This window comes from Streptomyces sp. NPDC086080 (assembly GCF_044540255.1).
GTDB lineage: Bacteria > Actinomycetota > Actinomycetes > Streptomycetales > Streptomycetaceae > Streptomyces.
In genome coordinates this window covers 275,894-332,439 of sequence record NZ_JBITRU010000001.1, presented here as the reverse complement: position 1 = coordinate 332,439, position 56,546 = coordinate 275,894, and the positions used below count along the sequence as shown (strand labels likewise).

Here is a 56,546-nt window from a genome sequence, read left to right as displayed (position 1 = left end):
GCACGCTCGTAGGCGCGGACCAGCTGGCGCTCGGAGAGGTCGTACTGCGCGCGCAGACGCTGCTTCTCCAGCAGACGGACCTTGTAGTCCGAGTTCTGCTTGCGGCCGCGGCCGTGCTCACCCGGGGGGTAGGGACGGGCCTCGAAGTACTTGACGGCCTTCGGGGTCAGCGCGATGCCGAGGGCACGCGACTTCTTGACCTTGGGGCGGGACTGGTTCGCCACTTCTCTTCCTTTTCCTTTTCGGCTGCCTCAGGGTTACGGGAGGTCGCATCCGCAGCCGGGGATTCCCATCGGGTCCGCTGGGACCTGGTGGGCAGCCGCTCCCCTGGTCTGGGCACATACGTGCAGCACACGAACGGCCCACCGACCGGTCCCGGGACTTACGGGTGGTAGTGGGCTGCCCGCGACACCTACGACGGTGCGCGACGCTCCTGGATCGAAGATCCGGCTGGATGTCCCGCCTGAGGCGCCGACCGGAGCCGGACACGGGACGCAGCACTGCCGGAAAGTCTACAGGGTGGTCAGGACCGCTTCCGACCGAGGTGCTTCCTGGTCCACTCCACCGCGTCGGCGTACCTCGCCTCCGCGCCGTGCCGGGTGGGCTCGTAGTACGCGCGGTCCTTCAGCGCGTCCGGCGCGTACTGCTGTTCGGCGATGCCCTCGGGCAGGTCGTGCGGGTAGGTGTAGCCCTTCCCGTGCCCGAGCTTGTTCGCGCCCTTGTAGTGGCTGTCCCGCAGATGCGGCGGGACAGGCCCGGACAGTCCCTTGCGGACATCGTCCAGGGCGGCGCCGATCGCGGTGGTCGCCGCGTTGGACTTCGGGGCGAGGGCGAGCGCGATGGTGGCGTGGCTGAGGGTGAGGGCGGCCTCGGGAAAGCCGATCATGGCGACGGCCTGGGCGGCGGCGACCGCGACGGGCAGCGCGGTCGGGTCGGCGAGGCCGATGTCCTCACTGGCGGAGATCATCAGCCGGCGGGCGATGAAACGGGGGTCCTCGCCGGCCTCGATCATGCGGGCCAGGTAGTGCAGGGCGGCGTCCACGTCGGAGCCGCGGATGGACTTGATCAGGGCGCTGGCGATGTCGTAGTGCTGGTCGCCGTCGCGGTCGTACTTCACCGCGGCCCGGTCGACCGTCTCCTCCAGGGTGGCCAGCGTCACCTCCGTCTCGCCCTTGTCGAGCGCGGCGCCGGCGGCGGCCTCCAGGGCGGTGAGCGCACGGCGGGCGTCGCCGCCGGCGATGCGCTGGAGGTGGTTCGCGGTGTCCTCGGGGAGGGTGAGGGCGCTCTTCAGGCCCCGCTCGTCGGTGAGGGCGCGGTGGAGCAGGTCCCGGATGTCGTCGTCGGTGAGCGGTTCGAGGGTGAGCAGCAGGGACCGCGAGAGCAGCGGGGAGATGACCGAGAAGTAGGGGTTCTCGGTGGTCGCGGCGATCAGGGTGACCCAGCGGTTCTCCACCGCCGGGAGCAGGGAGTCCTGCTGGGCCTTGCTGAAGCGGTGGATCTCGTCGAGGAAGAGGACGGTCTCCTGGCCGTACCCGCCGGAGGCGCGGCGGGCTCCGTCGATGACCGCGCGGACCTCCTTGACGCCCGCGGTGATCGCCGACAGCTCCACGAAGCGCTTGTTGGTGGCCTTGGAGACGACGTAGGCCAGGGTCGTCTTGCCCGTGCCGGGCGGGCCCCAGAGGATCACCGAAGAGGGTCCCGCGGGGCCCGAGGCGCCTTCGCCGACCAGTCTGCGCAGCGGGGAGCCAGGCTTCAGCAGGTGCTGCTGGCCCACCACCTCGTCGAGGGTGCGCGGGCGCATCCGGACCGCCAAGGGGCTGCCGGTCGGGTCCTTCTCCTGGCGGTCTTCCGCCGCGGCGGTGAACAGGTCGGGCTCCACGCTGAAACCCTAAAGCACCGCACCGACAACCCCGGGGCGGGCGGTCAGCTGGTCCAGAAGTCCCACCAGCGCGTCAGGATCAGCATCCCGATGACGCCGATGTGCAGGACCGGCAGGACCCAGGTGAACTCGCCGAAGAAGCTCTTCAGCCAGCCCGGGGCGGGCAGGAAACCCTTACGGACGTTGAACGACGTCACGTACCAGAACATGATGATCGTGGCGACCCAGGCCAGGGAGCACCACAGGCACAGGGCGTTGATCCGGTACAGGGACTGGAACATCAGCCAGGCGCAGAAGACGACGCCGAAGAGCGTGCCCGCGTTGAAGGTGAGCCAGTACCAGCGCGGGAAGCGGGCCCCGGCGAGCAGGCTCATACCGACGCAGACGACGATGCCGTAGGTGACGAGACCCAGCATCGGGTTGGGGAAGCCGAAGACGGAGGCCTGGTCGCTCTCCATCACGCTGCCGCAGGAGACGACGGGGTTCAGGCTGCACCCGGGGACGAAGGTCTCGCCTCTGACCTTGGCCTCGAGCAGCTTGAACTTGTCGAGAGTGATCACCCACGCGGCCAGCACGCCGGCGGCTCCGGTGATCACCAGGAGCAGGGCGAACGCCCGGCTCGCGCTTTCCGCGCGCGACGCCTGTGCCGGGTGCTCCGGCGAGGCCGGGGGTTCGGACTCCATGTCGACGTCCCTGACTGTCGTCTTGCTCATCACGCCGATTCCGTCACTGAGAAGTGTGGACCTGCTTCGGGCAGGTGCCATTGTGCCGTACGGGGCTGTGGGTCCGCCGTTGAGCGGGCATAAGGACATACCGGCGTTCGCCCGTGGGCGTGCGGTGACGGCCGACGCGTGTGGTGCGGCCGCACACACGATCCATCCCGTGTCCCCCGCCGGGGTGTCGCACGGACCGGCGCGGTTGACGGCGGGCGCCGGGTGCCCGTGACGGGCACCCGCGCCTGCCGCTCGCGATCAGCCGAGCCGTGACTCCAGCTCGGCCACGATCTCGTTCACGCCGACCGCCGTCTGCTCGCCGGACTCCATGTCCTTGAGCTGGACGACGCCTTCGGCGATGTCGCGTTCGCCCAGCACCAGGGCGTAGCGGGCGCCCGAGCGGTTGGCGGCCTTCATCGCCGCCTTGAGGCCCTTGTCGCCGTAGGAGAAGTCCGCCGCCACGCCGTTCTTGCGCAGCTCGGTGACCTTCGCGAACAGCACCCGGCGCGCCTCCTCGCCGAGCGGCACGGCGAACACGCTGGTGGTGGCGGGGAGTTCGAGTTCGACGCCTTCCGCCTCCAGGGCCAGCACGGTGCGGTCGACGCCGAGCGCCCAGCCGACGGACGGCAGCGCGGGGCCGCCGATCATCTCGGACAGTCCGTCGTAGCGGCCGCCGCCGCCCACCGCGGACTGCGATCCCAGGCCGTCGTGGACGAACTCGAAGGTGGTGCGCGTGTAGTAGTCCAGGCCGCGCACCAGCTTGGGATCGTCCTCGAAGGCCACGCCCGCCGCCGTGACCAGCTCACGGACCTCCTCGTGGTACGCCTTGCAGGCGTCGCAGAGGTAGTCCCGGAGCAGCGGCGCGCCGGTGAGCTGCTTCTGCACCGACTCCCGCTTGTCGTCCAGGACGCGCAGCGGGTTGATCTCCGCGCGGCGCAGCGTGTCCTCGTCCAGGTCCAGGCCGCGCAGGAAGTCCTGGAGCGCGGCCCGGTACACGGGGCGGCACTCCTTGTCGCCCAGGCTGTTCAGCAGGATGCGGAAGTCGCGCAGGCCCAGCGAGCGGTACGCCTGGTCGGCGAGGATGATCAGCTCGGCGTCCAGGGCCGGGTCCTCCGCGCCGATCGCCTCGGCGCCGACCTGGGAGAAGTGGCGGTAGCGGCCCTTCTGGGGGCGCTCGTAGCGGTAGTACGAGCCGGAGTACCAGAGCTTGACCGGGAGGTTGCCGGCCTTGTGCAGGTTGGCCTCCAGTGCGGCGCGCAGCACGGAGGCGGTGCCCTCGGGGCGCAGGGCGAGCCGGTCGCCGCCCTTGGTCTCGAAGACGTACATCTCCTTGGTCACGATGTCGGTGGACTCACCGACGCCGCGCGCGAACAGCTCGACGTTCTCGAAGCCGGGCGTCTCGATGTAGCCGTATCCGGAGCCCCGCAGCGGGGCCGCGATGGCCTCGCGGACGGCGAGGTACTTGGCGCTGTCCGGGGGGATCAGGTCGTACGTGCCCTTGGGGGCCTTGAAGGTGCTCACGGAAGTCTCTCGTCACATTCCTCGTCGGGGAGCCTCGCCGGCTCCCTGGCCGCCCGCCACCTGCCGCAGGTAGGGGTTGGTGGCGCGCTCCTGGCCGATGGTCGTCTGGGGGCCGTGGCCGGACAGCACCACGGTCGAGTCGTCGAGCGGCAGGCACACGCGGGCCAGCGAGTCGAGCATCTCGGCCATGTCACCGCCGGGCAGGTCGGTGCGTCCGATGGAGCCGGCGAACAGCAGGTCGCCCGAGAACATGACCGGCGGGATGTCCGCCGCCTCGGGCAGGCCGAAGGTCACCGACCCCTTGGTATGGCCCGGCGCGTGCGCGACGGAGAACTCCAGGCCCGCCAGTGCCAGCCGCGCGCCGTCGGTCAGTTCCTTGACGTCGTCCGGTTCCCCCATCGTCAGCTCGCCCATCAGCGGCATGCCGATGGAGCGGCCGAGGCCCTTCTCGGGGTCGCTCATCATGTAGCGGTCCTCGGGGTGGATCCAGGCGGGTACGTCGTGCGCCCCGCACACCGGGACGACCGAGGCGACATGGTCGATGTGGCCGTGGGTGAGGACGACGGCGACGGGCTTGAGGCGGTGCTTGCGGACCGCCTCCGCGACGCCGTCGGCGGCCTGGTGGCCGGGGTCGATGATCACGCACTCCTCACCGGCGGCGGGGGCGACGAGATAACAGTTCGTCCCCCAGGCCCCGGCGGGGAACCCGGCAATGAGCACGATCGTCCTTCGTTGTGTCGGTAAGGGAGGCTTGCGACCGGGCTGCGCCCGTGGTCAGAGCCTACCGGCGCTGCCGATTCCTCAGCGAACCCATATACGGTACGGGGCAACGCAGGCGGTCGGCTCACCGCACGCACGCACGCGTACCGGCCGGCACACGAGACGCATGAGGAGAGAACCCGGTGGTCAGCCAGGAACAGCGGCGGCGTCAGCTCGCCCGGGAGAAGTTCTTGCGGCAGCAGCAGCGGCGCACCGACGCGCGCCGCAAGTCGCGGATCCGCAACTCGGTGATCGCGTCCGCGCTCGGTGTGGTCCTGATCGGCAGCCTCGCGCTGTACACGACCGGGGCCCTGGATCAGGACGACGACAAGACCAACGCGAGCGCGGAGGCGACCCCGAGCGCCGCGCCGACCAGCAAGGCTCCGGACCCGTGCGACAAGCCCGCCGAGGGCAAGGTCGCGTCGCAGACGTGGAAGAAGGAGCCGGCGATGTCCATCGACGAGTCGGCGAAGTACACCATGAAGCTGGACACGACCTGCGGTGAGATAGACGTGGCGCTGAAGGCGTCGGCGGCGCCGCACACCGTCAACTCCTTCGACTTCCTCGCGAACAAGGGCTACTTCGACCACACCAAGTGCCACCGGCTGACCGACACGGGCATCTTCGTGCTGCAGTGCGGCGATCCGCAGGGCACCGGAGCGGGCGGACCCGGCTACACGATTCCCGACGAGAATCTGAAGGACCCGAGCCTGAAGGGCAATGTGTACCCGGCCGGCACGGTCGCGATGGCCAACCAGTACAACGCGCAGACGCAGCAGGGGCGCGACAGCGGGGGCAGTCAGTTCTTCCTGGTCTACCAGGACAGTCAGCTGCCGCCCGACTACACACCGTTCGGCACGGTGTCCGAGGCGGGGATGAAGGTGCTGAAGAAGATCGCGGACGCCGGTGCCCAGCCCATGGACCCCGCGACCGGGAATACCGCACCCAACGCGACGGTCGTCATCAACAAGGCGACGGTCACGAAATCCTGATCCCCAACTGCGGAATTTCGGTCGCGCGGGATGCGGACAGGCATCCCGTCGGTCGCCTATGTTGGCCGTGACGAAACTGTGGACGATGCCCGGGGGAGCTCACAGGCCCCCTCGACGGCATCATGTGGAGGAGGCGCTGTGAGCAGCGACCCGTGGGGCCGCGTCGACGAGACGGGGACCGTGTACGTGCGTACGGCCGACGGCGAGCAGGTCGTCGGTTCCTGGCAGGCCGGCTCCCCCGAGGAGGCTCTGGCCTACTTCGAGCGCAAGTACGAGGGCCTGGTTGTCGAGATCGGCCTCCTCGAGAAGCGAGTGAAGACCACCGACCTGTCGTCCAAGGACGCCCAGACCGCAATCGGGCACCTGCGCGGACAGGTCGACGCCCATCACGCGGTCGGTGACCTGGACGCCCTCAGGGCCCGGCTGGACAAGCTCGTGGAGCTGGTGGAAGCGCGCCGCGAGGAGCGCAAGGCGCAGCGTGCCAAGCAGTCGGACGAAGCGCGCCATGCCAAGGAGGCGCTGGTCGTCGAGGCGGAGGAGCTGGCCCGGTCCGATCAGTGGCGGGTGGCCGGTGAGCGGCTGCGGTCCCTGGTGGACACCTGGAAGGGCCTGCCGCGGCTGGACCGCAAGTCCGACGACGAGCTGTGGCACCGGTTCTCGCACGCGCGGTCGGCGTTCTCCAAGCGGCGCAAGCAGCACTTCGCGCAGCTGGACGCGCAGCGCGAAGAGGCCCGCAGGACCAAGGAACGGCTGGTCGCCGAGGCCGAGTCGCTGTCGAGCTCGACGGACTGGGGGCCGACGGCCGCCCGCTACCGCGATCTGATGACGGAGTGGAAGGCCGCGGGCCGCGCCCAGCGCGAGCACGAGGAGGACCTGTGGAACCGCTTCCGCGGTGCCCAGGACGTCTTCTTCGCCGCCCGCAGCTCGGTGTTCGCCGAGCGGGACGCCGAGCAGGCGGAGAACCTCAAGCTGAAGGAGGAACTGGCCGGGGAGGCCGAGAAGCTGCTGCCGATCTCGGATCTGAAGGCCTCACGGGCCGCGTTCCGCGCGATCAACGAGCGCTGGGAGGCCATCGGCCATGTGCCGCGGGACGCCCGCCCGAAGGTCGAGGGCCGGATGCACACCGTGGAGCGGGCCCTGCAGGAGGCCGAGGAGGCCGAGTGGCGCCGGACGAACCCGGAGGCACGCGCGCGTGCCGCGGGTCTGACCGGTCAGCTGCAGGCCGCCGTGGACAAGCTGAAGGGCCAGGCGGAGCAGGCCCGCGCGCAGGGCAACACCGCCAAGGCGGAGAAGCTCGAGCGTGAGCTGGAGGGCCGCCAGGCCCTGCTGGACCAGGCGCTGAAGGGTCTGCAGGAGTTCGGCGGCTGAGCCTTCGGGATCCGCGCGCGCGACAGGGGGCTGCCGTACCTGGGGTACGGCAGCCCCCTCCGTGTGACCGGGGCGGGTCGCATCCCTCGTGCGGGATTGTTCTTCGACGCCGCCTCGACGCGCATCGTCTCCTCAGCCAGAGCGCGAGCCGCCGGGCCGTCGTAGCGCACCTGGCACCGCTCACTCACCCACGACCGGTACCGCTCCGCCGTCCGGCCCGACGTGTACACCGGCAACGGGCTCTCCGGCAGCTCCACCGCCCGGCGCCGACGCGGACGCCGCCGCCCTTCCCGACCGATCCCCCGTGGCTCCGTCGACGGTTTGCCGCACTCCCCCGCCACTCGGCTCGGCCGACGCGGGAGGGACCCGGGCGCAGGGACTCCGATCGCGTCGACGCCCTCCTCCGCCGTGCGGCCGACCGCACCGGCCCCGGCTCGCCGGCACGTGTGGGAGCCACCTCCGCCGATGGCGTCCCGCCCGGTGGTGCAGCGAATCAAGGCGCCGGAATCCGCAGGCCAGGGGCGGTGCCCGCGCGCCGTCCGACGTTCCACGCGCCTCAACGGGACGCTTCCCGGGCTGCCGTCTCCACGGAGATCGCCACGGGCCTCGAACCGGAACGCGCCATGCGTGATCCCCTGCACCACGTCGTGGGGCACGACCCCTCCGCCTGCCCCCGCCGGAGAGGCGCTAGGTGCGGTTGCGGGCCGAGGTCACGCGGTAGACGTCGTAGACGCCCTCCACGCCCCGTACGGCCTTCAGGACGTGGCCCAAGTGCTTGGGGTCGCCCATCTCGAAGGTGAAGCGGGAGGTGGCCACCCGGTCGCGGGAGGTCTGGACGGCCGCGGACAGGATGTTGACGTGCTGGTCGGACAGGACGCGGGTGACGTCCGACAGCAGCCGGGAGCGGTCCAGGGCCTCGACCTGGATGGCCACCAGGAAGACCGAGGACTGGGTGGGGGCCCACTCGACCGCGAGGATCCGCTCCGGCTCACGGGACAGCGAGTCGACGTTGACGCAGTCGCTGCGGTGCACCGAGACTCCGCTGCCCCGGGTCACGAAGCCGATGATCGGGTCTCCGGGCACCGGCGTGCAGCAGCGGGCCAGCTTGACCCAGACGTCCTCGACCCCCTTGACGACGACGCCGGGGTCGGTACTGGAGCGGCGCTTGCGGCTGCGGGCCGGCGGGACCGACTCGTCGATCTCCTCGGTGGCCGCCTCCTCGCCGCCGAGGGCCTGGACGAGCTTCTGCACGATGTTCTGTGCGGAGACATGGCCCTCGCCGATCGCCGCGTACAGCGCGGAGATGTCCGAGTAGCGCATCTCGTGCGCCAGGGTGACCAGGGAGTCGCCGGTGAGGATGCGCTGGATGGGCAGGTTCTGCTTGCGCATCGCGCGGACGATCGAGTCCTTGCCGTGCTCGATGGCCTCGTCGCGGCGTTCCTTGGAGAACCAGGCGCGGATCTTGTTGCGGGCGCGCGGCGACTTGACGAAGCCGAGCCAGTCGCGGGAGGGGCCGGCGCCGGCCGCCTTGGAGGTGAAGACCTCCACCAGGTCGCCGTTGTCGAGGGTCGACTCCAGCGGGACGAGACGCCCGTTGACCCGGGCCCCTATGGTGCGGTGGCCGACCTCGGTGTGGACCGCGTACGCGAAGTCCACGGGGGTGGCACCGGCGGGCAGTGCTATGACGTCACCCTTGGGGGTGAAGACGAAGACCTCGTTGCGGGACAGGTCGAAGCGCAGGGACTCCAGGAACTCGCCCGGGTCCTCGGTCTCCTTCTGCCAGTCCAGGAGCTGCCGCAGCCACGCCATGTCGTTGATGGCGTCCTTGTCCTTGCCGGAGCTCTTGGGCACGTCGGTGCGGACCTTGGAGGCGCCGGCGACGGCCTCCTGCTTGTACTTCCAGTGCGCGGCGATGCCGTACTCCGCGCGGCGGTGCATGTCGAAGGTGCGGATCTGCAGCTCGACGGGCTTGCCGCCGGGGCCGATGACCGTGGTGTGCAGCGACTGGTACATGTTGAACTTGGGCATCGCGATGTAGTCCTTGAACCGGCCGGGGACCGGGTTCCATCGCGCGTGCACCGTGCCGAGGGCCGCGTAGCAGTCGCGGACGGTGTCCACGAGCACGCGGATGCCCACCAGGTCGTAGATCTCCGCGAAGTCACGGCCGCGGACGATCATCTTCTGGTAGACGCTGTAGTAGTGCTTGGGGCGGCCGGTGACGGTGGCCTTGATACGGGCCGCCCTGAGGTCCTGCTGCACCTCGTCGGTGACGATGGCGAGGTACTCGTCCCGCTTGGGGGCACGCTCGGCGACCAGGCGGACGATCTCGTCGTACATCTTGGGATAGAGGATCGCGAAGGCGAGGTCCTCCAGCTCCCACTTGATGGTGTTCATGCCCAGGCGGTGGGCCAGCGGCGCGTAGATCTCCAGGGTCTCGCGCGCCTTCTTCTCCTGCTTCTCGCGCTTGAGGTAGCGCATGGTGCGCATGTTGTGCAGGCGGTCGGCGAGCTTGATGACCAGGACACGGGGGTCCTTGGCCATGGCGACGACCATCTTGCGCACGGTCTCGGCCTGCGCGGCCTCGCCGAACTTGACCTTGTCCAGCTTGGTGACGCCGTCGACGAGCAGGGTGACCACGTCGCCGAAGTCCCGGCGCAAGTCCTCCAGCCCGTACTCGGTGTCCTCCACGGTGTCGTGCAACAGGCCGGCCATCAGCGTGGCCGGGTCCATGCCCAGCTCGGCGAGGATGGTGGTGACGGCGAGCGGGTGCGTGATGTACGGGTCACCGCTCTTGCGCTTCTGGCCGCGGTGCCAGCGCTCGGCGACCTGGTAGGCGCGCTCGATCTGGCGCAGCGTGGCGTTCTCGATCTTGGGGTCGTTGCCCCGGACGATGCGCAGCAGCGGCTCCAGCACCGGGTTGTACGGGTTGGCGCGCTGGACACCGAGCCGGGCGAGGCGGGCGCGGACGCGGTTGGAGGAGCCGGAGCGGGCGGGCTGGCCGGTGTTGGGGCGGGCCACGGCGGCCGAGCGCTCGGGAGGGGAGGGCTTGGGGTGCGGCTGCTCCGGCTTGTCGACCGGGGTGGACGGGACGTGCTGGACCGGCCCACGCGCGTCGTTCTTCGCGTGGGGCGCGCTCGGCGCGGGCTTCGCCGCGGCCGCCGAGGCGGACTCGGGCTTGGCCGCGGTCAGATGCTGGGCCTCGTCTGGCAAGAGGACTCCTCGTGCACGATCCGGGTCCCCCGGTCAGGCTCCGGAGACCCCATGGTAGCGATCCCTTGCCCGCGGTTCGCCTTCGGAGCGGTGTGAGGACCGTCTACCCGGGAAACGCACGAGGCGGACACCGGATTCCTCCGGTGTCCGCCCGCGTGCTGCGACAGAGGCAGATGTGACTGTTCCGTAGCCGGTCAGACCGTGAGCAGCGCCTCCAGCGGGGCGCCCGCCAGGGCCGGCTCCACCCGGGCCCGGCCGCCGAGGAAACCGAGTTCCATCAGCACGGCGAGGCCCGCGACCTCGGCGCCCGCCCTGCGGATGAGCTCGATCGACGCCTCGGCCGTGCCGCCCGTGGCGAGGACGTCGTCGACCACCAGGATCCGGTCGCCGGAGTTCAGATCCTCCGCGTGCACCTCGATCTCGGCGGAGCCGTACTCCAGGTCGTACGCCTGGCTGAGGGTCGCTCCGGGGAGCTTGCCCGCCTTGCGTACGGGGATGAAGCCGAGGCCCGCGCGGACGGCGACCGGGGCGCCGAGGATGAAGCCCCGGGCCTCCAGACCGACGACCTTGGTGGCACCGGTGCTCCGGGCGATACCGGCGAAGGCGTCGCTGAGCGCGGAGAACGCTTCCGGATCCGCCAGGAGCGGGGTGATGTCCTTGAACATCACACCCGGTTCCGGGTAGTCCGCCACGTCCCGGATGCGGCTGAGCAGCAGAGCCGGGATGTCGGTGAGCTCGGTCATCGGCGCTTCCCCGAAGGACGTCCCCGGCCACGGGCACGGGAGGCGGGCCGGCCGCGCGGTCCGACGACCGCCGGCGTGGCGTCCTCGGCGTCGTCGCCGTGGTCCCCGCCGGTGACGGTGGCCATCTGCGGGCCCTCGTCCCCGTCCGCGCCGTGGGCGCGCTTGGCCATGACCCGCTTCTTCAGGGACTTCATGCCCGGCTCGAGCTCCTTGAGGTCGGCGACGAGCGGGGTGGCGATGAAGATGGACGAGTACGCGCCGGCGGCGAGGCCGACGAACAGCGACAGCGAGATGTCGTTGAGCATGCCCGCGCCGAGGACACCGCCACCGATGAACAGCAGGCCTCCCACCGGCAGCAGCGCGACCACCGTGGTGTTGACGGAGCGGACCAGGGTGCTGTTGATGGAGCGGTTGGCGATCTCGCTGTAGGTCCAGCGGGTCTGTTTGGTGATGTCCCTCGTCTGCTCCTTGAGGCTGTCGAACACGACGACCGTGTCGTACAGCGAGTAGCCGAGGATGGTCAGCAGACCGATCACCGTGCCCGGTGTGACCTCGAAACCGACGAGTGCGTAGATGCCGACGGTGATCGTGATGTCGTGGATCAGCGCCACGAACGCGGCGACCGCCATGCGCCACTCGAAGGCGATCGCCAGATAGATCACGACGAGGACCATGAAGATGCCGAGGCCCTGCCAGGCCTTGTTGGCGATCTGTTCACCCCAGCTGGGACCGACCAGCTCGGCGTTGATCTGCTCGGCGTCGACCTTGAGGTCCTCGGCGAGGGTGTCCTTGATCTTGTCCGAGGTGCCGGTGTCGATACCGGCGACCTGGATGCGCATGCTGCCGTCGCCGAGCTGCTGAACGATGGCGTCGTGACCGGAGGCTTCCTCCGCGTACCTCTCGGCCGTGGCGACCGAGACGCTCATGTTCTTCGGGGTGGTGAAGACCGCTCCGCCCTGGAACTCGATGCCCATGTGCAGGCCGCGCACCGCCAGGCCGGCGATGGCCAGGATGGTGATCAGGATGGAGACGCCGTACCAGATCTTGCGGTTCTTGATGAAGTCGTAGCCGACCTCGCCGTGGTGCAGCCGGGCCCCGAGGGTGCCGAGTCTCGACATCTCACGCCTCCTTCGTCTGGACGGGAGCGGAGGGACGACGGGTGCGGCGCAGGGGCGGTTTCGCGCCCAGCGCCTTCGGGTCGAGTCCGGACCACTTGTGGCCGCTCGCGAAGAACTTCCGGCGGGCCATCAGTGTGAGCAGGGGCTTGGTGAAGAAGAAGACCACGACGACGTCGAGCACGGTGGTCAGGCCGAGCGTGAACGCGAAGCCCTGCACCTTGCCGACGGTGACGACGAAGAGCACCGCGGCGGCGAGGAACGACACGAAGTCGGAGACCAGGATGGTGCGCCGGGCGCGCGGCCAGGCCCGCTCCACGGCGGGGCGCAGCGTGCGGCCCTCCCGGATCTCGTCCCGGACCCGTTCGAAGAACACGATGAACGAGTCGGCCGTGATGCCGATCGCGACGATGGCACCACACACGGCCGGCAGGTTCAGCGCGAAGCCGATGGCCGGGCCGAGCAGCGACATGATCACGTAGGTGAGGGCCGCGGAGACCAGCAGGGAGGCGATGGCGATGAACGACAGGCCGCGGTAGTAGAGCAGCAGGTAGAGCACGACCAGGGCGAGGCCGATGGCGCCCGCGATCAGACCGGCCCTGAGCTGCTCACCGCCGAGCGCGGCGGTGACGGTGGTGACACTGTCCTCGCGGAAGGTGATGGGCAGGGAACCATAGGACAGGATATTGGCCAGGTTCTTGGCCTCTTCCTGCTGAAAACTGCCGGAGATCTCGGCTTTGCCACTCAGGGATTGACTGACATAGGGATTGGAGACGACGTCTCCGTCCAGGACGATGGCGAACTCATTCTGCGGGGACTGGTTCTGTGCCAGTTTGCCGGTGATACTCGCGAACTTCTTGGAGCCACCGCCAGTGAAGTCCAGAGTAACCTTCCACCCTGCGCCGCCCTGCGTGTCGAAGACGGCATCTGCCTCATCGATGTCTCCGCCGTCGACCTCGGCCGGGCCGAGCAGATACTTCTGCCACTGCCCTTCTGAGACCTGGCCGCACGCCACAGTGGGCTCGGTGGGCTTGACATCCTTGCCTGCCTTGACCCGCTCTGCGGGCTTGGCGCAGTCCAGCACGGCGTACTTGGCCTGGAGCTCGCTGTTCTCTTTGGAGTCGCTGTTCGCGCCCGTGGAGGCAGAGGCACTTGCGGAGGCTGAGCCGCTCGGCGTCGGGTCGGCCTTCAACGCATCGGTGACCGCGCGGCCCTGGGACGTGGCGGTGGGAGACGGTGTGGACGAAGTCGCCTTGTCCCCGTCCTTGTCGGCACCCCCACTCGACGTGGCACTCGGGGACGCGCTGGGCTCGGGCGTTGCGGCGGGGCCGGCCAGGTCCCTGGTCAGGACCGGGCGGAAGTAGAGCTTGGCGGTGGTGCCGACCTGTTCCCGGGCCTGCTTGGAATTCGTGCCCTTGGGAATGTTGACGATGATGTTGCGGGTGCCCTGCGTCTGGACCTCGGCCTCGGAGACACCGAGACCGTTGACACGCCGCTCCATGATGGAGACCGCGGTGTCCATGTTGGTCTTGTTGATCGCGGACTCCTGGCCGGCCTCGGGGACGGCCGCCAGGGTGATACTCGTACCACCGGCCAGGTCGATGCCGAGACGCGGAGTGGTGTGCCCTGAGGCGAACATTCCCCCGGTGAGCGCCACGATGGCGATCAGGATGAGAGCCAGCGAGCGCCACGGCTTACTTGTGGCGCTCGCGTTCTTTCCCTTTTTGAGTGCTGCCACCTTCTCGTACTCCCTCTCGGGCCGCCGCGCGCCGGGTCGGGGCGCGGGCGGCCATGACATGGTGTCGGGATTCCGTGCGAGCTGGGCATGTCCCGGGGCGCGCGGGTGCTACCCGCGCGCCCCGGGACATGACTACTTCGCTTCGGAGTCGCCCTCGGACTTCTTCGGCTGCGCGTCCGCCTTCGCCTCGTCGGCGGTGTCGGCCTGCTCGTCGGCCGCGTCCTTCTTGCCGAGGTCAACAGGCGTGTCGTCGGAGGCGGCAACGTCGGAGGAGTCGTCGGTCTCGGTGAGGGAGGAGGCGTCGTCGGGGACGACGTCGGCATCGGACTTCAGATCGTGCTCGATGCCGTGGACGATGCGGTTGTACTCGTCGTCGGTCAGGACGGCACCGATCGAGTTCTTCGCGAACAGCAGCTCCACACCCGGGCCGGCGTCGAGCAGGACCGTGTCCTCGCTGACCTCCTTGACCGTGGCATACATGCCCCCGATGGTGCGGACGCCGGAACCGGGCTGCATCTGGTTCCGCATGTCGATGGCCTGCTGCTGCTTCTTCTTGGCCGACCGGGTCATCAGGAACATGGCCCCGATGAGCACAATGAACGGGAGGAGGGTCAGGAGACTCACGGGTCGGAACTTCCTTCACACGACCGCGATGGTGAACGGCCTGATGGTTGGGGGTATGTGATGCCGCCGGCAACGGTGGCATCGGCGGAGTCTAAGCGAGTCCGCACCAAGGGAACAACGCTCAGCATCGCACCCGGGTTCCTGCCCGGGCCAGCGCACCCGCGCTCACGCCCCGAACAGGTTCCCTTGTCCGTTTCCGGCGGCCTGGGAGTGGGGCGGTGTGAGACCGAGGTGCGCCCACGCCGCCGGGGTGGCGACCCGTCCGCGCGGAGTGCGGGCGAGCAGTCCCTCGCGTACCAGGAAGGGCTCCGCCACCTCCTCCACGGTCTCACGTTCCTCCCCCACCGCGACAGCGAGCGTGGAGAGGCCGACCGGTCCGCCGCCGAACAGCTTGAGCAGGGCCTCGAGCACCCCCCGGTCCAGTCGGTCGAGGCCCCGGGCGTCGACCTCGTAGACGGCGAGGGCGGCCGCGGCGATGTCCTTGGTGATCAGTCCGTCGGCCTTGACCTGCGCGTAGTCCCGGACGCGGCGCAGGAGACGGTTGGCGATACGGGGCGTGCCGCGGGACCGGCCGGCGATCTCCGCGGCGCCGTCCGCCTCGATCTCCACGTCGAGCAGGCTCGCCGAGCGGTGCACGACCCGCTCCAGCTCGGCCGGCTCGTAGAACTCCATGTGCGCGGTGAAGCCGAAGCGGTCGCGCAGCGGGGGCGGCAGCAGACCGGCCCGGGTGGTGGCGCCGACCAGGGTGAAGGGGGGCAGCTCGAGGGGGATGGCGGTGGCGCCGGGGCCCTTGCCGACGATGACGTCGACGCGGAAGTCCTCCATCGCCATGTAGAGCATCTCCTCGGCGGGCCTCGACATGCGGTGGATCTCGTCGAGGAAGAGGACCTCGCCCTCCTGCAGGGAGGAGAGGATCGCGGCGAGGTCGCCGGCGTGCTGGATGGCCGGGCCCGAGGTGATGCGGATGGGCGCTTCCATCTCGGCGGCGATGATCATCGACAGGGTGGTCTTGCCGAGGCCGGGGGCGCCGGAGAGCAGTACGTGGTCGGCGGTGGCACCGCGCGCGCGGGCGGCGCGCAGGACGAGGTCCAGTTGCTCACGGACCTTCTCCTGGCCGATGAACTCGCCCAGGTCCTTGGGACGCAGGGCGGCCTCGACGGCCTGGTCCTCACCGTCGGCGGACGCACCGACGAGCCGCTCCCCTTCGGAGGTGTCGGTCGTGTCGTCCCAGTTCATGTGCGTGTGCCTCAGCTCTCCGTACGGGCTCTCGGGCGCGGCGTGCCGGGCGGGGGCCCGGCCCGCGGGCTATCGGGCGCGGTTCAGTGTCTGCAGGGCGGCTTTCAGCAGCTGCCCCACCTGCGGGGTGCCCCCGGCGGCCTCCGCCTGGGGCGCCACCGCGGACACGGCCTCGTCGGCCTCGCGGGTCGCGTACCCGAGGCCGATGAGTGCGGCGTGCAACTGGTCGCGCCAGCCGGTGCCGGCCGGTGCGCCGACGGCGGGGGCGCCGACCGGCGCGCCGAGGCGGTCCTTCAGCTCCAGGAGCAGCTTCTGGGCGCCCTTCTTGCCGATGCCGGGGACGGCGGTCAGCGCCTTCTCGTCGCCCGTGGCGACGGCTCCGCGCAGCGCGTCGGGGGCGTGCACGGCGAGCATCGCCTGGGCCAGCCGGGGTCCGACGCCGCTGGCGGTCTGGAGCAACTCGAAGACCTGGCGCTCGTCGTCGTCGGCGAAGCCGTACAGGGTCAGCGAGTCCTCGCGGACGACGAGGGAGGTGGCGAGTTTGGCCGGCTCGCCGACGCGGAGCGTGGACAGGGTGTTCGGCGTGCACTGGACGGCCATGCCGACGCCGCCGACCTCGACCACCGCGGCGTTGGGGGCGAGGGCGGCGACCGTGCCGCTGACGAAGGCGATCATGTCGTACGGCCTTTCGATGCGTGCGGGGCTTGTGCCGCGCGGGTGGCTTTCGAGGCGTGCAGGGCGGCGGCCCGCTGGAGCCGGTTCTGGGCGGGAGCGCGCCAGATGTGGCAGATGGCGAGGGCGAGGGCGTCCGCGGCGTCGGCGGGCTTCGGAGGTGCGGCGAGCCGCAGCAGCCGGGTGACCATGGCACCGACCTGGGCCTTGTCGGCGCGGCCCGAGCCGGTGACGGCGGCCTTGACCTCGCTGGGCGTGTGCAGGGCCACGGGGATGCCGCGGCGGGAGGCGCACAGGATCGCCACCGCGCTGGCCTGCGCGGTGCCCATCACCGTACGCACGTTGTGCTGGCTGAAGACGCGCTCCACGGCGACGCAGTCGGGCCGGTGCTCGTCCAGCCACTGTTCGAGGCCCCGCTCGACGGCGACGAGGCGGTGTCCGAGGTCGTGGTCCGCAGCGGTGCGGACCACTCCCACGCCGAGCATGGTGAGCGGCCGGCCGGCGACGCCCTCCACGACGCCCACACCGCACCGGGTCAGTCCCGGGTCCACCCCCAGTACCCGCACGCGCCGGCCCCTTTCCCCTCTTCGCGGCTGAACCGCCGCCGCTCTCGCGACCTGGTCGAGCGCCCTAGGGTCCCCCGGTTCGTGGCCGGCGGCCCCTGGGCGGTGATCTTCTGCCGCGAGCCAGGCTATCGGCCGCCACTGACAGAAGCGGCGGGCCCATGGGGAGATGTCCCCCGAGCCCGCCGGAACCGTCGCGCGATCGACGGCGTTACGCGTCGACCTTCTCCATGATCTCGTCGCTCACGTCGAAGTTGGCGAAGACGTTCTGCACATCGTCGCTGTCCTCCAGGGCGTCGATGAGCCTGAAGATCTTCTTGGCGCCCTCCTCGTCCAGCTCGACCTGCATGGTCGGGACAAAGTTGGCCTCGGCGGAGTCGTAGTCGATCCCGGCCTCCTGCAGGGCGGTGCGCACCGCGACGAGGTCGGTGGCCTCGCTGAGCACCTCGAAGGACTCACCGAGGTCGTTGACCTCCTCGGCGCCCGCGTCCAGGACGGCGGTGAGGACGTCGTCCTCGCTCAGCCCGCCCTTGGGGACGATCACCACACCCTTGCGGTTGAACAGGTAGGACACCGAGCCCGGGTCGGCCATGGAACCGCCGTTGCGGGTCATCGCGACGCGCACGTCCGAGGCGGCACGGTTGCGGTTGTCGGTGAGGCACTCGATGAGCACCGCGACACCGTTCGGCCCGTAGCCCTCGTACATGATCGTCTCGTATTCGGCGCCACCGGCCTCGAGACCGCCCCCGCGCTTGATGGCGGAGTCGATGTTCTTGTTCGGTACCGACTGCTTCTTGGCCTTCTGGACGGCGTCGTACAGCGTGGGGTTGCCGTCCAGGTCGACGCCGCCCATACGCGCGGCGACCTCGATGTTCTTGATCAGCTTCGCGAAGAGTTTGCCGCGCTTGGCGTCGATCACGGCCTTCTTGTGCTTCGTCGTGGCCCATTTAGAGTGGCCGGACATCTGCCTGTCTCCTTCGCGTAACCCATCCCTGCAACGAACGCAGGAATCCTACTAGGACTCGGCCGTCCGCTTCGCGCGTGTCATGTCGACGAACAGGGCGTGCACGCGGTGGTCACCGGTCAGTTCCGGGTGGAACGACGTGGCCAGAGCGTTGCCCTGGCGCACCGCGACGATGTGTCCGCCGTGCTCGGCGAGCACCTCGGCCCCGGCGCCGACGGACTCCACCCAGGGCGCGCGGATGAAGACGCCCTCGACCGGGTCGCCGGTGACGCCCTTGACGTCGACCGCGGCCTCGAAGGACTCGTTCTGCCGTCCGAACGCGTTGCGGCGCACGATCATGTCGATGCCGCCGACGGTCTCCTGGCCGGAGCGGGGATCGAGGATCTTGTCGGCCAGCATGATCATTCCCGCGCAGGTGCCGTAGACCGGCATGCCGTCCCGCACACGCGCGCGGAGGGGCTCCATCAGGCCGAACAGGACGGCGAGCTTGGAGATCGTGGTCGACTCGCCACCGGGGACGACCAGGCCGTCGACCTCGGAGAGTTCCTCGGGGCGCCTGACCGGCCTGGCCACGGCGTCGGCCGCGGCCAGGGCGACGAGATGCTCCCGTACGTCGCCCTGGAGGGCCAGGACGCCGATGACAGGTGCGTCGCTCATCAGCGGACTACCAGCCGCGGTTGGCGTAGCGCTCGGCCTCGGGGAGGGTGTCGCAATTGATGCCGACCATGGCCTCGCCGAGGTTGCGGGACGCCTCCGCGATGATCTTCGGGTCGTCGTAGAAGGTGGTCGCCTTGACGATGGCCGCGGCACGCTTGGCCGGGTCGCCGGACTTGAAGATGCCGGAGCCCACGAAGACGCCCTCGGCGCCGAGCTGGCGCATCAGCGCGGCGTCGGCCGGGGTGGCCACACCACCGGCGGAGAACAGCACGACGGGGAGCTTGCCCAGCTCGGCGACCTCCTTGACCAGCTCGTACGGGGCGCGCAGCTCCTTGGCGGCGGCATACAGCTCGTTGTTGTCGTAGCCGCGGAGCCTGGCGATCTCGTTCTTGATCTGGCGCAGGTGCCGGACGGCCTCGACGACGTTGCCGGTGCCGGCCTCGCCCTTGGAGCGGATCATGGCGGCGCCCTCGGCGATGCGGCGCAGGGCCTCGCCGAGATTGGTGGCACCGCAGACGAAGGGGGTGGTGAAGGCCCACTTGTCGGAGTGGTTGACCTCGTCGGCCGGGGTGAGGACCTCGGACTCGTCGATGTAGTCGACGCCGAGCGACTGCAGCACCTGGGCCTCGACGAAGTGGCCGATGCGGGACTTGGCCATCACCGGGATCGACACCGCGCCGATGATGCCCTCGATCATGTCCGGGTCGGACATACGGGCCACGCCGCCGTCCTTGCGGATGTCGGCCGGAACCCGTTCCAGGGCCATGACGGCGACGGCTCCGGCGTCCTCGGCGATCTTCGCCTGCTCCGGAGTGACGACGTCCATGATCACGCCGCCCTTGAGCTGCTCGGCCATGCCGCGCTTCACGCGGGCGGTGCCGGTCTCGGGACCCTGGTTTTCGGAGAGCGTGCTGGACACGTGTGACCTCGCTGAGGGGAAAGGGGGTTTCTGCAGCACTGAGGAAACGTGAACGGAGCAGGCCACAGCAAGGGCCAATGGGAAGCCGGTGGATCGTTTTCGGGCGGCGGTCGTCCGCGTGAGGCCGGCGGTCGGCCCCGCCGAGCGGCGGTGATCTGCTCCGGGGCACCTGCCGTCCTTGTCGGGGCAGCGGCGGTCCACGCCCGGGCGACGGTGATCCGGGCCGGGGCGACATCCGTCCCGGCCGGGGCGGCGAGGGTCCGGCGTGTGGCCGGAACCGCCGTCAGGCCGCCCGTTCGATCAGCGCGGCGGGAGGCTCGTCGTCCATCTCGAAGGCCATCGGGAAGGGAGCGTGCCCGGCCAGCCGGAACCAGCGCACCTTGCGGTGCCGTCGCAGGGCGCGGGCGGCCCGCACGGCATCGTTGTGGAAGCGGCGGGCCATCGGTGCCCTGCGGACCGCCTCGGCGAGCTCCAGGGTCGCTTCCTCTCCCCCTGGGACCTCCCTGACCGCCTCCACCTGGTGCGCGTCCGCGAAGACCGCGCGCAGCGCCTGGGACAGTTCGCTCTCGGCGACCTCACGCTGCTCCTCGACCGCCTGCCGCGCGGCGTGCGCCGCCTCGTAGAGCACGATCGAGGCGGCGGGATCGAGCACCCCCGAGGTGGCCAGTTCCTGGGCCACGGAGGCACGGCGCAGCAACTGCGCGTCGAGCGCGGCGCGGGCGGCGTCGATACGGGCGTGCAGCCGGTCCAGCCGCCCCGCCGTCCAGCTCAGATAGAGGCCGATGGCGACGAGCGCGACAAGGATCCAGATGAGGGTTGCGGTCACGGGCGGCAAGGCTAGTACCACCGGCCGTGGCCAGGGCCACCTGGGGGCCGTCCGCCGTTCCCGCTCCCGGCCCGGCCGGCACCGCCTCGCCCCGGCCACCGTCGCGGACACCCCGCGCAAGGCGGAGAGGGAGGCGTACGCCAGGCCCAACGGCCGCCCATTGAACCTGGCCCATCTCCGTCCGTGAGGGCTTCACCCCCAGGGGCGCGGGGAACTGCGCGGGCGACCACGACGCACCCGCGGCCGCCGTACGACCGAGGTGCGCCGGGCATCAAGGTTCAGGATCATGATGGGCCGCTTCCAGGTTCCCCCGGCCAGGTCCGGCTGGTGCCGGGCCTCAAGGCCGGGCGGTCCCACCACGCCGCCGTCTACGGGAGCACGCGCCCCAGCGCGCGACTTCCAGCCTGCCTGTCGAGCCGGACCCCGCCCCGGCCCGGACCCCGCAGCCGGCAGCCGGCAGGAAGGCGAGCACGCGCCCCGCCGCACGGACTCAACCGGGCCGGACCGGCCCCGCCCCCGAAGCCCTCGGGAACAGCTCACGGCGGGCAACGGGAGCGTGCGCCTCACCGGACGGCGCTCGGGGCGGTGGGGCGAACCGGTCCCGTCAAGATCCTGGCCGCATGGCCCGGGCCGCCGGGCGACGGGTTCCTCATCGGCACCCTTGAGACACGCGCGCGGGACGGGAGTGCCGCCCCGGCCTCAGTCCCTGGCCAGGCCCAGACGGGCCCTCAGGCCCGTCGCGCGGTCGTCCGCCGCGACCGCCGCCGCACCCGCCGTCACCGTCTCGTAGACCGACAGGATGTCCGCGCCGACCGTCGACCAGTCGAAACGACGGACGTGGGCGCTGCCGCGTTCGCGGAGTTCCGCGCGGCGCTCCGGGTCCTGGAGGAGCCTCACCGCGGCCTCGGCGAGCGCGTCGGCGTCCTCGTTCGCGAACAGCTCACCCGCCGCGCCCCGGTCGAGGACCTGGGCGAACGCGTCCAGGTCGGAGGCGAGTACCGGCGCTCCCGCGGACATCGCCTCGACCAGGATGATGCCGAAGCTCTCGCCGCCGGTGTTGGGCGCCACGTACAGGTCGACGCTGCGCAGGAAGCGGGCCTTGTCCTCGTCGCTGATCATGCCGAGGAACTCCACGCGCGGGCGCAGTTCCCTGGGCAGCGACTCGACGGCCTCCTTCTCGTCGCCGCGGCCCGCGACCAGCAGCCGCGTCTGCGGGCGGGCGGCGAGGATCTTCGGCAGGGCCTTCATCAGCACCGGCAGGCCCTTGCGGGGCTCGTCGATGCGGCCGATGAAGCCGATGGTGTCGCCCTGCCACTCCGGTCTGGGTTCGGCCTTGGCGAAGAAGTCGACGTCGACGCCGTTGGGGATGACCACCGCGTCGCCCCCCAGGTGCTCGACGAGGGTGCGGCGCGCGTACTCGCTCACGGCGATCCGCGCGCTGATCTTCTCCAGGGCCGCCTGGAGGATCGCGTACGCGGCGATCATCGCGCGGGAGCGCGGGTTGGAGGTGTGGAAGGTCGCGACGATCGGTCCCTCGGCCGCCCAGCAGGTGAGCAGGCCGAGAGAGGGCGAGGTCGGTTCGTGGATGTGGACCACGTCGAAAGCGCCCTCGTGCAGCCAGCGCCGCACCCGCGCGGCGGACAGGAAGCCGAAGTTGAGCCGGGCCACCGAGCCGTTGTACGGCACGGGCACGGCGCGGCCGGCCGAGACGACATAGGGCGGCAGCGGCGTGTCGTCGTCGGCCGGGGCCAGCACGGACACGTCGTGGCCGAGGCGGATGAAGTACTCGGCCAGGTCACGGATGTGGAACTGGACGCCGCCCGGCACGTCCCAGGAGTACGGGCAGACGATGCCGATCCTCACGAGGTCCCCTTCTGGTCCTTCTCGGGGGCCGTGACGGGTTCCCGCACGGGGTCGAGGTCCCTCAGCCACAAACGCTGCAGCATGTGCCAGTCCTCCGGATGTTCGGCGATGCCCGTGGCGAAGGCATCGGCCAGCGCCTGTGTCATGACGGACGTCTTCTCGGGCCGCGTACCTGACCCGGGGACCTCGACCGGCGGATGGACCCGGCCCCGCATCACCGGCGAGTCGTCGTACCAGAGCGTCACCGGCAGCAGCCGGGCCCCGGTCTGCTGGGCCAGCAGGGCGGGGCCGGCCGGCATGCGGGCGGTCTCGCCGAAGAAGTCGACCTCGACGCCGGAGGAGGACAGGTCGCGGTCGGCGACCAGGCAGACCAGTCCGCCGTCGCGCAGCCGCCGGGCGAGGGTGCCGAACGCCGAGCCGCCGCTGTGCGGAAGGACCTCCATGCCGAGACCCTCGCGGTAGGCGACGAACCGGTCGTACAGCGTCTCCGGCTTCAGGCGCTCGGCGACGGTGGTGAACGGTATGCCGAGCTTCGTGGTGACCCAGGCCCCGGCGAGGTCCCAGTTGGCGAGATGCGGCAGTGCGAGGACGACGCCCTTGCCGGCCGCCATGCCGTCGGTCAGATGGTGCAGGTCCTTGACGTCGAGGCCGGACGCGACGCGCTCGGCGCTCCAGGCGGGCAGCCGGAAGGACTCCATCCAGTAGCGCAGGTACGACCGCATGCCCGCGCGGGAGAGTTCGGCGAGCCGCTCGGGCCCCGCGTCGGGCACGACACGCGCGTAGTTGCTCTCCAGCCGGAGCACTCCTTTGCCGCGCCGCTTCCACGCGAGGTCGGCGATGGTCCTCCCCAGGCCCACGGCGACCGGCTCCGGAAGTGACTTGACGGTGCCCCAGCCCGCGCCGTACAGGGCGTCGGTGAGCCGCTCCTGGGCACTCACTTCGCGGCCTCGCTCCCGCGGGTCTCCTGCGCCTCGGCGGCCTCCGCCTCGGCGGACTCCCGGCGCACCGTGACGACTCGCTGGATCAGCGTGACCAGGCTGCCCACGGCGACGATCCACAGGGCGACCGGCAGCAGGTACTGGATACCGGGCACACCGAAGGCGTGCAGGCCGGCGAGCCCCGCCGCGACCAGCGAGATCACCAGGCGCTCGGCCCGCTCGACCAGACCGTTGACGGCGACCGGCAGTCCGATCGACTCGCCGCGCGCCTTGGTGTACGACACCACCTGGCCGCTGGCCAGACAGAAGATCGACACCGCACAGAGCGCGATGTCGTCGCCACCGCCCGCGTACCACAGGGCGAAGCCGCCGAAGACCGCTCCGTCGGCGACCCGGTCGAGCGTGGAGTCGAGAAAGGCACCCCAGCGGCTGGACCGGCCGAGCTGGCGGGCCATGTTCCCGTCGACGAGGTCGGAGAACACGAACAGCGTGATCACGACCGTGCCCCAGAAGAACTCCCCCATGGGGTAGAAGACCAGCGCACCCGCGACGACACCGGCGGTGCCGATGAGCGTGACCGTGTCCGGGCTGACCCCCCGCCGGATGAGAAACGCGGCGAACGGTGTGAGGACACGCGTGAAAAATGCACGCGCGTACTTGTTCAGCATGGCCTTCCCGACGGTCGGTGTGGCCGCGCGGCCCCTGCTGGCCACCGGCGGGCCCAATCGTAGCCACGCGCACGGGTGGGCGACGGCCGTACCCCCGGAGGCGGGACGCCACCACCCCGCACCACGGCCACGCGCACGGTGGCCACCTGCCACCCGGGGGATGCCGTGCCGGAACGCCACGCCCACGCACGCGCGGGCGAAGCGGCTCCAGCAGCTCGCCCACCGGCGCCGGTCGCGCCACGCCCACGCACGCGCGGGCGACGCCCGACCTCCGACGCCCGCATCTCCCGCGTCACCGGCCAGGTCACGCCACGCACGGGTGAGAGAACCGAGCCACCGGACGGAGCGGTTCCCACGTCCGCAGCGGCCGCACGCACACCGACGGCCCCTCGCCGGGGCGAGCGCTGATCCGGTCCACCGGCCGCCGGCACGCACCGCTCGCGCCGCCCCGCGCCTGGCCGCTGTCTCGCGCCGGCCCGCCCGTGGCCGCGACCCCGGAGGCGAACGGTGGCCCATCGCCGCCGAGCCCGTCGCCCCGCGCACCTGGCCGCGGCTCCCGCAGACGCGGCGCACGGGCCTGGAACCGCCCCGCCGCCCCGCGTGAGAGCGTGCGTGGTGTCCCGGTCCCGGCCACACGCGGGACGACGGTCCGGACGCGGTCCGGCGAGGCCGCGCCGGGGCGGCCCACGCGCGGCAACGGCCTCTCCCCGGCGCATCGCGGTACCCCGCCGCTCCGCTTCGTGACGGCACGCGGGCGACGGCCTGCCCGGCGGCACCGGTGCGCGTGGGACCGGCGGTGCCACGCGGGGACAGTGGCCGAACACGCGAGGGCGGCGCCCGGGCACACGCGCGGGACGGCCCGGGGCCTCCGGTCCGCACCACCGTGAGCCGGGCGGAACGCCGGGGATCGCGTCGTTCGTATGGACGCGCCGTGACGGGAGTGGAAAGCTCGAATGACCGCGGGCGTCGCCGGAGCCGCACCGCACGCGGATTCCGCGGGTCCGCGCCCACAGTGACCTCACCGTGCACGGGAGGCAGGATCATGGGCGACAAGGCGCACACACACCCCGGGGCCGCCGGCAGGGCACAGGCGGCCGACCACCCCGCGTCCATACGGAACGTGGTGCTGGTCGGCCACTCCGGATCGGGCAAGACGACCCTGGTGGAGGCTCTCGCGCTGACCGCGGGGGCCCTGAACCGGGCGGGCCGCGTGGAGGACGGCGGCACCGTCTCCGACTACGACGACATCGAGCACCGGCAGCAGCGCTCGGTACAGCTCTCCCTGGTGCCGCTCGAATGGGACGGCATCAAGATCAACGTACTGGACACCCCCGGATACGCCGACTTCGTCGGGGAGCTCAGGGCCGGTCTGCGAGCGGCGGACGCGGCCCTCTTCGTCGTCTCGGCCTCGGACGGCGTGGACGGCTCGACCCGCATGGTCTGGGACGAGTGCGCGGCGGTCGGCATGCCGCGCGCCATCGTCGTCACGCACCTGGAGGCGGCCCGGGCGGACTTCGAGGAGATGACCCGCGTCTGCGCGGAGGCCTTCGGCGGGGACGACCCCGACGCCGTGCTCCCGCTGTACCTGCCGCTGCGCGGCCCCGAGGCGCCCGACGGGCACGCGCCCGTGCACGGTCTGATCGGACTGCTGTCGCAGAAGCTGTTCGACTACTCCGGCGGCGAGCGCAAGGAGTCCGAACCCGGCGAGGAACTGTTGCCCCTCATCGAGGAGGCCCGCGGCCGGCTGATCGAGGGCATCATCGCCGAGAGCGAGGACGAGACCCTCATGGACCGCTATCTCGGCGGTGAACAGGTCGACGTCGGAACCCTGGTCGAGGACCTGGAACGGGCGGTCGCGCGCGGCGTGTTCTTCCCCGTCCTCGCCGCCGCACCCGCCGCCGAGGGCGCCCGCCAGGGACTCGGCACGGTCGAACTGCTGGACTTGATCACCGGCGGCTTCCCCACCCCACTGGAGCACGGCACCCCGAACGTGACCACGGTCGACGGCAGGCCGCGCGAACTCAAGCCGTGCGACCCCGACGCTCCCCTGGCCGCGGAGGTCGTCAAGACCTCCTCCGACCCCTACGTCGGCCGGATCTCCCTGATCCGGGTCTTCTCCGGCACCCTGCGCGCCGACCAGACCGTCCATGTCTCCGGGCACGGGCTGGCCGACCGGGGCCACGAGGACCATGACGTCGACGAGCGGATCGGCGTCCTGTCCACGCCGTTCGGCAAACAGCAGCGCCCGGTGTCCCATGTCATCGCGGGCGATCTCGCGTGCGTGGCGAAACTGAGCCGCGCGGAGACCGGCGACACCCTGTCCGCCAAGGACGACCCGCTGCTCATGGAACCCTGGCAGATGCCCGATCCGCTGCTGCCGCTCGCCATCGAGGCCCACAGCAAACCGGACGAGGACAAGCTCTCCCAGGGCCTGGCCCGGCTGGTCGCCGAGGACCCGACGATGCGCCTGGAACAGAACCAGGACACCCACCAGGTGGTGCTGTGGTGCCTGGGCGAGGCACACGCGGACGTGGCCCTGGAACGGCTGCGCAACCGCTACGGCGTCCAGGTCGACGTCGTACCCCACCGGGTGTCGCTCAGGGAGACCTTCGGAGGCAAGGCGGCCGGGCGCGGCCGGCACGTCAAACAGTCCGGCGGACACGGGCAGTTCGCGATCTGCGAGATCGAGGTGGAGCCACTGCCGAACGGCTCGGGCATCGAGTTCGTGGACAAGGTGGTGGGCGGCGCGGTGCCGCGGCAGTTCATCCCCTCGGTCGAGAAGGGCGTCAGGGCCCAGGCCGTCAAGGGAGTCGCCGCGGGGCATCCGCTCATCGACGTGCGGGTGACCCTGCTGGACGGCAAGGCGCACTCGGTGGACTCCTCCGACGCCGCGTTCCAGACGGCGGGTGCTCTGGCACTGCGCGAGGCCGCCTCGGACGCCAGGATCCATCTGCTGGAACCGGTCGCCGAGGTGAGCGTCCTGGTCGGAGACGACTACGTCGGCCCCGTGATGAGTGACCTGTCCGGCCGGCGCGGCCGGGTGCTCGGCACCGAGCAGTCGGCCGGCGGGCGCACCCTCATCAAGGCCGAGGTCCCGGAGATCGAGATCGGCCGCTACGCCGTCGACCTGCGTTCCCTGTCGCACGGCACCGCCCGTTTCAACCGTCGGTACGCGCGGCACGAACCCATGCCGCCGCAGGTCGCGGAACGGGTCAAGGAGGAGGCGCGCAAGGCCTCATAGCCCGCGCCGGGCGCCCGCCGGAGGATCTCGCGGGCGCCCGCGTACGCCTCTCGTCGCGGACGTGCTTCACCACGCTTCACTCCGTACCGGTGGGCCGCTTGGGCGGTCCACCGACGGATGTCCGTGGCTGGGGATACGCTGAGGACCTGATCAACAGGTGTGCGCGGCACGGAAGTCGGGAAGGCCGCAAGACGACAGTCGCGGCGATCGGGGGCGGGAATGACCGTTGAGAGCGGTTACGCGGACTTCTTCGGTCCGCAGGTGCCGCGCACGGGCGACGAGGGGCAGACGCCGACACTCGCACTGGCCTCGGCGGCCTACCGGGACAACGAGGCCGAGGAGATACTCAAGGCCAACAACGAGTGGCACAAGTCGGAGGTCGGCAAGCCACGGATCAAGCTGTTCCGGCCCAATCTGGGCGAGGCGTTCTCCAGGGCCGTCATCGACCGGATGCTGGGCTCCGGCCGCGCACCGCTCATCCAGTCCTTCGGCACCCAGCCGCAGGCGGTGGTCGAGCACGCGCTGGCGGCGCACCGCATCCGCCGCGAACGGGACAACTGGCTCAGCGCCGTCATGGTCCTGTGCGGGCTGCTCTTCCTGCCCGGTCTGCTCGTCTGGCTGCTGGTCTTCCAGATCCGTACGACGATGTCCCGGCGCGAGGACAAACGGGCCGGCGCGCTCGCCACCACCCTGCTGGTCGCGGTGGGCGCCCTCGCCGTGCTGTTCCTGCTCCGCGTGCCGTTCGACGGTTTCTGGGGCTGGTACGCGCGCGCTGCCGTGATCGCACCGGTGGTGGGCTGGTTCTGGGCCAAGCGGATCTGCGAGCGCACGGCGACGGATCTGCGCGCCCGGTGGAGCAGCCTGCTCTCCGGCAGCAGCGTCGGTGCCAAGGTGCCCGAGGCGGTCCCCTCCAGCCCCAACGAGACCGCGGCCGAGCAACTGCGGCAGTCCCTGGCCCGGCTCAGCGCCGAGCAGCAGTCCAACTCCGTGTTCTACGCCGGGCCCAAGGGCATACTCGGCATGGGCACCCGCTGGGGCAGCTGGCAGCTCGCCGAGGAACTGGTCCCGGCCGACAAGGACCGGGAGATCAACCCGTTCCGCAGCTGGGACGTCATCAGGGCCATCCACGACCGGCTGCGGATGCTGGAGCGCGGGCCGCTGCACACCGGAGGCTTCACCAAGCCCTCGGTACGGCACTGGATCGTCACCCCGATCGGGGAGAACGCCACGGCGGTGTCCCGGCCGGAGGGTACGGACGTCGAGGCGTACCAGATCAAGTCCCACGCCATACAGGAGATCTGCAACAAGCAGCAGTTCGGTGCCGGCGACCGGCACTACCTGGGCGTGCAGTGGACGCTGTGGGACGGCCAGCTGGTGATCACCATGCTGATCACCGTGACCGTGCTGCACGAGACGCTGCGCATCGAGGTCACCGGGCACGCCCTGGGGCCGGTGCACTCGCTGTTCACCAGCGGGCCCGCGGCCAAGGAGAAGGAGGTCCAGAAGTCGATCAAGTTCTGGGAGACCCGGAAGGTGAAGCTCCCGCTGGTCGACTCGGACGAGGTGGTACGCCTGGCCGCCCGGGCGCCGCTGACCTGGTATCCGCCGCTGCTGTACTGGCTGGGCGGGAAGCTGACCCTGCCGGAGCCGTTCGGTCTGCGGCACGCGTGGGCGGACCAGCCGTGGCGGCACCGGTTCATGGCGGACGACGCGCTGCGGGCCGCGGCGCCGGTGCTGCGGGCGGTGCACTCGGCGGCGATCAAGGTACTGGAGGAGAACGGCGTGGACACGGAGAAGTTCGGGTCCCGCTCGTCGTTCCTCAGCACGGCGGTGCAGGACGCTTCGCCCAGGAAGGCCGACCTGTACGACGCGTAGGGGGGCGGGGGTGGGTCTGCTCACCCGCGTTTGCGGGGTGCCTCCCCCACTCTCGGCTCCGCTCGAGCGGGAGGTGCCCCCACCGCCCACCCTCCCCCATCGCCCCTGCGGCACGACTGCCCGCAGCTAGGGAGCCACCGGCCACGCCTCCGCGAGCATCTTCCTCGTGTCCGCGAGGAGCTGGGGCAGTACCTTTGTGTGGCTCACCACGGGCATGAAGTTCGTGTCGCCGCCCCAGCGCGGGACGATGTGCTGGTGCAGGTGGGCCGCGATGCCCGCGCCGGCGACCGTGCCCTGGTTCATGCCCACATTGAAGCCGTGCGCGCCCGACGCCGTACGCAGTGCCGTCATCGCCTGCTTGGTGAGCTCGGCGAGCTCCACGGTCTCCTCCGCGGTGAGGTCCGTGTAGTCGGCCACATGCCGGTACGGCACGGTCATCAGATGGCCACCGGTGTACGGGTACAGATTGAGCACCGCGTACACCCGCTCACCACGCCGCAGAATCAGCCCGTCCTCGTCGGACTTGGCCGGGAGGGAGCAGAAGGGGCAGCCGTCGTCGGCGCCGGGACCGCTCGGCTTGTTCTCGCCCTGGATGTACGCCATCCGGTGGGGCGTCCACAGACGCTGGAACGCGTCCTGCGTGCCCACCCCCAGCTGCTGCTCCGGCTCACTCGTCATGCGTGCAGCATATGGCGTCACCACGGGAGCACGGAAAAGGCCCCCGGGATCACTCCCGGGGGCCGAGCCCCAAGTCGGCGGGCGCAGGCCGACATGTGCCACGTCCGACCGATCGCGTCCGGTCCACCCCCGCTCACGCGGGGTGGGGGTCACACCTGAATCCGGCGCTCCACCACGTCAACGAGCTTCGCCAGCGCCTGGTCACGCGGAATGCCGTTCTCCTGCGAGCCGTCGCGGTAGCGGAACGACACCGTGCCCGCGTGCATGTCCTCGTCACCGACGATGATCATGAACGGGACCTTCTGCTTCTGCTGCGTGCGGATCTTCTTCTGCATCCGGTCCGAGGAGGAGTCCACCTCGACGCGCAGCCCCTTGCGCCGTGCCTCGCCCGCGAACTCCTCCAAGTACTGCACATGAGCGTCACCCACCGGGATGCCCACGGCCTGCACCGGCGCCAGCCACGCCGGGAACGCGCCCGCGTAGTGCTCCAGGAGCACCGCGAAGAAGCGCTCGATCGAGCCGAACAGCGCGCGGTGGATCATCACCGGGCGGGTCTTGGCGCCGTCCGCGGCCGTGTACTCGAGGTCGAAGCGCTCCGGCAGGTTGAAGTCGAGCTGGATGGTCGACATCTGCCAGGTGCGGCCGATGGCGTCGCGCGCCTGGACGGAGATCTTCGGGCCGTAGAAGGCGGCACCGCCCGGGTCCGCCACAAGCTCCAGGTTCTGCTTCTCGGCGACCTGGCGCAGCGTCTCGGTTGCCTCTTCCCAGGCCTCGTCGGAGCCGACGAACTTCTCCGGATCCTTGGTGGACAGCTCCAGGTAGAAGTCGGTCAGACCGTAGTCGCGCAGCAGGTTGAGGACGAAGGTGAGCGTCTTGTCGAGCTCTTCCGACATCTGCTCACGGGTGCAGTAGATGTGCGCGTCGTCCTGGGTGAAGCCGCGGGCGCGGGTCAGGCCGTGCACTACACCCGACTTCTCGTACCGGTACACGGTGCCGAACTCGAACAGGCGCAGCGGCAGTTCACGATAGGACCGCCCGCGCGCGTCGAAGATCAGGTTGTGCATCGGGCAGTTCATGGGCTTGAGGTAGTAGTCCACGCCCTCGTCGAGCTGCATGGGCGGGTACATGCCGTCGGCGTACCAGTCCAGGTGGCCCGAGGTCTCGAAGAGCTTCCCCTTCGTCGCGTGCGGGGTGTAGACGAACTCGTAGCCCTCCTCCTCGTGGCGGCGCCGCGAGTAGTCCTCCATGACCCGGCGGACGATGCCGCCCTTGGGGTGGAAGACGGCGAGGCCGGAGCCGATCTGCTCCGGGATGGAGAACAGGTCCAGCTCGCTGCCGAGCTTGCGGTGGTCGCGCTTCTCGGCCTCGGCGAGGAACTCCAGGTGGGCCTTCAGCTCGTCCTTGGTGGGCCAGGCGGTGCCGTAGATGCGCTGGAGCTGCTTGTTCTTCTCGCTGCCGCGCCAGTAGGCCGAGGCGTTGCGCATCAGCTTGAACGCCGGGATGTTGCGGGTGGTGGGCAGGTGGGGACCGCGGCAGAGGTCCTTCCAGCACAGCTCGCCGGTCTTGGCGTCCAGGTTGTCGTAGATCGTCAGCTCGCCGGCGCCGACCTCGACGTCCGCGCCGTCGTCGTGCGAGGCGGAGCCCTTGAGGCCGATCAGCTCCAGCTTGTACGGCTCGTCAGCGAGCTCCGCACGGGCGGCCTCGTCGGTCACCACGCGGCGGGAGAAGCGCTGACCGCGCTTCTGGATCTCCTGCATACGCTTCTCGATGGCCTTGAGGTCATCGGGGTGGAAGGGCTTGTCCACGTCGAAGTCGTAGTAGAAGCCGTCCTTGACCGGCGGGCCGATGCCCAGCTTGGCCTCGGGGAACAGCTCCTGCACGGCCTGGGCCATGACATGGGCCGTGGAGTGACGCAGGATGTTCAGGCCGTCCTCGGAGGAGATCTCCACCGCCTCGACGGTCTCGCCGTCCTTGACCTCGTGGGCGAGGTCCTTGAGCTCGCCGGCCACGCGCGCGGCGATGACCGAGCGCTCGCCGGCGAAGAGCTCGGCGGCCGTAGTGCCCGTCGTCACCACGCGCTCTTCCCGCTCGGAATCGCGTTGGATGATCACACGGACGTCTGACACCGGTCTCTCCTGACTGAAGGCTGTGGTCGCGGCGCCATACCGGAGCGCACGCATGGGTGCGATCGTACCGACCCGGGCGTGTGCTCCGCGAAATCATTCCGTCGCGGGGGCGGCAGCGGGCTTCCTCAGGGGTCGTCGTCAGGGGCCGTCGTCGGGCCCGCGGGCCTCGCCGAAGAAGGCCGCGGTCCCGGCGTTCGCCTGGAGCGCCTTGAGCAGGCGGTCCTTCTCGGCCTCGTCCACCTGCACCGGGACCAGTCCCGTGGGGTCGGTGAGCCGACGGAAGCCGCCCCGGCTCTCCAGCCGCCCCCGCAGCCGCACCGGCAGTCCGAGGAGGTGGGCGGGTCCGGCGGTGCGGTAGTCCTCCTCGCCGAGCGTGACCCGGACGTGACCGGTCTCCGCCCCGGCGAGCACCCGCAGCCGGACCACGCCCTCGCCGCGAGGCGCGGACCGGTGCAGCCGTACGACGGTGCCGGTGATCCGTACGGTGACGGACGGCTCCGCGCGCCGGTGGCGCAGGCCGGCCTCGCGCAGGGCGGGCAGGTCGTCGGGGGAGAACTCGACGGGTTCCCCGGCGGCCGCGCAGCCCCGGGCACACCGGCCGCCGGGGCCGGCAGGTCGCGGCGCCAGTGGATCTCGTCGCTGGGCACGGTGAGGGAGAGCAGGATCTCGCGGGCGGAGGCCGTGCCGCTGCGGGACAGGGCGAGGAGAGCCTCGGTGAGCAGGTCCTCGCTGTCGGGGAAGGTGCGGCTCACCGGCACGAGCAGGCTGGTCCCGGTGCCCGGTCCGGGCGGGGTCCAGCGGCCGTAGCGTCCGGTGGCGCCACCGCGCCGCTGCCAGCCGTGCCGGGGCAGGAGGGCGGTGAGCACGGCGGGGTCGATCTCGGCGGGCTCGGGCGGGCGGCGGTCGTGGGCCGGGTCGGCGGGGTGGGGGCGTACGGACCGCAGGGGTTCTCCGGTCGGGCGGTGCGTCACGGTTTTCCTCCCGTCCCGACCCGCGTCATGATCCGCACAGCGCCCGGTCGTCGAAGATGCGTGCGGTGGGGATCCGCACGGTGGTGCGGTGCCGGCCGGTGACCGGGTGTCCCGCCAGGTTGATCCAGTAGCAGCAGTGCCGCAGATCGAGGCGGTCGTGGCCGGCGCGCAGCCAGTCGTCCTGGGAGCGCGGCGGCACGATCATCACGACGAGGATCTTGTGCACCGTGACCGGGGTGCGGGCGAGCTTGGCGAGGTGGGCGTTGTCGAGCGTGAAGGAGAAGAAGCGGCCCGGCGGGCCGGGGGCGATGTGGTAGGTCGCCTTCAGCTGCACCCTGACGGTGACCTCGTCGTCGACGGTGTGTCCGGCGGCGCTGTGGCTGACGTGCCAGTCGATGCCGTTGTCCGGGAAGGGCTGGGAGTTAACAGCCCGCGGCGGCCGCGACGGCGTGCAGATAGCCGACCTGCAGCGTCTCCATGCAGGCGGTGGTGGCGAGGGTCCCGCGAGAGGCCGGCGTGCGCTCGGGCAGCAGCCCGCCCCTTTCGGGCTGCGCGACGGCCATGGCCAACAGCCTTCCAGAACAGTGTCTTCCCCGTGCGGGTCACTGAACTGCAGGGATCCGTACTCCTGTTGTCTCCTTCCGGCGTACGGCGCAAACAGCCCGGGTATCACCGGATCGGGCAGTGGACTCTGCGTCAACTGCCGATGGTGAGTGAGGGGTTGTTGGGTATGGCGTGCTGGTACGAAGGGCCGTTGGCCGCTTTCGACACGGAGACGACGGGTGTGGACGTCGAGACCGACCGGATCGTGTCGGCCGCTCTCGTCGTCCAGGACGCACCGGGGTCCCGGCCCCGGGAGACCCGTTGGCTGGTGAATCCGGGGGTGCCGGTGCCGGCCGGGGCGACGCTGGTGCACGGGCTGACGGACGAGTATCTGCAGCGCAACGGCCGCTGGCCGGCTCCGGTGATGTACGAGGTCGCGCAGGCGCTGGCGGAGCAGGCCCGGGTGGGCCGGCCGCTGGTGGTGATGAACGCGCCGTTCGATCTCACTCTGCTGGACCGGGAGTTGCGCCGGCACCGGGCGTCGTCGCTGGCCCGCTGGTTCGAGCGGACTCCGCTGCTGGTGCTGGACCCTTGGGTGCTGGACAAGCATCTGGATCGCTATCGCAAGGGCGGGCGCACGCTGACCGACCTGTGCGCGCAGTACCAGGTGCCGCTCGACGCGGCGCACGACGCGGCCGCGGACGCGGTGGCCGCGCTGGAGGTCGCCCGGGCGGTGGGGCGTCGTTTCGCGGCCCGTCTTGAAGGGCTGTCACCCGGTGAGTTGCACACCTTGCAGGCGGTGTGGCACGCGGCGCAGGCACGCGGGCTCCAGGCGTGGTTCGCGCGCAGCGGCACGGAAGAGGTGGTGGACCCGGCCTGGCCGCTGCGTCCGGACCTGCCGGCGGCGGCATGAGGCGGCTGGCCGCCGGGGCATGCGAAAGCCGGTCCGTCGGGGACGGACCGGCCTTCCCGGTGGGCGATACTGGGTTCGAACCAGTGACCTCTTCGGTGTGAACGAAGCGCTCTCCCACTGAGCTAATCGCCCGGGAACGCACTGAACCATACAGGTCCGGGGAGGCTTCCTTCAAACCGCTTGCAGGTGTGCGGCCAGTCCGCGCCGCCCGGCCCGCATCATCGCCGCGTGGTTGAGGCGAAGGAGGGGCCGGGCGGGTACGGCGAGCAGGCGCAGCAGTGGTTTGCGGACGTCGGCCTCCTGCTCGTAGTGGACGAGACAGCCGTGGGCCCCCAGGTCGGTGACGGTCCAGCGGGCCCAGCCGTCGATGTCGCCGGAGAGGCCCGCCTCCAGGACGCCGGTCTCCCGGTCGCGCCGTCCCTCCCGCACGGTCGAGGTCAGGTCGAACGGCAGGAGGGAGCGGAGGGTGACGATCCCGGTGGTGTCGTCGAGGCGGGTGACCTCGCGCACCTGGGACCACCACAGGGGGTAGTCCTCGATGCGCTCCAGTGCGCTGTACACCGTCGCGGCGGGCGCGGACAGGGTCCACAGACTGCGGAAGCGGTAATGGTTCCAGTCCATGTACGGAGTGTGCCCGCCCGCGCCCGGGATGTGCGGTTACGGCATCCGGTCCCCCAGCAGCGCCAGGTTCTCGATGGCGGCGAGGCCGTAGAGGGCGGTGTCGTTGGTGGAGACCCAGGGGGCCTCACCGCCCGCGACGAGGGCCGTGGGGCCGCTCACCTTCTCGGTCCTCCAGGGTGCCGACTCCTTGTAGCCGTCGGAGTCGTAGAACTTCTGCCAGGCCCGCTCGGCGAGTCCGTCGTCGCCGGTCCGTACGGCGGCGTAGGCGTCGAGGCGGGAGTGGCCCTGGAAGAGGATGAGGCTGCCGAAGTGGGCGCCGTACCGCGCGGCCTGTTCGGTCCTGCTCGCGTTGAAGTAGCGGCAGTAGTCGTAGTAGGCCTCGTGGAACTCGGGCATGTCGACGAGGTCGATGAGTTCGGCGCACAGTTCGTTCAGGCCGAAGACGGCCGACAGGTGGGAGACCTCGACCTTCGGGGTGTCGGCGACGGCGAACCTGCCGGTGTCGAGGTCGTACAGGCCGCTGCCCTGGACGAAGCCGTTGGGCTGGGCTGCGATGGTCTCCATGGTGGAGAGCACGCGGGCCCTGGCCTTCTGCCACTTCGGGCCCTTGCGTTCCCACTCGGTGAGCCAGGCGGAGACCAGGCCGCTCCAGTCGGTGCCGAAGCCGATCGACAGGGCATTGCGGTCGGGTGTGTACGGCTCGGTGCGGATCTTGCGCAGCGGGTCGAGGGCGAGGAAGGTCTCGTCGGAGTCGACGTTCGCGTGCATGAGGTCGCCGACGCGTTCGTCGGCGGTGAGGAAGTAGTAGTAGCGGCGGTAGGTGGTGTTGGCGATGCGCTGCTGTTTGGCGCTGTCGGCGTAGTGCTGGACGCCGTGCCGGGTGCCGAGGCCGGCCCAGGTGCCGAGGTGGTAGACGTCGACCTCGCCGGTGTGGCGGGTCATCGCCTCGGCGAAGCGGAAGATGTCGGCGCGGCCGGAGCGCAGATAGGCGTACCAGAGCCACAGGTCGGGCGAGAGTTCGGAGTTGTCCCAGGCGTAGCCGCCGATGTCGTAGCGCCACTGGTGCCGGGCGGTGTCGTAGGTGTGCATGATGTCGCCGTAGTCCCAGAAGCCGTACCAGCGGCGCTGTTCCACCTGGTCCTTGTAGTAGGTGAAGAGGAAGTCGAGGTGGTCCTCGATCTTCGCCTTGGCCGGGGTGGAGCGGTCGGGTTCGGCGTACAGGCCCTTGCCGAAGACGCCGGCGCCGATCAGTTGCCGGGGCGGGGCGGCGAGTTGCGGGAGGACGCGTACGGCTTCGATCTGTTCGGCGAGCGTCTCGGCGGCCGGGGTGGACGCGTTGGCCCAGAAGAGGAGTTCGGAGGTACGGGCGATGCCGTAGGGGGTGCCGAATCCGGGTTCGTAGTCCTCGTAGGTGATGTTGAGGCCTTCGAGCTGTTCGGGGAAGGTGTCCTGGCCCATGCCGTCGTGGTAGAAGCGCAGGTCCATGGGCTGGGCCTCGGGTGACCAGAGCCAGAGGGTGACTTCGGCCTCGTCGGTTCGGGCGTCGCGGATGTCGAGCTGGGCGGGGTATTTCTCCCAGAAGTCGCGCAGGCCGAAGGAGAGGCCGCCGCTGACCCCGCCGACGTAGCCGAAGCCGGAGGCGCGCCGCCCGCCGCCCGCGCCGATCCAGCCGTGGCCCTTCCCGGTGCGCTTGCGCACGGTGAAACCGTCGGCGGAGAGCTGGGAGAGGGTGTAGTCGCCCCACTCGGGGATGTACTGCAGGCGGGTGGTGACCCGCTGGTCCCAGGTGGCGGGGTCGGGCAGCTTCTCGCCGGCGAACTGGGCGGCCTGGACGGCCGCTCCCGGGTCGCGGCGCAGTCCGGTGATGCCCTTGACCGCTTCGCGGAGCAGGCCGGTGCCCTCGCCGCCGAGGCGGATGTGACGGTCGTAGGACTCGTCGCGCAGGGGCACGGTGAAGCGGACGCCGAGGCCGCGGATGAAGTCGCCGCTCGCCCGGCCCGGTTCCTGCTTCCCGTCGTAGGTGATGGTGTGCACCATGCGGAAGGAGTCGGCGCCGGCGTAGAAGTAGAGGCGGATCGAGAAGGGCAGCAGGTCGCGGCGGCCCTTGCGGTGTTTTCCGTCGATGCGGACGACCGCGCGCACGGGTCCTTCCTGCTCGACGGTGACGTCGGCGACGGTGCCGTCGAAGCGCTCGGTCCGCACGGTGGTCCGGTCCCCGTCCTCGATCTCGGGCTGGCGCAGCAGGACGAGGCGCCCCTCGCGGGCGATCTCGGTGGTGCCGCGGACGACGGACTTGACGAGGGTGGCGCCGGATGTCGCGATCCGGGTGGTGACGACTCCGGTGGAGACGTCGACGGTGCCGCCACGTCTGCGGACGGTCACCTTCTTCTCGGGTGCGGCGGGCGCACCGGCGGTCAGGGTGAGCTTGCCGGATCCCGAACTCACGGCGTGCGCGGTCCACTTGAGGGAGCCGTCGGGCCAATAAGCGAGGGGCCAGGACTGGACGGGGACGGGTTGTCCGTCGGCGTCCGTCAGCGCGAAGGTCTGGTCCTCCCGATGGGCACCCCTGGGCCAGGGGACGCCTACGGTGGAGCCGGGGGCCGCGCCGAGGCCGCCGTCCTCCAGCCAGTCGAGGGTCACCGGATCGGCGCCGGCCGCTTCCGCGTGGGGCGCGGCGGCGGAGTTCCGGGTTCCCAGGGCCCAGCTGAACTGGGTGGCGGCTCCGGCGACGGCGGCCGCCTTGAGCAGGTGTCTGCGGGGGATGGGGGACATGGCCTTTCCTTTCCGTTGCGATGAGCAAGGTGATGTCAAGGGCATGACAGATCGGGATGGGGTGCCGAAGCGCCGGCCTCCGGAGAGGGACACCGCCCGTCAGCGGTGCCCGTACCGTTCCTCCACGGCGACGGCCGCCGCCGCGACGGCCCCCAGCACGGGGACCGCCAGCGGTGGGACGAACCAGGCGGACAGTGCCACGACAACCAGACCGCAGACGACCAGAAAGGACCCGGCGGGATCGAGCACGGTCCGCCGCCCCGCCGTCGCGAGCAACGCCCGCCAGGTCGCGCCGGGCGCCCAGACGGCGGACGCCCGCAGCAGGGCCACGACGGCCCCGATCAGCGCGAAGAGGCCGACGGCCCCGGCGAACGGCCCACCGGGCAGCCCGGCCCGCGCCGCCAGGACGTCCACCCACACCGCGCCGGCCACCGCCCACCCCGCGAGCCCGACGAGCCAGCCGCCGCGCACGGCCGTACGGAAGTCCACGACGAACTCCCGCAGTCCACCGGCCCGGTGACCCGTGCGACGTCGCAGGTGCCGGGCTCCGGCGGCGAAGGCCGCGGGGTAGGTGACGACCCCGAGACAGGCCACCGCGATCCACACACCGGTGAGCAGGCACTCGGCGAAGACCGAGAAACGCTCGCGGAACACGGACTCCCCGCGCGGGGCGCGGGCCTTCACGCGCGCTTGCGCCATGACGACCGCCTCAGCCCTTCAGTCCGGAGGTCGCCATACCGTCGATGAGATAGCGCTGGAAGGCCATGAAGAAGGCCACGACCGGCACCAGTGCCACCAGCGACATCGCGATCATGCTGCCGTAGTTGGAGACGCCCTCCTGGTCCCGGAACATCATCAGACCGAGCGAGACGGTGTACTTCTCCGGGGTGTTCAGATAGATCAGCGGTCCCATGAAGTCGTTCCAGGCGTTGATGAAGGTGAAGATCGCGCTGGTGATGATCGCGGGCCGGCTGAGCGGCAGCACGATCGACCAGTAGGTGCGCAGATGCCCGCAGCCGTCGAGCCTGGCCGCCTCGTCCAGCTCCCTGGGGAGTCCGCGCATGAACTGGACCATCAGGAAGACGAAGAAGGCCTCCGTGGCCAGGAACTTGCCCGCGACGAGCGGCACCAGGGTGTCGGTGAGTTCGAGGTTGCGGAAGAGGACGTACTGCGGAATGAGCAGCACGTGGTACGGCAGCAGCAGCGTGCCGATCATCAGCGTGAAGAGCAGGTTCCGCCCGGCGAACCGGATCTTGGCGAAGGCGTACGCGGTCAGCGAGCTGGACAGCACGACACCGGCCACGGCGAGGAGCGCGTACATCAGCGAGTTCCAGAAGAAGCTGCCGATGGAGATGCCGGAGATGCCGTCGGCGAGGCCGGAGAAGTTCACCCAGACCGGCCTGGCCGGCAGCAGGTCGAGGCCGGCGATGATGTCCTTGCTCGGTTTGAACGAGGCGCCGACCACCCAGATCACGGGATAGAGGACGACCGCGAGGACGGCGAGCGCGCCCACGTGCCAGGCGATCGATCCGAGGCGCCGACGCTCGTTCGCGGCGGGCGGGGCGGGTCTTGTGGCACTGGTCATGTGGCGGCCTCCTCGTAGTGCACCCACTTCTTCTGCGACCAGAACAGGACCGCCGTGACGAGCGCCACCGCGATCACCAGGGTCCAGGCCATCGCGGAGGCGAAGCCCATCTGGGCCTCCTTGAAGCCCTTCTGGTAGAGGTAACAGGTGTAGACGAGCGTGGCGTCGGCCGGTCCGCACCGGGTGTCGGAGACCACGTAGGCGGAGCCGAACACCTGGAACGCGTGAATGGACTCCAGCAGCACGTTGAAGAACAGCACCGGTGAGATCATCGGCAGGGTGATGTTCCAGAACCGCCGCAGCGGACCGGCCCCGTCCACCTCCGCGGCCTCGTACAGCTCCTGCGGGACCTGCTTGAGGCCGGCCAGGAAGATGACCATGGGCGCGCCGAACTGCCAGATGCTCAGGGTCACCAGGGCGTAGATGACATAGTCCGGGTTGCCGATCCAGCCGCCCACGTCGAGGCCGAAGACCTTCTGCGTGCGGTCCACGACCGCGTCGTCGGAGAACAGCGCCCGCCACACGAACCCGACGGAGACGCTGGCCCCGATGAGCGAGGGCAGGTAGAACGCGGCCCGGTACAGGCCCTGTCCGCGCCGCTGCTGCGCGAGCAGCAGCGCGACGCCGAGCGCCAGCAGCAGCTTCAGCGGAGTCGCCACGACGACGTACTTGAGCGTGACCTCCACCGACTTCTGCCAGCGCGGGTCCTGGAACATCGTCGTGAAGTTGTCCAGCCCGATCCACTGGGGTGGTGTGAACAGGTTGTAGCTGGTGAACGCGTAGTACAGCGACGCGATCATCGGCCCCGCCGTGAGCAGCAGGAACCCCGCGATCCACGGCGACATGAAGAGATAGCCGGCGAGGTGCTCGCGGCGGCGGGAGCGCCGCCCGGCGGCGGGAGCGGCAGGCCCCTTCCCGGCCGGGCGCGCGGGAGCTTCCTTGAGGAGCGTCATGGTGGTACGTCCCCTCAGCCGGCGAACGCGGCCTTGGCCTCGCTGAACAGTGCCTTGGCGGCGTCGGCCGGCTTGGTCCTGCCCTGGGCGACTTCGCCGCCGATGCGCAGGAACGCCGCCTCGATGACGTCGGCGCCCGACGGGTGCGGGGTGATCCTGCCGAGGACGCCGGCCTCCGCGACCTCTTCCTCATAGGCCGCGACGCCCTTGTTGTTGGCGTCGGCGGGTGTGAAGGCCTCGTACTGCTCGGTGGTGGCGAGGATGCCGCGGTCGTAGCCCATGATCGTGCCGACCTCGGGGTCGTGGACCATGAAATCGATGAACTGGGCGACCTCCTTGGGGTGCTTGGTCCCGGAGAAGGCGCTCAGCATCAGTGAACCGAGGTACTGGCCGGTGTTCCTGCCGTCCGTGGTGGGGATCGGCGCGAGCCCGTAGTCCGATTCGCCCTCGCCCTCATAACGGATGGAGAAGTTGTCCCAGGTGAACTCGGACGCCGCGAGTCCCGCCGAGAGCGCCGACTTGGGCTTGACCTGCTCGACCTTCTTCGGGTCGGCGACAAGCCCGGACCTCACCCGCTTGTAGCCGTCCTCCCACCACTGCGTCAGATCGTCCTCGGTGAAACCGAGATCGGTGTCCGTGAAGAAGGCCTTGCCGTTCTGACGGAGGTAGAGGTCGTAGAGGTACATGATGCTGAAATAGCCGGTGTCACCGGCGATCTTCAGCTTGTCCTGGATCTTCTGCAGGGCGTCGAAGTACTCGTCCCAGGTCCAGCCGAATTCGGCCTCCACGCCTGCCTTCCGGAAGGCCTTGAGGTCGATGACGAGCGCCATGGTGTTGGCCCCCACGGGGACGGCGATCTGCTTGCCGTCGACCTGACCGTTCGCCAGAACACCGTTGCGGAAGTTGTCCAGGCTCAGATTCCCGGCGTCCGCCTGCGCCTTGAGGTCCAGCAGAACACCGCGCTTGTCGTACTTGCGCAGGAATCCGACCGCATTCTGGAATACGTCCGGTGGATTCCCGCCGGAGGCCTGGGTCTGGAACTTCTCCCAGAACGCCTCGTAGTCGGTGAATTCTGGCTTGATCTTTATCTTCGGGTACTTCTTCTCGAAGAGCTCGATCGTCTTCCGGATGGCGATGGTGCGGGGCTCGCCGCCCCACCACGCGTAACGGATCGTCACCGTCCCGTCTCCCGAGCCGCTGCCGCCACCACAGGCGGTGGCCGTCGCACCCAGGCCCGCGACGGCCAGCGAGGCCCCCGCCGCTTTGAGGATCGTCCGCCTCCCGGTCCGCTTCCCCGCGTCCCTGCCCTGCTGCATACGAGCCTCCCCGCGACGTTCGCGTCCGCCTCATGAATCGTTTCAAGTAAGCGCTTGCTGGCACAAGTTACGGAGGGCTTTCGAGCACGTCAATGATTCGGACAGGAATTCATGGGCGCCCCGGTTCCGGGCCGGAGACGAAAGCGCCGGCCGCGCGCCCGGGAGCCGACCGAAACCCCCAGGTCGGCGACGCACGGCCGACGGGCCGAACACGGAGGGACCGGCCGGGCGGGACACGCGGAAAGGTCACGGTTGAATGAAGGCGCCGGAAGCGGAACGGGCGGGCCGGCGAGCGAGCGGGGAGACGGCAGCAGCCTCGGCCCTCGACCACGGAAGTCCCGGCTCACGAATCGTGAGCCGGGACTTCCGATGATCCGGTGGGCGATACTGGGTTCGAACCAGTGACCTCTTCGGTGTGAACGAAGCGCTCTCCCACTGAGCTAATCGCCCGGACGCAGAGAGAACATTACCCCATGTCAGGGGGTGCGCCCGACCAGCGGGAGGCCGGGCGGCCCGACCTCCCGGCGCGGATCACTGGTCCTTGATCCTCCAGGGCAGCTCGAGACCGAACTTCCACAGGTAGAAGCTGGTCACCCCGGCCACGATCACCAGTCCGACCGAGGTCAGAATGATGTTCCGGCGCCGCACCTTCGGGTCGAGAGCCCGCTGGGCCGCCTCGGTGACCTTGCGCTTGGTCCAGCGCAGCACCAGCTGGGCCCAGGCGAACTCGGTCGCCCAGATCGCCATCCCCCCGAAGATCACGACCCAGCCCGGTCCGGGCAGCACCAGCATCGCGGCACCGGCCGCCACCACCGCGAGACCGACGACGAAGACCCCCACCTGCCAGCTGAGGTGCAGCGCGCGGCTCGCTTTGATGAATGCCGGAGCCCTCGACCCGAGCGCCCGCTCGTCCCGGCTCTCGCTCTCGTCCACCGTCACCCCGTGAGCCGCCACCGTGGCCTCGACAGACTTGTTACTCCCCGTGTTCATGCACCCAAACACTACCCGAGCGAAACACCTCACCGGAATGGGCGCACGCCGCGAACGATCTCTCGGCCGGAAGAGTTACGTAAACACACGCAAAACACTCAGAGGGGTTTACAACGGCACCGTAGGTGGCATGTCGATTTCGCCGACGTGCGAATCCCCGAGCGCACACTGAGCGAAAGGCCCTGGCGCTTATGAACACCACGGTCAGCTGCGAGCTGCACCTGCGCCTCGTTGTGTCGAGCGAGTCCTCCCTGCCTGTCCCCGCAGGCCTGCGGTACGACACGGCCGACCCCTACGCCGTGCACGCCACCTTCCACACCGGAGCCGAGGAGACCGTCGAGTGGGTGTTCGCCCGCGACCTCCTCGCCGAGGGACTTCACCGCCCCACGGGCACCGGCGACGTCCGCGTCTGGCCGTCACGCAGTCACGGTCAGGGCGTCGTGTGCATCGCCCTGAGCTCACCGGAGGGGGAGGCCCTGCTCGAGGCCCCGGCACGGGCTCTGGAGTCCTTCCTGAAGCGCACAGACGCCGCCGTGCCGCCCGGCACGGAACACCGGCATTTCGACCTCGATCAGGAGCTCTCGCACATCCTGGCGGAAAGCTAGGCGAGGCTCACCAAGCCGCCCGGCGCCGTCGACTCGGGGTGACGGCTCGGGCCCGAACAGCCGCATACGGGCAACCGCATACGGCTCACAGCACAACGGCGCCGACGCCGCGGGTTCTCCGCGACCGGCGCCGTTGTGCTGTGCACGTGCCTGGGCCGTGCGGCGCCTGGGCCGTGCGGCGCCTGGGCCGGGACGGTGCGGCCGACCGCGGACACGGTCATGGTGTTGCCGGAGAGGACGCGGTGCGACCGGGCCAACGGGGAGCGGGCACCCGTGCCTCCTGGGCAGCGAGCCCGATGCGACCCGGGTAGGGCGCGGTACGGCCGGAAGGGCCCTGCGGCCAGGCAGGGGTCGGCGCAGCCGTGCGGCCGGGAAGGGCGCGGTGAGGCGGCAGAGGGCCGGGCCGGCGGCAAAGCGCCGTACGGCCGGAAGCGCGGTAGGGGCGGCAGAGCACCGTACGGCCGGAAGCGCGGTAGGGGCGGCAGAGGGCCGTGCGGCCGGGAAGGGCGCCGTGCGGGCGGCAGAGCACTACGGGCGGAAGGGCGCCGTGTGGGCGTACAGCGGTGCCGTGGGGGCGTACAGGGTGTGGTGCGGTCGGGAACGGCTGCGGGGGTTCCGGCGTTGTATTCGAAGCCATGTGCGGAGCGGAGAGGCACGGTGCTCGCCGGAGCCACTACGATCGGCCAGCATCGGCGGGCGCCCGCCCGACCCCCAGGCCAGGGAGCGAATCGTGCTGATCACCCACGACACCCGGTGCGCACTCGACACCGTGGTGGATCTGGTGAACACCGCGCCGGAGAGCGACACGACGCCGGACGGGCTGCCCGACGTGGCGGCCCTCCGGGTTTTCGTGCGGGAGCACCAGGTCAGTGAGGTCGGGGCGCTCACGGAGGTGGACCTGGCCGCCGTGCGCAGGATCCGCGCACGGTTCGCGGCGGTCTTCGCCGCGCCCGACGCCCGCGGTGCGGCCGGGCTGATCAACGAACTGATCGCGGCCGCGGGCACCACCCCCCGGCTCACCGACCACGACGGCTACGACTGGCACGTGCACTACTTCGCGCCCGGCGCCTCGGTGGCCGACCATCTCGCCGCCGACTGCGGAATGGCGCTGGCGTTCTTCGTGGTCGCCGGGGAGCAGGAGCGGCTGCGGCGCTGCGAGGCGCCGGACTGCCGGCACGCCTTCGTCGACCTCTCCCGCAACCGCTCACGCCGCTACTGCGACAGCCGCACCTGCGGCAACCGCCTGCACGTCGCCGCGTACCGGGCACGCCGCAAGGAGGCGGAGGCGGCGGGCTGATCCGCCGGAACCCACTGCCCGCCGGCACGCGGCGCCCGCGGCCCCGGACACTCCCCCGCACCTCCGGCGCCTACGCCCGTGGCACCACCCGGGTTGGATCCAGGGTCGCGGGAACGGTGTGACCGGCCACCGCTCGTGGGCGGTCGCCGATGGGCCACATCACCTGGGACGCACCGGTCGAAGAGGTCGGTCCCCCGGACTGTCGGGGGTGTCCGTGGTGACAGCCGAGCCGGTTCCGCCGAGCCGACGACCGTCGGGTACTCCGCTGGAACGCCCGCGGCCCGGGCAAGCCGGCGGGGGGGTTTGCGCGGCGGAGCCGGAGCGCCCGGCTGCCCTGAACTCCGCGGTGAGCCGGGCCGAGGCGAAGGGAGGCCCGTCAGCGGCTCGTCCCCGGTGACAGTGCAGCCGACGTGGACGAATGGCGTCCCGCCGCGTGCCGCCGCGTGGTGCAGCCGATCAAGCCGACTGAATCCGTTGGTCGCGGCCCGAGCCGTCGCTCGCCGGAGGTCCTGTTACGGCTCGCGGAGCCGGGACGGGCGGCGATCGTGCGGGCGGACCGCAGCGGCACTCATCGGACGGCTCCGAAGCGGAGGCGGCAGACCGTGATCGGCTGCACCACGACGGGGGGCACGACCCGTGGAGGTGGCTCGGGGGAGGTCTTCGCGGGTGGCCCGGCGGAAGCGGCCGGGTGGCCTCCCCGGGGGGATCAAGCCGCCCGGGTGCCCGCGGCAGGGCTGTCGATGCCGTGCCGACGCGGTCCCGACGGGTGACGTCGGGTACCGCGGGTACGGCTCACAGCCACAGCAGGTCGTGCAGGGCAGCCGTGAGCAGCAGACACCCGATCACCGCAAGGAAGATCATCAGCGGTGGCTGGGATAGGGCGAAGAGGCATCCGCGCGGCTCGTCCTGCTGCGGCGCGGCATCGCTCTGTGTGGTGTCCAGCATCTCGCCGCGATGATGACGCATCGGAAGCACCCGACGCGATCAACACTCTCGGAAAGAATGCGAGTTCGCCGAATCCGCGATCTCCCGTCCGGGTTGTGATCATTTCCGGGCGCTCCGGGACTGCCGAGTGACGTTTCCGCACGGTTCCGCGACGTCAGATGCCGTGCTTGTTGAGGATGGCCTCGATGTCACTGAAGTCGTCGTCGCCCCGGGACGCCGGCGCCTGGTTCGCCGGCTTGGCCGCCGGGCGGGACCCCTGGCCCAGGGCAGGCGCCGAGGCACCCGGGGCCACCGCGCCGGAAGCCTCCGCCGCGCGGGCGGCTCTGCGCTCCTTGCGGGTGCCGCCGCGGCGGCGCTCCACCATGCGGGTGGTCGCGAACAGCACCCAGGACAGACCCAGCAGGCCGAAGCCCGCCCAGGCCGTCGGGCTGAACGCCGTGTCGGCCAGCCATTCGACGACGCCGGTCATCACCAGGGCGACGGGCACGAGCGAGTAGGCGGCGATACGGACCGCGGCGAGGAAGCGTTTGCGGTAGGCCGTGACCACCGCGATGCCCAGGCCTGCCGCGGAGACGGCGGAGCAGACTGTCTCGGCAATCATCCGGTCCTCCAGGCGGCGTAGGGTCGCAGCGGTGCTTCCTTCCTCTCCATCCTGCACCTGCCGGACCCTGCGGGGCCACGTTCCGGCCGCACATCAGGGACATCTCCGGGTCGGGTCCTCCCCTGGTCCCGGTCCGGGCGGGGCGGGACGGGCCGACTTGGGCGGTCGCTGGCCCGGCTGGAAGACTGTGGCCCATGAGCGACTCCTCCCCCGTCCGTCCCGCCGGTGCCCCCGTCCTCGACGTCTGGTGCGAACTGCAGTGCCCGGACTGCCGGGGCGCCCTCGATGATCTCCGTGCCCTGCGGGCCCGCTACGGCGACCGCCTGGAGCTGCGGCTGCGGCACTTCCCGCTGGAGAAGCACAAGCACGCGTTCGCCGCCGCCCAGGCCGTCGAGGAGGCGTTCGAGCAGGGGCAGGGCTGGGCGTACGTCGAGGCCGTGCTGGGGCGGGTCGAGGAGCTGGACCGACGGGGGGAGGCCCTCCTCGTCGAGGTCGCGCGGGAACTCGGTCTGGACGCCGAGGAGTTCGACACCGCGTTGATCGACGGACGGCACATCCTCATCGTGGACGCGGACCAGGCCGAGGGCAAGGCGATCGGGGTGACCGGCACACCGACCTATGTGATCGGCGGCGAGCGCCTCGACGGCGGGAAGAGCCAGGAGGGCCTGCGCGAGCGCGTCGAGGAGATCGCGGACCGGCTGCTGGCGGACTCGCGGGGCTGACCCCGCGGCGATCCCGCCGCGGCCGGGCTACACCAGCGTCTTGTACATGAAGTACCGCGTCGTGCCGTAGCCGAGCGAGTCGTAGAGCCGCTCGGCCGCCGTGTTGCCGGCGAACACATTGAGGCCGACGACCCGTTGGCCCGCGGCGACCGCCTGGGCCTCGGCGAGCAGCATGAGGGTGCGTCCGTGCCCCCGGCCGCGGTGGGCGGCGTCGGCCTCGACGTCGAAGACGAAGGCCTGCTCCCCTGTCACCGACAGCCACAGGGTGCCCACGGGGGTGCCCCGGTGTTCCAGGACGCTGAAGAGCATGCCCGCGGTGGCGCGGCCCGCGGGCAGGAGCACGGCGTTGTCGTTGACCGCCTTAACCCGCGCCTCGGTCTCCGGCACTCCGCGCTCGATCCAGTTCCGCGCGTACTCCTCCTGGTTCCTGGCCGACCAGGGCCCGAACTCGGCCTCGGTCATGGGGCGGGCCACGCTGCCCTCCGGCAGGGCGGGCGGGGTGTCCCCGAGGGGCTTGTCCATGTTCCGGTTGCGTACGACGTAACCGAGGGCCGTCGCGAGGCCGAGGGCGGTGCCGGAGTCGGCGGGGACGGCGGCCTCGATGCGGTGGCACCCCCAGCCGCGGGCCACCTCCTCCGCCGCGAGGGCGGCCACCGTGCCCCGGCCACGGCGGCGGTCCGGTTCCTCTATGCGCAAGAGTGCGATCCGGGCCACGGCATCACCGAACACCGGGTGCGTGTCGAGGTGCACGTCCCCGACCGGACGGCCGTTCACACACACCTGGTAGCGGCGCGAACGCGTGCCGTCAGGATTTCTCTGAAGCGGCTCGGTCGGCCGCAGGGTGGTGGTCATCACGCCAGTTCTACCTGGTGCCGCGTCCGGGGATCAGCCGGATTTCCGGACCGTCACGGGTCGAGGTCGGCCCCGGAGAGCTCGTCGAAGATCCGCATGGCCTTGGCGGTCACCGGGCCGGGGGCACCGGGGAGTTCACGGTCGTCGACACGGTGCACGGCCTGGACGTCGCGCAGGGTGGAGGTCAGGAAGATCTCCTCCGCCCGCTCCAGCACGTCGAGCGGCAGGTCGGTCTCCTTGGCGCCGGTCCACTCGGCGGTGAGGTCCCGGGTGATGCCCGCGAGACAGCCGGAGGAGAGCGGCGGGGTGTGGAGCTCGCCGTCGAGCACGACGAAGACGTTCGACCCGGTGCCCTCGCAGAGCCGGCCCACGGTGTTGCCGAACAGTGCCTCGGAGGCGCCCCGTTCCCTGGCCCTGGCGAGGGCGACGACGTTCTCGGCGTACGAGGTGGTCTTCAGGCCGGTGAGCGCACCCCGCTCGTTGCGCGTCCAGGGGACGGTGACGACGGCGGTGGAGTCCGGGCGGCGGCTGGTCTCGCCGAGGGCGACCACGAGGGTCGGGCCGTGGTCGCCGCGGTCGGAGCCGAGCGGGCCGTGGCCGCCGGTGTAGGTGAGCCGCAGCCGGCCGAGCGGCATGGGATTGGCCTCGAGGACGGCGGCACAGGCACGGCGGACCTCGTCGAGATCGGGATCGGGCAGCCCGAGCCCCCTCGCCGACCGGGTCAGCCGGTCGAGATGCCGGGTGAGCGCGAACGGACGTCCGTCCACGGCCTTCACCGTCTCGAAGATGCCGTCGCCCACGGTCAGTCCGTGATCGAAGACGGAGACGCGGGCGGACTCGATGTCCTGCAGCCCGCCGTCGAGCCAGATCTTCACGTCCAGGTCCCTTCACTCACCTTGTACGTTTCCGACGCTACCGCGAGCAGCCGGGAGGCCTTCAGTTCGGTCTCCCGCCACTCCCCCTCGGGGTCGGAGCCCCAGGTGATCCCGGCACCGGTGCCGAAGCGCAGTACGGCACCGCCGGCGCCCCGGTCGATCCAGAAGGTACGGATGCCGACCGCCAGCTCAGCGGTGCCGCGGTCGGCGTCGACCCAGCCGATGCCGCCGCAGTACGGTCCGCGGGGCACCGTCTCCAGCGCGTCGATGATCCGCAGGGCGCTCGCCTTGGGCGCGCCGGTGACGGAGCCGGGCGGGAAGGCGGCCGCGAGCAGGCCGGGCCAGCCGGCGCCGGTACGCAGTTCCCCGCGCACCGTCGAGACCAGATGGACCAGACCGGGGTGCTTCTCGACGGCGCACAGGTCGGGCACCGTCACCGTGCCGGTGGCGCAGACACGTCCGATGTCGTTGCGGACCAGGTCGACGATCATGACGTTCTCGGCGTAGTCCTTCTCCAGCAGGTCGGCCTCGGTCCGCCCGGTCCCCTTGATCGGCCCGGACTCCACGGTCCGGCCGTCCCGGCGCAGGAAGAGCTCGGGCGACGCGGTGGCGATCTCCACTCCGTGTTCCGGCAGCCGAAACGTTCCAGCATAGGGTGCGGGGTTGCCCCGGGCCAGGAGAGCGGTGAGGGCGTCCACGTCGGCGTCCACCGGCACGGGGGCGGACAGGACGCGGCAGAGGTTCGCCTGGTAGACCTCACCGGCGGCGATGTGCTCGCGGATGCGGCGGACACCCGCCGTGTACGCGGCGCGGTCGAGCGAGGACGCCCAGTCGCCGGCCGCGGGCCCACGCCAGGCTCCCGGCACGGGCGCCGGCACCGACTGCTGCCTGACGTCCCGGAACCGGGCGCACGTCAGACGGCCCTCGAAGTCGGCGGCGACGGCCCAGAAACCGGTGGAGTCCAGGGCGGCCGGATCGTCCGTGACGTCGAGGAGTCCGGTCGCGACGCGGTCGCCGAAGCGGGCGAGAGGTGGGAGGTCGAGCACGTGTCGAGTCTATGGCGGGCGCGTCACGCGTGGTCCCGTCACGGCCGTCGCGGGCCACCGGGGGCCTCCGTGAACAGACGCACCGCAGCACGCTGCACAAACGGGTTTTTGTGCTGGCCCCGGAATCCGCTAGAGTTCACCTCGTCGCCGGGAAGCGGAAGCCGACCGAAACGACAGGCGGACGTAGCTCAGTTGGTAGAGCGCAACCTTGCCAAGGTTGAGGTCGCGAGTTCGAGCCTCGTCGTCCGCTCGAAGGAAGAGGGGGCATCCCGGCCCCCTGCACTCCTGGTGGAGTGGCCGAGAGGCGAGGCAACGGCCTGCAAAGCCGTCTACACGGGTTCAAATCCCGTCTCCACCTCCAAGGACGATTAGCTCAGCGGGAGAGCGCTTCCCTGACACGGAAGAGGTCACTGGTTCAATCCCAGTATCGTCCACTGGATCTCCGGATCCCCGCGCGATTAGCTCAGCGGGAGAGCGCTTCCCTGACACGGAAGAGGTCACTGGTTCAATCCCAGTATCGCGCACGCAGTGCCCATGATCCGCTCCTCGGAGTGATCGTGGTCGAGGACGATTAGCTCAGCGGGAGAGCGCTTCCCTGACACGGAAGAGGTCACTGGTTCAATCCCAGTATCGTCCACACAGCCCGAAGCCCCCGGTCAGCGACCGGGGGCTTCGGCGTGGGTCAGCTGGAGAAGAGCATGTGCCCGAAGCTCTTCTTCCGGTGGTGCCCGTAGTGGCCGCCGTGCGGGGCACCCCACGCGGGAGCCTGCGGAGCCGCCGGGTACGCCTGCGGGGCCGGCGGGGCGACAGGAGGTGCGGCGGGCTGGGACCACTGGGACTCCAGCCGGGTCAGTGACTCCAGCTCGCCGTAGTCGAGGAAGATGCCTCGGCACCCGCTGCACTGCTCGATCTGGACACCGTTGCGGTTGTAGGTGTGCATCGGGGCACGGCACTTCGGACACTGCATGATCGGTCAACTCCTCGCCGGTCGTTCCCGCTTCCTGTATCGCCAGGACAGACTCCGTCCGGCCGCGGGTCGGTTGCACCCTACTTCCTGGAACGTCGGTTCAGGTCCCTGGGGAGTGAGGGGAGACAGCGTCCATGCGCGCGCAGGCGTCGACCAGCGACCGCTCCACCTCGTCCAGCGCCCGGCCCGCCGCGACCGCCTTGGTGACGGCCCGTGCCGCGGTCTGTGCCGTCAGCGCGCGGGCCGGGACGTCCAGCGCGGTCCAGGGGTCACCGGCGGAGGGTACGGCCGGGCCGCCCGCCGCCCGGTAGGCGGTCAGGAAGCGGTGCCACTCGTCGGGCGCGAGCAGTCCGCAGGCGTACCAGGCCGCCGGGCGGGCCAGGTCCCACGCCGGGACGCCGGTGCCGAGGTCGTCGACGTCGATCAGCAGCCAGGTGTCATCGGGTGCCGGGGGGCGTATGAGCTGGCCGAGGTGGAAGTCGCCGTGACAGAGGGTCACCGGGTCCGGCATGGGCGCCTCGCCGCGGGCCCAGGCCGGGAGGGCGGCCCAGGCAGCCAGCACGGGCGCGGTGGCGGGGTGCCCTGCGGCGCCGGAGCGGAGCCGGGCGACGGCGTGGGCGGCCTGCGCGGGGCCGCGCATGGGCGGTACCGGGACGGGGGGCGGGGTGCGGTGGAGGCGGGCGAGGAGCGTGGCCGCGGCCTCCCAGGGGGCCGCTTCGGGGTCCTCCGGGTCGACGGGGACTCCGTAGGGCCAGTGGGTGACGAGCCGTCCGTGCAGCTCGACGGGCGTCGGGGCGAGTGGAGGCAGGAGGACGCCGGGGAGCGCGGCGGCGGTGGTGACACGGAGGATGAGCCGGGCGCGGTCGGTGCCGGGGGCGTGGGCCTTGGCGACGGTGCCGGCATGGCGGACGACGGTGGTGTCGTTCTCGCCGGTGGCGAGGGCTTCCGCGGGGCAGGGGCAGGGGTGGGTGTGGGTGTGGTCTCCGGCGCGGGCATGGGCTGTCGCCATGACGTGGGCTGTCAGGGCGGGGAGGAGGTCCGTGGTCACGGGGTGAGGGTACGGGGGGTTCGTGCGTGCCCGGGTCGCCGGAGCAGCCGGGCGCCGGTGAGGCACCCAGGGTGCGGGTGGGCCGGGCTGCGCACGGGGTGCCGTCGCGCCCACCCTCCCCCATCGCCCTGGGGGTACCCCCTCCGGGGAGGCACGACTGTCCGCGGAGGGCGGCCGGTGGTGCGCGCCGCGCGGTACGGCGGCCCTGGTGGCGCGCCGGCCGCCGCGCCCGCACGCGTCACGGCGGCACAGACACCGCAGGCTTACGACCCCGGCCCTCACCGGGACGGCACCCTCACCGGCAGGTGCCCGGGCACAGCAATGCCGGCGCAGCTCCCCAGCTGCGCCGGCATTCTTGCCGTCCGCCGCACCCCCGTCCCCACGGGGTTTCATGGGTGGATGTCCCCGCCCGGACCGCTCTTCCGGGCCTGAGGTCGCCGCTCAGCGCCCCAGCATCTCTCCCACGGACGACGCCTGTATGGCCACTGTCTCCCACCCGTCGAAGACGAGAAGGAGCAGGACCGCCAGGGGAAGGGCCATCAGCGTCGCCACCGCCGGGTGCCGGCGGCCCTCGCCGCGATCCCGTCTGCGGACCACTGTCCGCGGTGCCGTGTGTGCCATGGTCCCTCTCCTGGCCGTTTCTGTTGTGTCTGGCAGCGGCGGGCGTCTGACCTCGGGGGACGAGTGCTGCACCCGCCGCTTGACCTCAAATCTATGGGCCCGGCGCCCTGCGGACGTCATGCCCTCGTACCGAATGCCGGGCCTCCCGGAGGATGAGCCATGACCCGCGCCGTACTCCCCTGGGTGGAGACGGGGTCCTAGGCCTCAGGGACATCCCCGACGGGCCGCCCGCTCTGCCCCGGTTTCTCCGAGCCGTCCACGCGCGGTACCGGTTGTTCCACCAGGGCGAGCACCCGGTTCGCCATGAACCGGGCGGTCCGCACGACCGCCCCGGTCCGGGTGACTTCGCTCACTTCGACCACCCCCCGGCGCATCGCGGTCTCCACCCTGCGCCCCGCCCTGCTCGCCACCATCTCGTACGTACGCGTCGTGTCCCCCGCATCCACGACGATCTCCACACGGTCACCCTTCACACGATCAATCCCCCTTCGGTGTCGGGTGGTTGGGATCACCCGCGGCCCGAACCCGTCCTGCGCGCAGACTCCCTGACCACTCTTCAAGTCTCCCACCCACCACTGACAATCCATCGGTTCGAGAGGGCGCGGCCTCTGCGCACGGGCCGCTGTGGAAACGTAAGCTGTGGCACGTCACAGGACCGGGCAGCGGGGATGAACATGGCGATGATGCGCCTGAGGCGCGAGGACCCGCGCGTCGTCGGCTCTTTCAAGCTCCACCGACGACTCGGCGCGGGCGGGATGGGCGTGGTCTACCTGGGCTCCGACAAGAAGGGGCAGCGGGTCGCGCTGAAGGTCATCCGCCCCGATCTGGCGGAGGACCAGGAGTTCCGCTCACGGTTCGCGCGCGAGGTCTCGGCGGCCCGGCGCATCCGCGGTGGCTGCACGGCCCGGCTGGTGGCGGCCGACCTCGAGGCGGAGCGCCCGTGGTTCGCCACGCAGTACGTACCCGGCCCGTCCCTGCACGACAGGGTCGCCGACGAGGGGCCGATCGGCGCGGCCGAGGTCGCGGCCGTCGGCGCCGCCCTGTCCGAAGGGCTGGTCGCCGTGCACGAGGCCGGTGTGGTGCACCGGGATCTCAAGCCGTCCAACATTCTGCTGTCCCCGAAGGGTCCGCGGATCATCGACTTCGGCATCGCGTGGGCCACCGGCGCCTCGACGCTCACACATGTCGGCACGGCGGTCGGCTCGCCCGGCTTCCTCGCACCGGAACAGGTGCGCGGGGCGGCCGTCACGCCGGCCACGGACGTGTTCTCGCTGGGCGCCACGCTCGCGTACGCGTCGATGGGCGACTCCCCCTTCGGGCACGGCAGTTCGGAGGTGATGCTGTACCGCGTGGTGCACGAGGAGGCCCAACTGGTGGGCGTCCCGGACGCGCTGGCCCCACTCGTCCGCGCGTGTCTGGCGAAGGACCCCGAGGAACGGCCCAGCACGCTGCAGTTGTCGCTGCGGCTCAAGGAGATCGCGGCGCGGGAGTCCCAAGGCCTCGCGGACGTCCGTCCGCCGGGGCCGCGGGTCCCCGAGTCGGACCGGCCCACGGGGCGCCTCGCGGACACGTACCCGGAGCGTGCGCAGCGCCGGCGGGGTGGTCAGGACGGTCAGGGGACCCCGCCACCGCGGGAACGCGGTACGGCTCCCGGACGGGATGCCGCACCACGGGCCGGCGGGGGGTCGTCCCCCGGACGGAAGGGTCGGGGCGTGCCCGCGTCGCGGGGCGTCCCCGCCCGTGACAGTTCCTCGCGCGGCGGCACTCAGCCCCACTCCGGATCCCGGTCGGGATCACGGCCCGCGCCGCAGTCCGGATCTCGGTCCGGATCTCGGTCCGGATCACGCTCCGGGTCCCGGACCGGGACGTCGTCCCGCACCACACGGTCCGGCAACGGTGCCCGCCGCCCGGGCCCCCGGACGACCGGGACGGGTCTGCGGCCGGCCAATCCGCGGCTGCTCAGACAGCGCCTCTTCGTGTTCGTCGTGGTGACGCTGGTGGTCGCGCTGGGTATCGCGCTGGTACAGGGCTGCCAGGGTCCCGGGTGAGACCCCGACAACCAGGGCCGGGCCGCTACTCCTGCGGACGCCCGGTGGTCACGGCGTAGAAGGCGACCGCGGCCGCCGCTCCCACGTTGAGGGAGTCGACGCCGTGGGACATCGGGATGCGGACCCACTCGTCGGCGGCGGCCAGGGCCCGGCCGGACAGTCCGCTGCCTTCCGCGCCGAGCATCAGGCCCACCCGCGGCATCCGGTGCGGTGCCACGTCGTCCAGCGGCCGGGCCTGTTCGCCGGGGGTGAGGGCAAGCAGCCGGAACCCTGCCGCGCGCACCGTCTCCAGCCCCTGGGGCCAGGTGTCCACCCGTGCGTACGGCACCGAGAAGACCGCCCCCATCGAGACCTTCACGCTGCGCCGGTACAAGGGGTCGGCACAGTCCGGGGAGAGCAGGACGGCGTCCATCCCCAGGGCGGCGGCCGAGCGGAATACGGCGCCGATGTTGGTGTGGTCGTTGACCGACTCCATGACGACGACCCGGCGGGCGGTGCGGAGCACGTCGGCCGTCGTGGGCAGGGGCCGGCGCTGCATCGAGGCGAGCGCGCCGCGGTGCACGTGGTATCCGGTGACCTCTTCGGCGAGCGCGGGTTCCACGACGTACACCGGGGCGTCGGTGCGGTCGATGACGTCCCGCATGACGTCGACCCACTTCGCGGAGAGCAGCATCGACCGCATCGCGTAGCCGGCTTCCCCGGCGCGCCTGATGACCTTCTCGCCCTCGGCGATGAACAGGCCCTCGGCGGGTTCGCGCCGGCGGCGCAGTTCGACGTCGGTCAGGCCGGTGTAGTCGTGCAGTCGCGGGTCGCCCGGGTCCTCGACGGTGATGACGTCGGCCATGTCAGGCCGCCCCGTGCGGGCCCACACCGACGACCTCACCGATGACGATGACGGCCGGCGGCTTGACGTCCTGTGCGACGACGGTCTCGGCGACGGTGGCGAGAGTGGCGTCCACGCGGCGCTGGGCGGCGGTGGTGCCCTCCTGGACGAGGGCGACGGGGGTGTCCGGGGACTTGCCGTGCTCCATGAGGGTCGCGGCGATCCGGCCGATCTTGTCGACCCCCATGAGGACGACGAGGGTGCCGGTCAGTCGGGCCAGGGACGGCCAGTCGACGAGAGAGCGTTCGTCGTCGGGGGCGACATGGCCACTGACGACGGTGAACTCGTGCGCCACACCGCGGTGGGTGACAGGGATGCCGGCCGCGCCCGGGACGGAGATGGAGCTGGAGATGCCGGGGACGACGGTGCAGGGGATGCCCGCCTCGGCGAGCGCCTGGAGCTCCTCCATGCCGCGGCCGAAGACGTAGGGATCGCCGCCCTTGAGCCGGACCACCGATCTGCCCTGCCGGGCATGCTCGACGAGCGCGTTGTTGATGGCCTCCTGGGCCATGAAACGGCCGTAGGGGATCTTCGCCGCGTCGATCACCTCGACATGCGGCGGGAGCTCGGCGAGCAGGTCCCGCGGGCCGAGCCGGTCGGCGATGACGACGTCGGCCTCGGCGAGCAGGCGGCGCCCGCGCACCGTGATCAGGTCCGGGTCGCCTGGGCCGCCGCCGACGAGGGCGACGCCCGGGGTGCGGGTGCGGTGGTGCGGGGCGACCAGGGTGCCGTCGCGCAGGCCCTCGACGACGGCGTCGCGGATGGCGGCGGTGTGGCGGGGGTCGCGGCCGCGTGCCCGCGTCGTGAGCACGGCGACGGTGACGCCCTCGCTGGAGCCGGTGGCGGGGGTCCAGGCCGTCGCCGCGTCGGCGTCGTCGGAGCGGACGCACCAGACGCGGTGGCGCTCCGCTTCGGCGGACGCCGCGGTGTTGGCCTCGGGGTCGCTGGTGGCGATGAGGGCGTACCAGGCGTCGGCGAGGTCGCCCTCGGTGTAGGGACGCCGGTGCCAGGTGATCTCGCCGGTGTCCGCCATGGCCTCCACCGAGGGAGTGGCCTCGGGGGACACGACGTGGATGTCGGCGCCCGCCGCGATGAGGGCGGGGAGGCGGCGCTGGGCGACCTGGCCGGCGCCGAGGACGACCACGCGGCGGCCGGTGAGGCGGAGGCCTACGGGGTAGGCGGGGTGTTCGGCCATCAGGATGGGCTCCTCGGGCAAGCGGTGGGTCAGCGGGCACGCTGCGGCTTTGGAGCGGGCCTGACGTGGGGATTTTATGCGGGCGTCCGGTGGGGGTCAGCCGGATGGGGTGTTTCCCCGGCCTGCCTCGGTCCCGGACTGCCCCCGGTCCCCGCGCGGGCGTGCGGGTGGGCCCGCGGATCGGCGCGCGGTCCGGCCGCGGACACCGGACCCCGGGCGGGCGGAGGGGCGGCCGTGCCCACCCCGTGCCGCATGGCATGCGCCGCACGGCGTGTTCCATGCGCCCCTG

The 56,546-nt window shown here is 71.0% G+C and carries 50 protein-coding genes, 7 tRNA genes and 2 pseudogenes (1 of these 59 cut by a window edge); 15 read left to right on the top strand and 44 right to left on the bottom strand.

Annotated elements, in window-relative coordinates; translation table 11 throughout:
- The 5 genes from rpsD to ACIF9R_RS01575 form a co-directional block, all read right to left on the bottom strand.
- Positions 1-224 carry the 5' portion of a 30S ribosomal protein S4 gene (gene rpsD / locus ACIF9R_RS01595; protein WP_399972749.1) on the bottom strand. It extends 391 nt beyond the left edge of the window, so the window shows 224 of its 615 coding nt (coding positions 1-224); the start codon lies at positions 222-224; its stop codon lies off the left edge, out of view.
- 299 nt (positions 225-523) lie between these two features.
- Positions 524-1,879 (bottom strand): replication-associated recombination protein A, encoded by a 1,356-nt coding sequence (locus tag ACIF9R_RS01590; protein ID WP_399972746.1) that lies wholly within the window; start codon positions 1,877-1,879, stop codon positions 524-526.
- 44 nt (positions 1,880-1,923) lie between these two features.
- On the bottom strand, positions 1,924-2,592 hold the full coding sequence (locus ACIF9R_RS01585; protein ID WP_399972743.1) for a vitamin K epoxide reductase family protein: 669 nt from the start codon (positions 2,590-2,592) through the stop codon (positions 1,924-1,926).
- A gap of 258 nt (positions 2,593-2,850) precedes the next feature.
- Positions 2,851-4,113, bottom strand: a complete 1,263-nt coding sequence (gene hisS / locus ACIF9R_RS01580; protein ID WP_399972741.1) for a histidine--tRNA ligase — start codon at positions 4,111-4,113, stop codon at positions 2,851-2,853.
- Positions 4,114-4,125: 12 nt separating this feature from the next.
- Complete coding sequence (locus tag ACIF9R_RS01575; protein WP_399972739.1) at positions 4,126-4,833, bottom strand: MBL fold metallo-hydrolase; 708 nt, start codon at positions 4,831-4,833, stop codon at positions 4,126-4,128.
- Between the two features lie 182 nt (positions 4,834-5,015).
- Here ACIF9R_RS01575 and ACIF9R_RS01570 point away from each other — a divergent pair, with 182 nt between their 5' ends.
- Both ACIF9R_RS01570 and ACIF9R_RS01565 read left to right on the top strand, forming a co-directional pair.
- Positions 5,016-5,864 (top strand): peptidylprolyl isomerase, encoded by an 849-nt coding sequence (locus tag ACIF9R_RS01570; protein ID WP_399972736.1) that lies wholly within the window; start codon positions 5,016-5,018, stop codon positions 5,862-5,864.
- Between the two features lie 138 nt (positions 5,865-6,002).
- Complete coding sequence (locus ACIF9R_RS01565; protein WP_399972733.1) at positions 6,003-7,232, top strand: DUF349 domain-containing protein; 1,230 nt, start codon at positions 6,003-6,005, stop codon at positions 7,230-7,232.
- A 687-nt stretch (positions 7,233-7,919) separates the two neighbouring features.
- Here the strand turns inward: ACIF9R_RS01565 and relA are convergent.
- The 12 genes from relA to ACIF9R_RS01505 all read right to left on the bottom strand — a co-directional run bounded on the left by relA (position 7,920) and on the right by ACIF9R_RS01505 (position 20,499).
- Positions 7,920-10,442, bottom strand: coding sequence for a GTP pyrophosphokinase (relA, locus tag ACIF9R_RS01560; protein ID WP_399972730.1), 2,523 nt, complete (start codon positions 10,440-10,442; stop codon positions 7,920-7,922).
- A gap of 194 nt (positions 10,443-10,636) precedes the next feature.
- Positions 10,637-11,185, bottom strand: coding sequence for an adenine phosphoribosyltransferase (locus tag ACIF9R_RS01555; protein ID WP_399972728.1), 549 nt, complete (start codon positions 11,183-11,185; stop codon positions 10,637-10,639).
- On the bottom strand, positions 11,182-12,303 hold the full coding sequence (gene secF / locus ACIF9R_RS01550) for a protein translocase subunit SecF (RefSeq protein WP_399972725.1): 1,122 nt from the start codon (positions 12,301-12,303) through the stop codon (positions 11,182-11,184). Before secF ends, ACIF9R_RS01555 begins: the two co-directional genes overlap by 4 nt.
- A 1-nt stretch (position 12,304) precedes the next feature.
- Positions 12,305-14,038, bottom strand: coding sequence for a protein translocase subunit SecD (gene secD, locus ACIF9R_RS01545; protein ID WP_399972722.1), 1,734 nt, complete (start codon positions 14,036-14,038; stop codon positions 12,305-12,307).
- Positions 14,039-14,170: 132 nt separating this feature from the next.
- Entirely contained in the window at positions 14,171-14,662 is a 492-nt protein-coding gene (gene yajC / locus ACIF9R_RS01540; protein ID WP_399972720.1) for a preprotein translocase subunit YajC, read from the bottom strand.
- A 165-nt stretch (positions 14,663-14,827) separates the two neighbouring features.
- Positions 14,828-15,898 (bottom strand): Holliday junction branch migration DNA helicase RuvB, encoded by a 1,071-nt coding sequence (gene ruvB, locus ACIF9R_RS01535; RefSeq protein ID WP_399972717.1) that lies wholly within the window; start codon positions 15,896-15,898, stop codon positions 14,828-14,830.
- A gap of 69 nt (positions 15,899-15,967) precedes the next feature.
- Positions 15,968-16,573: a Holliday junction branch migration protein RuvA gene (gene ruvA, locus ACIF9R_RS01530; protein WP_399972715.1), complete on the bottom strand. Its 606-nt coding sequence runs from the start codon at positions 16,571-16,573 to the stop codon at positions 15,968-15,970.
- Positions 16,570-17,136 (bottom strand): crossover junction endodeoxyribonuclease RuvC, encoded by a 567-nt coding sequence (gene ruvC / locus ACIF9R_RS01525; protein WP_399972713.1) that lies wholly within the window; start codon positions 17,134-17,136, stop codon positions 16,570-16,572. Before ruvC ends, ruvA begins: the two co-directional genes overlap by 4 nt.
- A gap of 208 nt (positions 17,137-17,344) precedes the next feature.
- Positions 17,345-18,097: a YebC/PmpR family DNA-binding transcriptional regulator gene (locus ACIF9R_RS01520; protein WP_399972710.1), complete on the bottom strand. Its 753-nt coding sequence runs from the start codon at positions 18,095-18,097 to the stop codon at positions 17,345-17,347.
- A gap of 51 nt (positions 18,098-18,148) precedes the next feature.
- Positions 18,149-18,754, bottom strand: coding sequence for a pyridoxal 5'-phosphate synthase glutaminase subunit PdxT (pdxT, locus tag ACIF9R_RS01515; protein WP_399972707.1), 606 nt, complete (start codon positions 18,752-18,754; stop codon positions 18,149-18,151).
- Between the two features lie 7 nt (positions 18,755-18,761).
- Positions 18,762-19,673, bottom strand: a complete 912-nt coding sequence (gene pdxS, locus ACIF9R_RS01510; RefSeq protein WP_399972705.1) for a pyridoxal 5'-phosphate synthase lyase subunit PdxS — start codon at positions 19,671-19,673, stop codon at positions 18,762-18,764.
- Between the two features lie 283 nt (positions 19,674-19,956).
- Positions 19,957-20,499, bottom strand: coding sequence for a hypothetical protein (locus ACIF9R_RS01505; protein ID WP_399972702.1), 543 nt, complete (start codon positions 20,497-20,499; stop codon positions 19,957-19,959).
- On the opposite strand from ACIF9R_RS01505, the gene ACIF9R_RS01500 reads away from it, so the two are divergent.
- Positions 20,483-20,686: a hypothetical protein gene (locus tag ACIF9R_RS01500; RefSeq protein ID WP_399972699.1), complete on the top strand. Its 204-nt coding sequence runs from the start codon at positions 20,483-20,485 to the stop codon at positions 20,684-20,686. The genes ACIF9R_RS01505 and ACIF9R_RS01500 overlap by 17 nt on opposite strands.
- Before the next feature lie 512 nt (positions 20,687-21,198).
- Here the strand turns inward: ACIF9R_RS01500 and ACIF9R_RS01495 are convergent.
- From ACIF9R_RS01495 to pgsA, 3 genes are read right to left on the bottom strand one after another with little or no spacing between them, the layout of a single operon-like run.
- Positions 21,199-22,362, bottom strand: coding sequence for a glycosyltransferase family 4 protein (locus ACIF9R_RS01495; protein WP_399972696.1), 1,164 nt, complete (start codon positions 22,360-22,362; stop codon positions 21,199-21,201).
- Entirely contained in the window at positions 22,359-23,300 is a 942-nt protein-coding gene (locus ACIF9R_RS01490; protein WP_399972693.1) for a phosphatidylinositol mannoside acyltransferase, read from the bottom strand. Before ACIF9R_RS01490 ends, ACIF9R_RS01495 begins: the two co-directional genes overlap by 4 nt.
- The gene (pgsA, locus tag ACIF9R_RS01485) at positions 23,297-24,025 is read right to left on the bottom strand and encodes a phosphatidylinositol phosphate synthase (protein ID WP_399972691.1); all 729 of its coding nucleotides are present in this window, start codon (positions 24,023-24,025) and stop codon (positions 23,297-23,299) included. Before pgsA ends, ACIF9R_RS01490 begins: the two co-directional genes overlap by 4 nt.
- 985 nt (positions 24,026-25,010) lie before the next feature.
- On the opposite strand from pgsA, the gene ACIF9R_RS01480 reads away from it, so the two are divergent.
- The gene (locus ACIF9R_RS01480; RefSeq protein ID WP_399972689.1) at positions 25,011-27,209 is read left to right on the top strand and encodes an elongation factor G-like protein EF-G2; all 2,199 of its coding nucleotides are present in this window, start codon (positions 25,011-25,013) and stop codon (positions 27,207-27,209) included.
- A 219-nt stretch (positions 27,210-27,428) separates the two neighbouring features.
- Positions 27,429-29,084, top strand: a complete 1,656-nt coding sequence (locus ACIF9R_RS01475) for a hypothetical protein (RefSeq protein WP_399972686.1) — start codon at positions 27,429-27,431, stop codon at positions 29,082-29,084.
- Between the two features lie 126 nt (positions 29,085-29,210).
- Here ACIF9R_RS01475 and ACIF9R_RS01470 read toward each other — a convergent pair whose 3' ends face one another.
- The 4 genes and pseudogenes from ACIF9R_RS01470 to ACIF9R_RS01455 all read right to left on the bottom strand — a co-directional run bounded on the left by ACIF9R_RS01470 (position 29,211) and on the right by ACIF9R_RS01455 (position 33,422).
- Entirely contained in the window at positions 29,211-29,762 is a 552-nt protein-coding gene (locus ACIF9R_RS01470; protein ID WP_399972684.1) for an HIT family protein, read from the bottom strand.
- Positions 29,763-29,911: 149 nt separating this feature from the next.
- Positions 29,912-31,888, bottom strand: a complete 1,977-nt coding sequence (gene thrS / locus ACIF9R_RS01465; RefSeq protein ID WP_399972681.1) for a threonine--tRNA ligase — start codon at positions 31,886-31,888, stop codon at positions 29,912-29,914.
- A gap of 138 nt (positions 31,889-32,026) precedes the next feature.
- Positions 32,027-32,859: pseudogene (locus ACIF9R_RS01460) on the bottom strand (hypothetical protein).
- Positions 32,856-33,422 (bottom strand): annotated as a pseudogene (locus ACIF9R_RS01455) (DUF4365 domain-containing protein). Before ACIF9R_RS01455 ends, ACIF9R_RS01460 begins: the two co-directional pseudogenes overlap by 4 nt.
- 167 nt (positions 33,423-33,589) lie before the next feature.
- Here ACIF9R_RS01455 and ACIF9R_RS01450 point away from each other — a divergent pair.
- The gene (locus ACIF9R_RS01450; protein WP_399973024.1) at positions 33,590-34,315 is read left to right on the top strand and encodes a 3'-5' exonuclease; all 726 of its coding nucleotides are present in this window, start codon (positions 33,590-33,592) and stop codon (positions 34,313-34,315) included.
- Positions 34,316-34,375: 60 nt separating this feature from the next.
- On the opposite strand, the gene ACIF9R_RS01445 is transcribed toward ACIF9R_RS01450, so the two are convergent.
- The 9 genes from ACIF9R_RS01445 to ACIF9R_RS01405 all read right to left on the bottom strand — a co-directional run bounded on the left by ACIF9R_RS01445 (position 34,376) and on the right by ACIF9R_RS01405 (position 42,552).
- A tRNA-Val gene (locus ACIF9R_RS01445) sits at positions 34,376-34,447 on the bottom strand.
- A 39-nt stretch (positions 34,448-34,486) separates the two neighbouring features.
- A complete protein-coding gene (locus tag ACIF9R_RS01440; protein ID WP_399972679.1) occupies positions 34,487-34,936 on the bottom strand; it encodes an SRPBCC family protein in 450 nt (149 codons plus the stop codon).
- Positions 34,937-34,972: 36 nt separating this feature from the next.
- On the bottom strand, positions 34,973-37,708 hold the full coding sequence (locus tag ACIF9R_RS01435) for a Tat pathway signal sequence domain protein (RefSeq protein ID WP_399972675.1): 2,736 nt from the start codon (positions 37,706-37,708) through the stop codon (positions 34,973-34,975).
- Positions 37,709-37,807: 99 nt separating this feature from the next.
- Complete coding sequence (locus ACIF9R_RS01430) at positions 37,808-38,407, bottom strand: hypothetical protein (RefSeq protein ID WP_399972672.1); 600 nt, start codon at positions 38,405-38,407, stop codon at positions 37,808-37,810.
- Between the two features lie 10 nt (positions 38,408-38,417).
- The gene (locus ACIF9R_RS01425; RefSeq protein ID WP_399972669.1) at positions 38,418-39,293 is read right to left on the bottom strand and encodes a carbohydrate ABC transporter permease; all 876 of its coding nucleotides are present in this window, start codon (positions 39,291-39,293) and stop codon (positions 38,418-38,420) included.
- A complete protein-coding gene (locus ACIF9R_RS01420; protein WP_399972666.1) occupies positions 39,290-40,246 on the bottom strand; it encodes a carbohydrate ABC transporter permease in 957 nt (318 codons plus the stop codon). Before ACIF9R_RS01420 ends, ACIF9R_RS01425 begins: the two co-directional genes overlap by 4 nt.
- 14 nt (positions 40,247-40,260) lie before the next feature.
- Entirely contained in the window at positions 40,261-41,562 is a 1,302-nt protein-coding gene (locus ACIF9R_RS01415) for an ABC transporter substrate-binding protein (protein WP_399972664.1), read from the bottom strand.
- A gap of 378 nt (positions 41,563-41,940) precedes the next feature.
- Positions 41,941-42,012, bottom strand: a tRNA-Val gene (locus ACIF9R_RS01410).
- An 81-nt stretch (positions 42,013-42,093) separates the two neighbouring features.
- Positions 42,094-42,552 carry a TIGR02611 family protein gene (locus ACIF9R_RS01405; RefSeq protein ID WP_399972660.1) on the bottom strand — a complete coding sequence of 153 codons (459 nt, stop codon included), beginning with the start codon at positions 42,550-42,552 and terminating at the stop codon, positions 42,094-42,096.
- Positions 42,553-42,743: 191 nt separating this feature from the next.
- On the opposite strand from ACIF9R_RS01405, the gene ACIF9R_RS01400 reads away from it, so the two are divergent.
- A complete protein-coding gene (locus ACIF9R_RS01400) occupies positions 42,744-43,157 on the top strand; it encodes an SsgA family sporulation/cell division regulator (protein ID WP_004002642.1) in 414 nt (137 codons plus the stop codon).
- A 730-nt stretch (positions 43,158-43,887) separates the two neighbouring features.
- Entirely contained in the window at positions 43,888-44,454 is a 567-nt protein-coding gene (locus tag ACIF9R_RS01395) for a CGNR zinc finger domain-containing protein (protein ID WP_399972657.1), read from the top strand.
- 792 nt (positions 44,455-45,246) lie between these two features.
- On the opposite strand, the gene ACIF9R_RS01390 is transcribed toward ACIF9R_RS01395, so the two are convergent.
- Both ACIF9R_RS01390 and ACIF9R_RS01385 read right to left on the bottom strand, forming a co-directional pair.
- On the bottom strand, positions 45,247-45,420 hold the full coding sequence (locus ACIF9R_RS01390; protein ID WP_156698612.1) for a hypothetical protein: 174 nt from the start codon (positions 45,418-45,420) through the stop codon (positions 45,247-45,249).
- 133 nt (positions 45,421-45,553) lie between these two features.
- Positions 45,554-46,000: a hypothetical protein gene (locus ACIF9R_RS01385; RefSeq protein ID WP_399972654.1), complete on the bottom strand. Its 447-nt coding sequence runs from the start codon at positions 45,998-46,000 to the stop codon at positions 45,554-45,556.
- A gap of 194 nt (positions 46,001-46,194) precedes the next feature.
- Here ACIF9R_RS01385 and ACIF9R_RS01380 point away from each other — a divergent pair, with 194 nt between their 5' ends.
- Positions 46,195-46,722, top strand: a complete 528-nt coding sequence (locus ACIF9R_RS01380; RefSeq protein WP_399972652.1) for a DsbA family protein — start codon at positions 46,195-46,197, stop codon at positions 46,720-46,722.
- A gap of 27 nt (positions 46,723-46,749) precedes the next feature.
- On the opposite strand, the gene ACIF9R_RS01375 is transcribed toward ACIF9R_RS01380, so the two are convergent.
- The 3 genes from ACIF9R_RS01375 to ACIF9R_RS01365 are packed head-to-tail and all read right to left on the bottom strand — an operon-like array spanning position 46,750 to position 49,495.
- On the bottom strand, positions 46,750-47,574 hold the full coding sequence (locus ACIF9R_RS01375) for a GNAT family N-acetyltransferase (protein ID WP_399972649.1): 825 nt from the start codon (positions 47,572-47,574) through the stop codon (positions 46,750-46,752).
- A 53-nt stretch (positions 47,575-47,627) separates the two neighbouring features.
- Positions 47,628-48,449, bottom strand: a complete 822-nt coding sequence (locus ACIF9R_RS01370; RefSeq protein WP_399972647.1) for an aminotransferase class IV — start codon at positions 48,447-48,449, stop codon at positions 47,628-47,630.
- Positions 48,446-49,495, bottom strand: a complete 1,050-nt coding sequence (locus ACIF9R_RS01365) for a chorismate-binding protein (RefSeq protein ID WP_399972644.1) — start codon at positions 49,493-49,495, stop codon at positions 48,446-48,448. The genes ACIF9R_RS01370 and ACIF9R_RS01365 overlap by 4 nt, the downstream gene beginning before the upstream one ends.
- Positions 49,496-49,672: 177 nt before the next feature.
- Here ACIF9R_RS01365 and ACIF9R_RS01360 point away from each other — a divergent pair.
- The 5 genes from ACIF9R_RS01360 (at position 49,673) to ACIF9R_RS01340 (ending at position 50,132) form a co-directional block, all read left to right on the top strand.
- Positions 49,673-49,745, top strand: a tRNA-Gly gene (locus ACIF9R_RS01360).
- A gap of 37 nt (positions 49,746-49,782) precedes the next feature.
- Positions 49,783-49,856 (top strand) — tRNA-Cys (locus ACIF9R_RS01355).
- Between the two features lies 1 nt (position 49,857).
- Positions 49,858-49,929, top strand: a tRNA-Val gene (locus ACIF9R_RS01350).
- Between the two features lie 18 nt (positions 49,930-49,947).
- Positions 49,948-50,019 (top strand) — tRNA-Val (locus ACIF9R_RS01345).
- Between the two features lie 41 nt (positions 50,020-50,060).
- Positions 50,061-50,132, top strand: a tRNA-Val gene (locus tag ACIF9R_RS01340).
- A gap of 45 nt (positions 50,133-50,177) precedes the next feature.
- Here ACIF9R_RS01340 and ACIF9R_RS01335 read toward each other — a convergent pair.
- The 4 genes from ACIF9R_RS01335 to ACIF9R_RS01320 form a co-directional block, all read right to left on the bottom strand.
- Complete coding sequence (locus ACIF9R_RS01335) at positions 50,178-50,462, bottom strand: zf-TFIIB domain-containing protein (RefSeq protein ID WP_399972641.1); 285 nt, start codon at positions 50,460-50,462, stop codon at positions 50,178-50,180.
- A gap of 100 nt (positions 50,463-50,562) precedes the next feature.
- Entirely contained in the window at positions 50,563-51,510 is a 948-nt protein-coding gene (locus tag ACIF9R_RS01330) for a phosphotransferase family protein (protein ID WP_399972638.1), read from the bottom strand.
- A 441-nt stretch (positions 51,511-51,951) separates the two neighbouring features.
- Positions 51,952-52,131 carry a hypothetical protein gene (locus tag ACIF9R_RS01325; protein ID WP_399972635.1) on the bottom strand — a complete coding sequence of 60 codons (180 nt, stop codon included), beginning with the start codon at positions 52,129-52,131 and terminating at the stop codon, positions 51,952-51,954.
- A gap of 197 nt (positions 52,132-52,328) precedes the next feature.
- A complete protein-coding gene (locus tag ACIF9R_RS01320) occupies positions 52,329-52,604 on the bottom strand; it encodes a hypothetical protein (RefSeq protein WP_399972632.1) in 276 nt (91 codons plus the stop codon).
- Positions 52,605-52,799: 195 nt separating this feature from the next.
- Here ACIF9R_RS01320 and ACIF9R_RS01315 point away from each other — a divergent pair, with 195 nt between their 5' ends.
- Complete coding sequence (locus ACIF9R_RS01315) at positions 52,800-54,179, top strand: protein kinase (RefSeq protein ID WP_399972629.1); 1,380 nt, start codon at positions 52,800-52,802, stop codon at positions 54,177-54,179.
- Between the two features lie 25 nt (positions 54,180-54,204).
- Here ACIF9R_RS01315 and ACIF9R_RS01310 read toward each other — a convergent pair whose 3' ends face one another.
- Together ACIF9R_RS01310 and cobA are read right to left on the bottom strand one after the other, a co-directional pair.
- Positions 54,205-55,023: a TrmH family RNA methyltransferase gene (locus ACIF9R_RS01310; protein ID WP_399972627.1), complete on the bottom strand. Its 819-nt coding sequence runs from the start codon at positions 55,021-55,023 to the stop codon at positions 54,205-54,207.
- A 1-nt stretch (position 55,024) separates the two neighbouring features.
- The gene (gene cobA, locus ACIF9R_RS01305; RefSeq protein ID WP_399972624.1) at positions 55,025-56,257 is read right to left on the bottom strand and encodes a uroporphyrinogen-III C-methyltransferase; all 1,233 of its coding nucleotides are present in this window, start codon (positions 56,255-56,257) and stop codon (positions 55,025-55,027) included.
- Between the last annotated feature and the right edge of the window lie 289 nt (positions 56,258-56,546).

Coding starts and splice junctions, on each gene's coding strand:
- ACIF9R_RS01585 (WP_399972743.1), bottom strand. CDS start 2,592: ATGAGCAAGACGACAGTCAGGGACGTCGACATGGAGTCCGAACCCCCG.
- ACIF9R_RS01555 (WP_399972728.1), bottom strand. CDS start 11,185: ATGACCGAGCTCACCGACATCCCGGCTCTGCTGCTCAGCCGCATCCGG.
- secF (WP_399972725.1), bottom strand. CDS start 12,303: ATGTCGAGACTCGGCACCCTCGGGGCCCGGCTGCACCACGGCGAGGTC.
- ruvB (WP_399972717.1), bottom strand. CDS start 15,898: ATGAACTGGGACGACACGACCGACACCTCCGAAGGGGAGCGGCTCGTC.
- ruvA (WP_399972715.1), bottom strand. CDS start 16,573: ATGATCGCCTTCGTCAGCGGCACGGTCGCCGCCCTCGCCCCCAACGCC.
- ACIF9R_RS01520 (WP_399972710.1), bottom strand. CDS start 18,097: ATGTCCGGCCACTCTAAATGGGCCACGACGAAGCACAAGAAGGCCGTG.
- pdxT (WP_399972707.1), bottom strand. CDS start 18,754: ATGAGCGACGCACCTGTCATCGGCGTCCTGGCCCTCCAGGGCGACGTA.
- ACIF9R_RS01500 (WP_399972699.1), top strand. CDS start 20,483: ATGAGGGTTGCGGTCACGGGCGGCAAGGCTAGTACCACCGGCCGTGGC.
- ACIF9R_RS01480 (WP_399972689.1), top strand. CDS start 25,011: ATGGGCGACAAGGCGCACACACACCCCGGGGCCGCCGGCAGGGCACAG.
- ACIF9R_RS01475 (WP_399972686.1), top strand. CDS start 27,429: ATGACCGTTGAGAGCGGTTACGCGGACTTCTTCGGTCCGCAGGTGCCG.
- ACIF9R_RS01470 (WP_399972684.1), bottom strand. CDS start 29,762: ATGACGAGTGAGCCGGAGCAGCAGCTGGGGGTGGGCACGCAGGACGCG.
- ACIF9R_RS01450 (WP_399973024.1), top strand. CDS start 33,590: ATGGCGTGCTGGTACGAAGGGCCGTTGGCCGCTTTCGACACGGAGACG.
- ACIF9R_RS01440 (WP_399972679.1), bottom strand. CDS start 34,936: ATGGACTGGAACCATTACCGCTTCCGCAGTCTGTGGACCCTGTCCGCG.
- ACIF9R_RS01435 (WP_399972675.1), bottom strand. CDS start 37,708: ATGTCCCCCATCCCCCGCAGACACCTGCTCAAGGCGGCCGCCGTCGCC.
- ACIF9R_RS01430 (WP_399972672.1), bottom strand. CDS start 38,407: ATGGCGCAAGCGCGCGTGAAGGCCCGCGCCCCGCGCGGGGAGTCCGTG.
- ACIF9R_RS01425 (WP_399972669.1), bottom strand. CDS start 39,293: ATGACCAGTGCCACAAGACCCGCCCCGCCCGCCGCGAACGAGCGTCGG.
- ACIF9R_RS01420 (WP_399972666.1), bottom strand. CDS start 40,246: ATGACGCTCCTCAAGGAAGCTCCCGCGCGCCCGGCCGGGAAGGGGCCT.
- ACIF9R_RS01415 (WP_399972664.1), bottom strand. CDS start 41,562: ATGCAGCAGGGCAGGGACGCGGGGAAGCGGACCGGGAGGCGGACGATC.
- ACIF9R_RS01405 (WP_399972660.1), bottom strand. CDS start 42,552: ATGAACACGGGGAGTAACAAGTCTGTCGAGGCCACGGTGGCGGCTCAC.
- ACIF9R_RS01400 (WP_004002642.1), top strand. CDS start 42,744: ATGAACACCACGGTCAGCTGCGAGCTGCACCTGCGCCTCGTTGTGTCG.
- ACIF9R_RS01390 (WP_156698612.1), bottom strand. CDS start 45,420: ATGCGTCATCATCGCGGCGAGATGCTGGACACCACACAGAGCGATGCC.
- ACIF9R_RS01385 (WP_399972654.1), bottom strand. CDS start 46,000: ATGATTGCCGAGACAGTCTGCTCCGCCGTCTCCGCGGCAGGCCTGGGC.
- ACIF9R_RS01380 (WP_399972652.1), top strand. CDS start 46,195: ATGAGCGACTCCTCCCCCGTCCGTCCCGCCGGTGCCCCCGTCCTCGAC.
- ACIF9R_RS01375 (WP_399972649.1), bottom strand. CDS start 47,574: ATGACCACCACCCTGCGGCCGACCGAGCCGCTTCAGAGAAATCCTGAC.
- ACIF9R_RS01335 (WP_399972641.1), bottom strand. CDS start 50,462: ATGCAGTGTCCGAAGTGCCGTGCCCCGATGCACACCTACAACCGCAAC.
- ACIF9R_RS01325 (WP_399972635.1), bottom strand. CDS start 52,131: ATGGCACACACGGCACCGCGGACAGTGGTCCGCAGACGGGATCGCGGC.
- ACIF9R_RS01315 (WP_399972629.1), top strand. CDS start 52,800: ATGAACATGGCGATGATGCGCCTGAGGCGCGAGGACCCGCGCGTCGTC.
- ACIF9R_RS01310 (WP_399972627.1), bottom strand. CDS start 55,023: ATGGCCGACGTCATCACCGTCGAGGACCCGGGCGACCCGCGACTGCAC.
- cobA (WP_399972624.1), bottom strand. CDS start 56,257: ATGGCCGAACACCCCGCCTACCCCGTAGGCCTCCGCCTCACCGGCCGC.